The sequence below is a fragment of the Microcoleus sp. w1-18aA5 genome, assembly GCF_036701705.1.
In the GTDB taxonomy this organism is placed as follows: Bacteria; Cyanobacteriota; Cyanobacteriia; order Cyanobacteriales; family Microcoleaceae; genus Microcoleus.
Window position 1 is genome coordinate 1 of record NZ_JAUPTE010000019.1, and the last position, 57,671, is coordinate 57,671.

The following is a 57,671-nucleotide window of genomic DNA, read 5'->3' on the forward strand; positions in this document are numbered from 1 at the left end:
TTTAGCAGGCATTCACTTTGTCTGAATATCATTATGTTATATTATACTACTATGCGTTTTAAATGCACAACAGCTTAGCGCTAAAACGGGAACTTGTATATTATAGAAGCAAGTGGGCTAATGGTGGTCTCAGACCGGGTGTTATTGGTAGAATTTTATGGTACGTCAGCTCCAATTCATCATTTACTCTGGGGACAAAAGAGGTTAAAGCTTGCTCTAGACTAGAGGAAGTTATCATAGACAAGCCGGACAAACTCTATCGACAATTTCGCAGCTTAGGAGTGTACGAATTAAAAGATTTAATGAAAATAGCCAAAGACGAAGCAAACGCAGATATCATGGCGCTCAGATTCAGCCACACTCAGCTTTTTACTAACCCATTGACATTAAATAGAATTCAGGGAATACTGGGTAAGCCGACAACGGTTCAAAGCGTATTTAGGATTTCAAAAACTAATTTTGGAATAATCTACAAAGAAGGAACCGAGACCTAGAATGAGGACAATTACAAATGTCAAATATCTTATTATTATCTATTCGTCCCGAGTACGCAACTAAAATATTCAACCATACAAAAACAGTTGAACTGCGCCGAGTTAGACCTCGACTTTTGAATGAAGGAGATCTAGTGGTAATCTATGTTTCATCTCCAGAAAAAGCTGTAGTTGGTTCCTTCAATGTGGATAATATTGTTGAAAAACCGATCGCCGATCTTTGGGAGGAAGTTGAAAATATAGCAGGAATTAGCAATGAAGAATTTTATGATTATTACAAAGGTGTAAAAGTAGGTGTAGGCATTTTTTTAAAAGATATTCATAGGTTTAGTCAGCCAGTAGAGTTACATCGTTTAAGAAACAAGTTACCTAACCTTAAACCGCCGCAGAGTTTTCGGTATCTGACAGCTAGCCAGTTTAAAATTGTCAATTCATTAGGAGAACGTTAGACAGGAAGGAAGTGTTGCTAAAAATTATTAAATAATCGACAGTATTTGAGAATAGCATGGAAGCGGAAAAAAAGACTGAATTTGTCAAATTATTTCAAGAATTTGTCAATTCATATCCATACACTCCCGATGGGTTGCGTCACACAGCGGCTTACCAGGAGCAGCGTCAGCAGGGGCGTCGAAATTTTGAAGCGATCGCTGCTGCTGCTGAGTCAGGAGAAGATGTGACTGAATCTATAATGTTAAAACTTCTACCTTACGAAGACTCTCCTACTAATCGACAAAGGGGAGCCTGGATTCATATTAATCCGTGCATAATAAAAGGGTTATTATGGAATTCAAAATCCTATAAAAAATTGTCATTAATAGCGCCAGTAAGAATGGCCGAATTAATTTTTTATTTAGTCTGCTGTTGTAACGATGATCCGAGTCAGCTATATTTGGTCTCTAGAGAGTTTTCCGAAGAAATGCGGGTCTCCTTGTTCGGCGAGATAGGAATGCTAACGCCTATCCTCAATGCTCTCCGTCCCGATGACTTTCTCGCGATTAATGACAAGTCAATACAGGTGATTAACTATTTCGCCAATACTTCGTACAGCAAACAGCTAATAGACTACTCCTATGCTAACTTAACCGGACACAAGCTGATCAAAGAATTAACTAAAGAAATGCAGCAGACTGGCGTTCCATCTATCCGAGAGGACGATGTATTTGATATGTTCTGCCACTGGCTGGTAGAAATAAAAAAATATGACTTTCCTAGTAACGAAGTGCCATTATTAGATGAGGCAATTGTGTTTGAATACGCTGTAGAAGAAGTACAGTTGCAAGCGGAATATCTTTTGAACCAATGTGCCGAAGAAACTGGCTTTGACGAAACAGAACTAAAGCGCTGCATACGCGCCATCCACCGCAAGAAACAAGCTATCCTGCAAGGCCCGCCCGGAACCGGAAAAACCTTCATAGCGGAAAAACTAGCCAAACATTTAATCGGTGGCGGCGATGGCTTCTGGGAACTGATACAATTTCATCCAGCCTATACCTATGAAGACTTCATTCAAGGTATCCGGCCGCAGAGTCAAAATGACCAATTAACCTATCCCATAGTTCCCGGTAGATTCCTCGAATGTTGCACAAAAGCTGAGTCTCGTCGAGGCACTTGCGTTATCATTATTGATGAAATTAACCGTGCAAATTTATCTCAGGTATTTGGAGAGTTAATGTATTTGCTTGATGACCGCTATCGCACCGTTAAATTAGCCAGTGGTCAAGAATTTAGAATCCCTACAAATGTCCGCATTATCGGCACAATGAACACCGCAGACCGTTCTATAGCCTTAGTCGATAACGCACTCCGCCGCCGGTTCGCATTCATTCCCGTTTATCCCAATTATGAAGTGCTGCGACAGTATCACCACAGAGAGGAAACAGGTTTTCCAGTTGATAAATTAACTAGCATTCTAGAAGATGTCAATCGCGCAATTAACAACAAACACTATCAACTAGGGATATCCTTCTTTTTGACAAAAACCTTAGCTGAAGATATCCAAGACATTTGGCAAATGGAAATAGAGCCATACCTCGAAGAATACTTCTTTGATAACCTGGAAAAAATGGATGAGTTTCTCTGGGATAATATCAAGACAAAATTGGGCTATTGACAATCTAACGCCGTCATTAACGCTGATACAGTGGCGTTACTGCATCCACCACAATTATGAAACCCGAATTCCGCCGAATTATCGAACTTACAGAATATCAATTAGCAACTTTTGAACAAGACTCAATCCCCGAATCAGTAGGACAGAAAATATACCATAATTATGCCAAGGAAATCGAGATAGAATTTCCCAACTTTAAAACAAAATATCAATGGGACTTAAAATCTAAAGGCAGAGTTGGCAACATTCCCATCACTCCAGAATTTCACATCGCCATCCGCCCCAAGGTTCCCATAAACAACCTCTTCGGAATGCTTGACTATGCCTACAACCTTAAGATAAAATTTCCCCACGGCTCGATTCAGTGCCAATTTTTAGAACAAATTTACGAGACATTAGCTAACATTCTTGCCCACAAAATTCTAGAACGCTGTCGCAAAGGATTATATCGCGATTACTTATCCAAAACAGAAAGACTCGCCTACATTCGCGGTCGCGTCGATTTGCGGTCAGCCCTGCAAAAACCTTGGGATGTTAAACTAAAATGCCACTATAACGAACAAACAGGCGATATCGAAGATAATCAAATTCTGGCTTGGACACTTTTCATCATTGGCCGCAGCGGTTTCTGCCGTGACTCTGTTTCATCCACTGTGCGAAAAGCCTTTCATGCACTCCAAGGATTTGTTACATTAAAACCTTTTAAATCAGAAGCTTGTATTGATAGAAATTATCACCGTTTGAATGAAGATTATCAACTTTTACACGCCTTATGTCGATTTTTTTTAGATAACACAGGGCCTAGTCACGAAACAGGCGATCGCGAAATGCTCCCTTTTCTCATAGACATGGCTAATTTATATGAAAAGTTTGTGGCTGAATGGCTCAAAGCAAATACACCAAAAGGGTTTTTTGTCAAACAACAACACCGAGTCACCCACGACCAAAACTATTTTGATCGGATTGACTTACTGCTGTACGATATTGCAACAAAAAAAGTCCAATACGTCCTCGATACAAAATACAAAGTTCCCGAGCAAGTAGCTAGTAATGACCGTCATCAAATAGTTGCTTACGCAAATGCCTTAAAGTGCCAAAATGCAATTCTCGTCTACCCGCAAAACCTCAAACAGCCACTAGATATAAAAAATGACGATATCCGAGTTCGCAGTTTAACTTTTTCCCTAGATAGCGACCTGAATGAAGCCGGAAAAACCTTCTTAAAATCTCTACTTCCAAACACCCTCCCCTAACTCTACTCTGCGCCTTCTGCGCCCTCTGCGCTTCATTTGTTCACAAAAAAAGAGGCGCAATTGCGCCTCCCAAATCTTTCATGTCTGTGTTCTAAACACTAACAGCCACTTTCGCTTCTTTTGCGGTCAACTTCTCGTAAGTCGCCCGCATCTTCAATCCGACTAACACTTGGAACAAACCAGTTCCATTGTTGGAACCAGGATATTCGCGGTGCTGAAGTAACAGGTGAGTTAACTCGCCTTCATACTTTGCAGAAGTTTTGCTCAAATGGCTTTCGATGTAAATAACTTCTTCGAGATTCTCGAACTGACCATCTACTTCCAAAATCGAGACTTCGTGACCGTAGAAAGCATCGGGCCCGTAGTACATCTTAATTCCGGGATAGGAACAAGTCAGCTTGCGGCCGCAAGGAACCCAGTTAATTGTTGAACCTTCGTCAAACAAATACGCAGGCTCAAAATTGGCGATGCCTTCGCGCTGGATCATCTGCACGCGCAGAACTTTCCGCTCTTTGTCATCTTTAATCAAGTTGGTCGGCAACACTTGAATTACCACATCAGCATATTGCTTTTGCGGGTCGATGTAGGCCGTAAAATCAGGTTTGCGAGCATTGATCGCAAACAGCACGTCTTCGTAACGGTGGCCCCGTTCCGCCATGTCGCGCTGGATTTTCCAAGCAATTTTTACTTCGTCGCTGATGTCGAGGTACACGCTGAAGTCGAGGAGCGATCGAACTCGCTCGTCGTATAGGGGATGCAGCCCCTCAATCACAATCACGTGATTCGGCTCTACCCGCTCAGGAGGATCGAGCAGACCAGTTTCGTGGTTGTAAATCGGCTTGTCGATCGCGTGACCTTCTTTGAGAGCCTTCATTTGCTCAGCCATCAGGTCAAAATTGTTGGCTCTGGGGTCAAGGGCTGTAATCCCTGTTTCCTTGCGCTGCTTGCGATCGAGACAATGATAGTCATCAAGGCAGATTACAGTAACGAAATCTTCCCCGAACAAATCTGTCAATCGGCGTAAAAAAGTAGATTTTCCGCATCCGGAATCTCCGGCAACGCCAATTAAAACCACGCGATCCGGCTTACTGGTCATAGTTTCCCTCTAACAAAATCACTGTTTACTAACTAACTCAAGTCTAGATTCCACAAAATTTCAGCCCGCAGGTAGCGGCAAGCAGGCTTTGTGCTGCTGTGCTACCCCGAGACGATCGAGTTCTCACCAGCATACAGCAGTGAGTTGACTGCCTGCCCGGGCAGACCCAAGCAATCTTCAAGGCAAGTAATTAATACTAACTTTAGTGGTTAATCTTACCAGAAGGCGTTCGCCCCCTACAAGCTCAACCTCATTAAAACTGCTCGAATCTTCCTTTCTCTGGTGGGGCGCTCCCCAAATCACAATGACTTATCGGGGCAGATCCCCCGATCGGGTAAAATATTGGCAGTACGCAGACAACAATAGCTATAGGTCAACAGCCGAACGCAAAGCGGGCTCGGTGAGCGCGGCGTTCGGCTAGTAGGGATTTGATAACGCGAGCGATCGCAACTTCAACACTCCTGCCGGCGTGGCGAGGCCCAAAAATTGGCGCGGCCAATTAGTCCCGATGGCCTTAAGAAAAAAGTAAATTGAGTCTAACGTCACATTCTCTTTCTTTATAACTCTGTATCGTGAAGGACAAGCAACAAATGTACAGCCCAAGCATATCTGGTGTTGCGGCAAACTCAGAATCAGGCAGCCGCATCTTTGTTTACGAAGTGGAGGGTATGCGTCAGAGCCAAGCAACTGACCAAATAAGTAACCCGATTCGCCGTAGCGGCAGCGTATTTATCTCCGTACCCTACGATCGCATGAATCAGGAAATGCGCCGGATTGCTCGGATGGGTGGCAAAATTATCAGCATCCGCCCCTCAAATAGCGCTCCCGAAACAAATGGCAAAGTCGCACCAGAAGCAGGGCTACAGAGTCAGAAATCTGGAGAAAAAACTAAGCCCATGACTCAAGCCAAGGAAAAAGTTCAGGTTCCTGTTAACCTCTACAAACCGGCCAATCCCTATATTGGTAAGTGCATTTCTACAGAAGAATTAGTCAGAGAAGGCGGCGAAGGCACAGTCCGTCACGTCAAATTTGACATTTCTGGAGGCAAGTTACACTATCTCGAAGGTCAAAGTATCGGGATTATTCCCGATGGCACGGATAAAAACGGCAAACCCCACAAAATTCGGCTTTATTCGATCGCCTCCACCCGTCACGGAGACGATGTAGACGACAAAACAGTTTCTCTGTGCGTCCGCCGCCTAGAGTACAAAAGCCCAGAAACTGGTGAAAAAGTCTTTGGTGTTTGTTCGACTTTTCTCACCGGTTTGCAACCTGGAGATGATGTCAAAATCACCGGCCCCGTAGGCAAGGAAATGCTGTTACCCGACGACGAAGAAGCCACCATTATTATGATGGCTACCGGTACGGGTATTGCTCCTTTCCGGGCTTATTTGTGGCGGATGTTTAAAGAAAACAATCCCGATTACAAGTTCAGAGGTTTAGCTTGGCTGTTCTTTGGAGTTGCTTACACTCCCAACATTCTCTATAAGGAAGAGTTGGAGCAATTGCAGCGCGAGTTCCCCGATAATTTCCGCTTGACTTATGCCATCAGCCGCGAACAAAAAAATGTTGACGGCGGCAAGATGTACATTCAAAACCGGATTCAAGAGAACGCAGACCAATTGTGGGAATTGGTTCAAAAGCCGAATACTCACACTTATATCTGCGGTTTGAAGGGTATGGAAGGCGGAATTGATGAGGGAATGTCGGCCGCGTCTAGCAAGCACGGTGTTGAGTGGGCCGCCTATCAGAAACAGTTGAAGAAAGAGCACCGTTGGCACGTTGAAACTTATTAATGTGTTACCTGATTTAATCTGATTTGTAGGGTGGGCTTGGCTCGCCCTACAATTTTTGAAGCAGTTTTGAGTCTTGAGGGGCTGATTCACCCAAGACAAGTGTAAAATATACAGTAAGCTCACCGAAAAAGGGAGATAACTGACATGGTTATAACTTCTACCCAAAAACTCACCTTTGAAGAATATCTGAACTATCAGGGAGAATCGGGTGTTTGTTATGAATTATATCGGGGCAATCTGATCGAAATGCCAACACCTACAGCAATACATATCAAAATTTGTGAATTTTTAGTTTATCAGTTCCGGCGCTTCTTTGCAGCACACAACCTACCCATAGTTGCAATTGTGACTACCGCAGTCCGAACTGAGGAAAACTCTTCTCGCATTCCTGATGTGGTGATTTGCACTCAGAGTCTGTGGGAACAAGTCTGCGCGCAACCTGGTTCCGCAGTGCTAGATTTTGAAGAAAAACCGCTGTTAGTTATCGAAGTTACCAGCCAAAATTGGCGGGATGACTACATCCGTAAACGGGCAGAATATGACTTAATTGATATTCCTGAATATTGGATTGTAGACCCAAATCAACCGAAAATACGAGTATGCAGTCGCCCGGAAAATGAAGGCAGCTATTCTCATCAGGAATTTTTGCCGGGACAGCAAGTTCAGTCTGTACAGTTCGCTGAATTTATTTTATCGGTTAATCAAGTGCTATGTCCGCCCCTAGTTGAAGATTTAATTCGAGAAGAACAAGCACAGCTACAGCAACTAGGACAGCAAAATGAGCAACTAGAACAGCAAAATGAGCAACTAGAACAGCAAGTTAATGCCGAAAGGCAGCGGGCCGAAAGATTGGCGCAGCGGCTGCGAGAAATGGGGATAGAGATGGATACAGAACTTTAAATTGCCATGTAAAATCTGGATTAATTAGTCATGTAGATCCCGGACTTTTTTAAGAAGTCGGGTCTCAGGGTATTCAGTGAAGCCGCGGTTATCATACAATGATTCTAGATGAAGTGAGTTTCTACGGGTCAAAGTCGTGGCTTTCAAAATTGGTTTGCTAGGTTTGGGTACAGTTGGCGCGGGAACAGCAGAGATTTTGCTCTCCCCAGATGGCCGCCATCCGCTGTTGCAGGAATTGGAAATCTATCGGGTGGGAGTGCGCGATATTTCTCGAACTCGGTCTTTACAATTGCCAGAAAATGTGCTGACAACTGACCTAGAAGCGATCGCAACTGACCCGGAAATTGATATTGTAGTAGAATTGATTGGCGGATTGGAACCGGCGCGATCGCTCATTCTGCAAGCTATTGCCAGCGGCAAGCACGTCGTCACTGCCAACAAAGCAGTTATCGCCCGCTACGGAAATGAAATCTTCGAGGCCGCTAACAAAAAAGGCGTTTACGTAATGCTAGAAGCTGCTGTCGGCGGCGGCATTCCAGTCATTCAAACCCTCAAACAATCCTTAGTTGCAAACCGCATTCAAACTGTCACCGGCATCGTCAACGGCACAACTAATTACATCCTGACGCGGATGCAAACAGAAGGCGCAGACTTTGCCGAAGTGCTCGCCGACGCTCAGCAATTAGGGTATGCTGAAGCTGACCCCACAGCAGATGTAGATGGATTAGATGCGGCCGATAAAATTGCTATCTTAGCCTCGCTAGCTTTTGGCGGACGCATCAAATTAGCTGATGTTCACTGCGAAGGTATCAGAAAAGTTAGTGCGGCGGATATTGACTACGCCGACAAGCTGGGATTTGTGATTAAATTATTGGCGATTGCTCAAGAAACCTCCCGCTACAATGGCAAGCAAGCGGAGGGAGAAAGCGAACTGCTATCCATTCGAGTGCATCCGAGTTTTGTGCCGAAAACTCATCCGCTGGCGAGTGTTAACGGGGTTTACAATGCCATTTTAGTCGAAGGAGAGCCGATCGGGCAATTGATGCTGTACGGGCGCGGCGCCGGTGCGGGCCCCACAGCTAGCGCCGTAGTATCCGACATCATGAATGTAGCGGCCATCCTGAAAACAGAAACTGTTCCGATTCCTCATCCTTTGCTGAGTTGCAGTCACCAACACTACTGCAAAATTGCTCCGATGCAGGAACTTGTTACTCGCTTTTACGCCCGTTTTTTAACCCACGATACTCCGGGGGTAATTGGAAAACTAGGCACTTGTTTCGGCAACCACAAAGTTAGTTTAGAATCAGTTGTGCAGACGGGAATTCACGGCGATTTAGCAGAAATTGTCGTCGTGACTCACGATGTTAGGGAAGGTAATTTTCAACAAGCACTCGATGAAATTCGCGCGATGGAAGCAGTCGATAGTATTGCTAGCACGTTGCGAGTTTTGTAAAAGTGATTTGCTAGGGGCGGGTTTCACATACAATATTTGCTACTAATAAGTGACAATCTATAAAACCCGCCCTCTCACTCTATTCTCGACCTCTGGGTGCATCGGCGTCAATCCCTTGTCATCTGCGGTTAATACTTTCTCTTTTTTTAACCGCAGATACAGGCAGATTAACACAGATTAACGCAGATGAATTAGATCGATTCCCGTTGCAGCGTCGGTGATTGTTGACCCTTCGGCGAAGCTGAGCGGGCATAGCTTTTGACTGGATTTTACGCCCGACGATACTACCGGATTTGATATTATATAGAATATTTGCCAATCATTGATTATCTCTAAAACCCGTCCTCTCACTCCCCCAATGGTAAATGTCATGTAGATTTTTGCCATTTGATACAAGTAAAAGTTAATTGAGATTATTCGTTGTGCGGTGGCGGGTTTATGTAGATTTTTTGTACTTATTCAATATTGTTGGTAAAACCGGCGGCTACCAGATAATGAAAGGAACAGAATTCGATTTCGTCGATCGCAAAACGGGAAGGCACTTGCTAGATTCTCTCTACGAAAAGTTTGCAAAACCCCAACTGCACGATACTTTTAAACCCAATAATCCTTCAATTTACATTCGGCACCAGGAAGGGCAAGTTATTGATGGAAATTATATCATAACAAAAGTGTTTGAAGACTCTCGCACTGGTTTTTATGCTGAAAGTCGCGTCCCCATTTCTGGCAATCATCCACCTGTTTTAGTGATTCGCGGCTACGGTTCTTGGTATCCTTTCGATCGCGTTTTGGAAGATACGCCCGATGTATTTATGGCAAAACTAGAACGACAGTTAAAATCGGCGCAAACTGCGGGTGCTATTGATTGGATAAAGCAGCAATTTCACAGCGGGAATCCGCCCGATGTCATCGGAGAAAGTTTGGGGGGCAAAGTTGCTCAGCAAATAGCAGCAAAATACCCGGATTATATTAGATCCACTGTAGTTTTTAATTCTTTGGGCGTTTCGGAAAAGTTAGCTAAAACTTCCACCGCTAACAATGTTTTTCACTACTTTACTTTAGGTGAAAGGTATGCTTTCTGGGCAAATGAAGGCGATTACATACCGGGAACGATTTTTGTGATTTCCCAGAAAGGGAAAAACTGTTGTTATAAAATCGAGGAGACGATCGTCCGAATGGCGCGTTTTGAAGGCAAGTTTCTCAAAAGGCGCGCGATTGTGGCAATATTGGCTCAGTTGCTTTTGCTAAATAGACACAATGCGATCGTCCTCAACAAGCGGCGGTCAGTAGTCGTTCAGATCGATCGCACTCAATTGCAAATTTTCCGAAAAAAGCGCTTTGTTTAAACTCAGACAGAATTGCTTCAGGCGGCAGATGGCTGATTTTCCCGCGCTGCGACGGCGAGAACCAGACAAAGTGCTGCGATCGCTTTTTCCCATTCTTGCTTTACAGCGGTAGGTTGAACCTCATCAAAGGTGCTAACTAAACGAGGGATCGCTCGTTCTAATGCCTGTCTGGGAATTGATTTGTGCAGATCAACTAAACGAATTAAACTTTCTTGATTCTTCAAAAAACCGATTACCCATTTCGTAGTATGATCGGGACTCTCAGGGACGTTTTTAATTCCTAGTTCTGTTTGCAACCAGTCGTAAAAAGACGGCAGCTTTTGAGCTAAAACAGTTCCAGCAGTAGGCAAAGTTTCTTTGAGTAAAGCAGTATCCAGACTTGCGAATAATTGATTGAATTCCGGTGAATCGAGCAAGCTGGTTAATGGCAGTGAAAGCAGCGCTTCTGAAGCGTCAGGGGATACATTTAAAGTCCGCGAAAATGTTTGCAGCATTGGAAAGTCTCTGGTATTGATGACTTTTTTAGCCTAACAATCACGCGAATCAATGAATATGAGCTACCTCATATTAGCAAAATTATAAGATCTCGATCCCCAAAGAAGCCTCTAAATCTAGCTGCGTGCCTCTGCGGTTAATAATTTCCCATTGAATATTCTACACAAATTCTCCCTTAGCAACCATCACCACCTTACCACCCACCAAAACTGTTATTTCGCCTTCATTCTTAGCGGCTTGTAACAACAGCAAAGAAGGTCGAGCGATTTCATAACCCTGCTCAACTCTGACATCAATCTTGGCTTCCCCATAATAATCATGTTCTACCAAATATCCCGCCAAACAGCCGTTAGCACTGCCAGTCGCCGGATCTTCTGGAATTCCTAATGAATGGGCAAAAACTCGCACGTTTAAATCATTAATATCGCTGTAGGTTTCTGGGCAAAATATCAAAATTTCTTTCGCTTCCATTGTCTCAACTAGCTCAAAATATTTATCTAAGTTGACTTGAGCTTTTTTGAGCGAGGCGAGAGTTTTTAATGGGACAATTATAAACGGCACTCCCGTAGAAACTTCTTGAATTGGGAAGTTTGCATCAATTTCATCGGGTGCTAAATTCAGGACATTGGCCAGAGTTTCTGCTGATAAAACTTGACCAAAACTAGGCGGGTTTTGTCGCATCCACAAAATATCTGCCGATTCATTGTGATAATTAAAAGTAACTGGAATTTGACCGACGGCTAGATTGAGAATTACTCGATCGACCTTTTCGCGAATAATCTCTTGCTGCAACACAAACGCCGTGCCCAAAGTCGGATGACCGGCAAAGGGCAATTCCTTCTTGGGCGTGAATATCCGCACGTCATAGCCGCCATCTCGCGGATCGGGCGATCGAATAAACGTAGTTTCTGAATAATTGATTTCCCTCGCTATCAGGAGCATTTGCGCCTCAGATAGTTCGGCAACTCCTGCACCGCAAAATACAGCTAGTTGGTTGCCAGCATATTTTGACTCCGCAAACACGTCAACTATATAAAAATTCACATTTCCCTCGTTCAACAGTAGTTTGTGTAGCAGCGGTTTCAACCGCCTCCTCCTTATAAAAGAAGTTTGTAACTTGCTATTTCAAACAGCGAATTGCTTCCAACATTCCCCTGGCTTTATTGAGCGTTTCTTCGTACTCCATATCCGGGTTAGAATCTGCCACCAAACCAGCACCTGCTTGCACAGAAACCGAATGTTTGTCACCACCTAAAGAACGAACAACCATAGTCCGAATTGCGATCGCACTATTCAATTGCCCCTCAAAATCATAATACCCGTAAACCCCAGAATACGGCCCCCGGCGACAACCTTCCAACTCGTGCACAATCTCCATCGCCCGAATCTTCGGAGCACCGCTAACCGTACCTGCAGGAAAACCAGCTTTCAACAAATCCCAAGCTGTCTTATCCTGGGCCAATTCTCCCACCACATTGCTCACAATGTGCATGACGTGAGAATAACGCTCAATTTCCATTAATTCGTCAACTTTTACAGTACCGTTTCGGCAAACTCTGCCTAAATCGTTCCTGCCCAAATCAACTAACATGACGTGTTCCGCAATTTCCTTGGGATCTTGAAGCAATTCAGCAGCCAAAGCATCATCTTCTTGAGGAGTTTTACCCCGGCGACGAGTGCCGGCGATTGGTCGCAAAGTCGCTATCTTTTTGCCATCAGCAGCGTTTTCCGCTTTCACCATAATTTCGGGACTCGAACCGATAATCTGCCAATCTCTAAAATTAAAATAAGCCATGTACGGAGAAGGATTTATGAGACGCAAAGATCGGTAAAGTGCAAAAGAATCGCCACTGTATTCAGCTTCGAGTCGCTGCGAAATAACTACTTGAAAAATATCTCCGGCTTTGATATAATCCTTCGCTTTTAAGACATTGGCACAATACTTTTCACGGGTAATATTGCTCGTGTAAGCCAATTCTGTATTTCCGGTTGGGGAACGGGCATCTTGCCCGTCATTGGGAGGTGTCCATTCTATTAGAGTAGATTGCCGGGAAAGCGGCGATTGCAACTTCTGAACTAACTTGCCAACGCGATCGCACGCTTGCTGATAAGCATCTGCCAAATCAACGCCAACCTCGCGCAAATCCGCATAGGCGACGACCCAAATTTTCCGCTTCACCTGGTCGAAAATCAGCAAATTATCCACCTGCATCCACAACCCATCCGGCAAATCATTCTCGCTTGCTGGATGCACTGGAACTCGCGGTTCTATCCACTTAATTAACTCGTAACCCCAAAAACCGAATAACCCGCCAATTCCCGGCGGTAACTGCGGCAATTTCACCGGTTGATAAGACTCCAAACACTCGGTTAAAGCTACAAACGGATCGCCCGTAAATACTTTTTCGGAACCGTCACGGTAAACTTGAGTTGTGCGATCGCCCTTTGCCTCCAAAATCCACAACGGATCGCACCCTAAGAAACTATAACGCCCAAGTTTTTCCCCACCTTCCACCGACTCCAGCAGAAAACTGTAAGGTTGACCCGCACAAACCCGATACCACGCAGACACCGGCGTATCCAAATCAGCAACCCATTCTTGATACACGGGTACAAAATTGCCTTGTGTCGCCAGTTCCGAAAATTGTGAGAAATCGGGAAATATCATATATATCAGAAGGAAGAAGGAAGAGGGAAGAAGAAAGAAAGAAGAAGGAAAATGCAATCCTGGCAATAATTTCAGCGATTAAAAGCGTCCTACCCGTCTTGGGCTCAATAAACAAAAGACGGAAAGCAACAGCCATGAGGCTGCTGGTACTCGCCAACTGCCATCACCGCCATCGGTTTGAGCGCGCGCAGCCCCTCTTGCAAACACCAGCGAAACAAACTTGCGTAACGCACCGGCAAGTGGAAAGAAACCTGTGCTTCGGAGTTCGACGCGGCCGCCCCCAAAAGTAAAGCCTGCATATCCGCCTCAGTTTCCGCGACGCTGTGGCTCAAAGCCGACACCGCACAAGTATAAGCCACAATCCGACCTTGTTTGCAAGCAACCCAAGGAGAAAAGAAATTCAGGGCGTACTCAATATCGCTAGTTCGATCGCACCTGTATAATTTCTTGCACAAAGCCGTACATTCACCAACATCCTCACTAGCCATCGGTCGCACCTCAAACCCATGGTGCGGCTGGCTGCGAAACTTTCCTTCCATTAACACGAAAGATTCCTTCACCTCAAAACCCAAAGAAGCGTACAGCGACAGCGACGCCATATTAAAAGATTCCTGAACCAAACGGATGCCCACAGCGTCCTGTCCCCGTTCCAGCAAAGCTTTCATGATTTCCCGTCCCGTGCCGCGGCCTTGAAAAGTTCGATCGACACTGACGGGCCCGATACCACGAATCGGGTTGCGTTCGTCCATAAATCCGCAGCCGACAACGGCACCGGAACTCTCGGCTACGATGCCAAAAAACAACGGACTTTCGATTAGCAAGCTACTTATTTTGGTTGCAAATTCCAGCGTCGGAAAATCTGTAGGGAACAAGTGGCGATCGGAAATATCTTTAAAAGCTTCATAAGTAATGCCAGCGCAAACATCGATATCAGAAGGCTGCGCTCGCCTGATTGCGACATTCATTTTTAATTTAACGATTAACTTTTAATAAAATTAGAAGTTTGCAGTAGTATTTTGGCGCTGCGGGCTTAGCCTCCCGCGCCAGAATACTACTGCAAAAACAAGTTTACAAGCTGAGCCTTTCAAGGCAATATTAGCTATGTTTTGCTCAGCGATGCAGTCATAGTTTAAGGATCGAAAGTCTTCTTGCCGCTGAACTTCAGCTTAGCCGGATTGGGATTGCTGCCAATATTGCGGTCAATCTTACCGTTGTAGGGACGACCTTCGTTCACCTTTTCAGGGAACACGCCATCTTTGGGATGCAGGTACTCAGTAGAACCGTCGGGAAACACGCGGTAAATTTTGTAGTTCGAGATTTTGAATTTAGCCCGCAGTTGCTGGCCGCCCAAAGCGATGCACTGCTCCTTGCGGGGCAGATACAGCAAGTTGTCGCCTTGACGCATGATTGCAGCGCCGCCTGTAGGCATTTCAAACACCTGTTCCTTGGGGCTAGTCCAAGTGATCGCGTACTTCTCTTCAACTAGCGCCTTGGTCAGCAAGCCGCCGGTGCTGCCGCCGAAAAGAGGGGGTTGTCCAGTGAGTTCTTCTGCCATAAACATATCCAAAGGATTTTTACGGCATCCTATCATCATGACGCGACACTGCTGTCGAAATTGTAAGGAAAGTTAACAGTTTTTGGGCGATCGATCTCTTCTGATAATTGATAATTAGTAATTAATAATTGATAATTGGTAATTTACACCAAAGTTATAAAACAAAATTAGGCAGCACGAATCCCGAAAAAATAATCAAACAAAAATAGCAATTATTCGGGTGCTTGTGGGCCCCCAAATAATCGCACATTCTCCCAATTTTCCTCCACAAGCAATGATCGAAAAATTTACCGCGTCAACCCTAAGTCAAGAACCAATTAGGGTCATAGCCGCGGGGAATTTGGCTCAAAGCAGTCCAAGTTTCTTGATTGACAATCCCGTTGGCCTGAATCCCAAAGCTTTTTTGAAATGCGCGAACAGCTTTGTCCGTCAAAGTAGCAAAGTCGCCGTCAATTTCACCACCATAATGGTTGGAAGTTTTGAGAACTTCCTGAACAGTAGCGACTGCTTCCCCAGAACTGCCTAATTTGAGTATCGGCATATTAACTGGAGCAGCAGTATAAAGCGCCTGCCAAGTCAGCGGCCCGACAATGCCATCCGGTGACAAGAAAACCCGAAACTGAAACAGTTTCACAGAAAATTCAACTGCTTTGTTAAAAATTCCTTTAGCAGGCTGTCGGTAAAGGTGCAACTTGGTTAGCAGTTGTTCTAGTTCCAATACCGCTTTACCTTGAGAACCTAATTGTAGTTGTGGCTTTTTGGCTATAGGTTGAGTAGATTTCATCTGGATTGTAGGTGACATAATCGGTTTTGCTAACCTCTAGGTTTGAGTATTCTTATGGAAAAAAACTTTTTCCGGGCGAAACATTTGCCTTCTCAAATTTTCTCGAATCAACACTGGCGTCGGCAGTGCCTCAACAGATTCGAGCAACCTTTACCATCTCGCGACTTGTGGACAGGAGACTTATACCCTTTTAGATTTTAGATTTTAGATTGGGCATGACTGATTACTATCGGGGTTTGCAGCTTACGTACAGTTGGATTCTTTGTTTAAACTGATATTAATTTTCGGCAGCCTCCCTAGGTACTCTGTCGCCAAACCCGGTTTAAGACGGCAAGCGCATCCTGAATCTGCTTTGATACTTTTGATTTTAAAGCTGAACACCGCGTGGCCACATCTCCTTTAAGGCTGATCTCACAGGGTGAGGATTGAGGGTGATATCCTTTCCGTTTGCATCGGAATTATTCATCTCTCTCTTCTCTTTCTCTGCGAGCTCTGCGTTCTCTGTGGTTAAATCATTCCGATGCAATCGGCATTAATATTAGTCGTTAAGTCCGACAGGGGTTTCAACCCCTGCCTCATAGCTCAAGTCGTCTCAAGACGACTGTAGATTAGTATTTGATATCAAGTCCGGCTTAAATAGCGCCTCCTATCAAATTTGTTAGCATCGAAAGTATTCCTATCTCTCTTCTCGATCTCTGCGTGAATCCGCGTCAATTCCTTGTCCGGGGCGGTTAATACATTCTCTTTTTTTCACCGCAGATACAGGCAGATAAACACAGATTCACGCAGATGAATTAGATCAATTCCGGTTGCACCATCCGTGGTTGACTGTTGACTGGATTTTACTATTTCGATGCTACCGCAATTGATATGAGAGAGGGTGTAGCAGCGGAGGCTGGTTCTGCTGCGAAAACTTTTCTGTGCTATCGTATCTCGGTCGATCGATTAATATCGATTCCGGTTGCACCGTCCGTCATTGTTGACTGTTCACTGTGAGTCAAGAAAATGAAAATTGCGCTAATTATTTGTTGGCAGCTTGATTCGACTTTACGCCTGACTCCGGAAGCGCGGATTTGATATCATTCCAGCGCAGCCGGATTTGATATAACTCGATCGATATTTGCGCGCTCAGACGCCCACAAACCCGGTTTTTTACAGTATATTCCATGTAAATTTAGTACGGATAAACAGGGTTTTGAGCAACAGAATCAGTAATGATGCGAGAACTGTAAAGAAACCAGGTTTTGCGCGGTGTACTTCATAAACCTTGAATACGCGGTATTAATTAAGTCTAAACAGTGGGAATAGTAAAGTGAAATTCACTTCCTCGGTCTTTTCCTGCGGAATCTACCCAAATTTTACCGCCCCAGCCAGCAACAATCTGTTTGCAAATTGCCAATCCCAAACCGGTACCGCCTGCGCTGCGGCGCAAAGCTCCTTCTTCTTGATAAAATCGATCGAACACTACTTTTAAACTGTTCGCCTCGATTCCCCTCCCCGTATCGGCTACGAGCACTTCCACCATCCGAGAACCGTTGCATTTCGCTCTTATGGTGACGCTTCCTTGAGGTGTGGTGAATTTGCAAGCGTTGTCTAGCAGTTTGGAGAGCACCTCCACCAACCACTCTCCGTCAGCTTGCACTAAAGGCAATTCTGCGGACACTTCGGCGATAATTTCCGGTAACTGTCGATCGAGTCCGCCCCCCGATCGCACGCTGCTAAGGGCCAAATCAACGCATTCTTGCAGCGTCAGCGATTCTACATTCCATTGAACTCGCCCGCTTTCTAAGTGAGAAAGAGTTAAGAAATCCTGCACGAGTTTTCGCATTCTATCGGCATCGCCGAGGGCAGTTTCTAACATGATTTGCCGCAATTCTGGGGGCATATCTGGTTCGGAGTTCAAGCTTTCCAAACAAACTTGAATCGTAGAAAGAGGGGTGCGGAGTTCATGTCCGGTGATGGCAATTAGATTGCTGCGAGTGCGGTCTAATGCTTCTAATTGTTGGTTGAGTTCTTCTAAATGAGCGTAGGTTTCTGCTTGAATTAAGGCCGCTCCGAGTTGGGTGGCGATTGCCTCTACTAAAGCAATTTCGTCTTCTTCCCAAGCCAAAGTCGATCGACACTGGTGCATTTCCACCATGCCCAAAACCCGCCCCTGATAAAGCACTGGCACCATTAGCCAAGAGACAATTTGCCAATTTTTTACAGTTTTTTCCAGGAATTGTGTATTGACAATCAGGGGGTGTTGTGCTGTGTCTTGGATGTAAACTCGCTCTTGCCGCGCCACCGCGTCACTCCATATTGGATTTTCCTGCAACAGCCAAGTCTGATCCAGCATGGAACTAGCGCCCGGCCCCAAAAACTCGCGATCGATTTTGACCGCCACATCTGCGGTCTTGCACCGATAAATCAAACATCGGCTTGCTGACAGGGCAGTGCCCAGTTCTTGAACTGCAACTTCGACGATTTCTTGTGGGTTGAGAGACTGCCGCATTGCCGTGGTAATTAAGTTTACCAGGCGTTCTTTGCGTTCCTGGGCGGCGATGGCGGCGTATGCTTTGAGCAGTTTGTGCTGGCCTGCTTGCAAGTAGGTTACTAAGCGCTCGGTAAAAGCGTCGCTCAATTTTGGATTGGGAATTTTTGAGCTTTTTCCCGTACTTATGTCGGGTTTGGCGGCTTTGGAAGTGGCGGATTTCCTCGTTTTTTTCGGTGTTTTGAGCTTGTAAGTAGTTCGCGCTCGATCGATCTTTTCGGCCAATTCCGGGCGATAATTGACAATTCTATCGAGCAACAATGCGGCAGCTTTGGAGCTGACCTCGCGATCGAACGTCCAAATTCCTTCAAATCTGCGAGCTTGATCCATCAACAGTGGCCCGCCATCGTCCTGGTTGTCGATCGGCACAATTTTTTCTTGACAAATCAGGCAAGTTGAGTAGTGCTGCCCCAGCACCACTAAGTGCCACTCTTTACTCAATCCGTCCTCCGGTGCAAACGCCACAGTTTCGTGACATTCCGAGGAATTTTTAAAGTCAGTTTCCGGTGCAGCCAGCACGTATACCTGAGACGAGCGTGAGGCAATTCGCCGGTAGCGGTGAGCTTCCTGGCGGTAGAAGCGCTCTCGCTGAAAGCTGGCAATCACTAGCGGTTCGTCGTCTGAACCCGCCAAAACTAAGTCTTCCATCGCGTGAGACAAGGCTGTCATGGAAGATTTGAAATAAATTTGTGCCCGCAGTTGGGGCAAAGCTTGCAGAAGTTCTGCCAGTAGCGAAATAGGGACGATCATCTAGCCTTAAACGTGCATTTTTGCCGATGACAAAACAGGATCGATAGGAGGTTTAGAGCGATCCCTTTTCAGTATCTGATACATTTATGCTTCATAACACGACTGTTTAAGTCATATCATTTAGACGAATCTAAGCAGAGGTATGCCTCCAAGACCTTGAGTTCATCCCAAAGTCACCTGTTTTTACCTCTAGGTTTTGACGCCAACTCATCTATTCAGGGTTCGATTCGGGCGTTAGCACTCTCACCATTCAGACTTGTTAGGCACCGCTTCCGGATCTCTTGCATTATACTATTCTTGAGCTATTTGATATCAATGCTATCTTTATCGGTTTTTGGCGAATCGGTTTTGGGCGATCGATCTGGCTAATCGGCAATTAAACTTTCAAAAATCACAAGTAATTGGCCATTAGCTAAAAACTAACGGCCAATTATTTTGAGGACTTATATCCAATCTGGTTAGATTCGGAATGATGCCAAGGATGCTCGGAAAATTATTATTCCGATGAAGCGCGGAAACGATTTTCACCAAAATCTATGAAGAAAAAGGGTTTCGGACACCTAGCTTGTAAGTCCTATATTTTTTTTGAGGCATAGCGCCTAAGTATAAATGCTGCGGCTGTGGTTGTATTAGGCTAGTTCGCCCCCTTCGTCGCTGCCACCGGGAGATGATTTGTAGAGAGCATCTAATTGTTCGCGGGCGTCTTGGACAGTCAGCGAACGCATCACTAACAGCGGCTCATTGACAACATTTCCGTGTTCGTCTAAAAGTTCTGGATGCGGTACAGATTGAGAGCGAGGATAGGATGCGTAGGGATTATTTGCCCTGAACTGTTGAGGGCGCTGGGACTCCATACCAACGGTGACTAGACTGCGGATTAAGTTACCGACCGCCAGAAAGGCAAGAACGGTAAAAGCTAAAATATAAAGCAAGTGCAACATTATCTTCTCCTCCGGGCTAAACAGCCACACAGCAATTTACAAAAGTGTTTCAGCAAGTAATAACTTATTAACTGGAAATCTGTTTGAGGTTGTCAAGTGGGCCGCCACATTTCCCAAGGTTGGGGATTTGACTGCAAATTTAACTTGAACTCGCTTCCTTATTTTCCAGGGGGAGCTGACTGCCATGAGCGAAAGCGTGCCGATACTTGCCAGCATTCGGCGAGCTGTCTGTGCCACGGCATCAGTGCTGCTGTTTCAATCCCAACTTGACCCCCGGTTGCTTGAAATAGAGCTTTTGCTGCGCCTACTTCTTGCTGAGCCTGTTTGACTCGCGCCAGCAAGTCAGATTGATCTTCCTCGCTGAGAAAGGGAATTTCCTCAGTTTCTAAGAGCTTTGCCGATCGGTCGAACCAGTAATTGAAATCCTCTAACAGCGGTTCCAGTAACGCTTTGAGCAATTCTGGCTCGGGCAAGTTGGAATTAAGCATGGATCAAAATTGGGTTATTTATCTATTATAGTCTTAGACGCTCTTTACAAATTGTAACATATTTTTAACAAAAATTCAATAATTTAATAACAATTAGCCCGTGGGTGTGAATAAATTTAACTGTGCCAGCAGCGATTTTTGAGTCGAAATCCCCAAATTGTGCAATATCGGCTCAGACTCGCTAGCAATAGCTCATAGCAGAAGGAAGTTCGGCAAGGGATTCGCTTTCTTCCGATGTAACGGATGTAAGAGATGAAAGGAAGAAGAAAGAAGGAAGAAAAAAACTATGCCCAATGCCCAATGCCCCATGCCCCATGCCCAGAATGACCTAATTTCCCGGAGTGTCCCCCAGTCGGAAGTCGGCGCTTGCTGTCCCAATCTGAGTAATATAGAAGCAACTGCAACTAAATTAATTGCTAATTCAGCCGATGTCTAGCTCAGAATCCATGTCCCCTCCAGAAGAGTCCGTTAAAATTGAGTTGCCCCGCACGAGTGAGTCCGAGGCACTAAAAAAAATTCGCCACACCACTTCCCACGTTATGGCGATGGCGGTACAGAAGTTATTTCCCAAGGCGCAAGTGACTATCGGCCCTTGGATTGAAAACGGTTTCTATTATGACTTTGACACTCCCGAACCTTTTACGGAACAGGATTTAAAAGCCATTAAAAAAGAGATGATCAAAATCATCAACCGTAAATTGCCTGTAATTCGGGAAGAAGTCAGCCGCGAGGAAGCAGAACGCAGAATTAAGGAGATTAACGAACCTTACAAATTAGAAATTTTAGAAGGTTTGATCGAACCAATTACTTTTTACCATTTGGGCGAGGAATGGTGGGATTTGTGCGCGGGGCCTCACTTGGATAATACCAGTGAGTTGAATCCAAAGGCGATCGAGCTAGAAAGCCTAGCAGGGGCGTACTGGCGCGGCGACGAAACCAAAGCTCAATTACAGCGGATTTACGGCACTGCTTGGGAAACTCCCGAACAATTAGCAGCATACAAACACCGCAAAGAAGAAGCATTAAGGCGCGATCACCGCAAATTAGGTAAAGAATTAGGCTTATTTATTTTTGCCGATCCTGTGGGCCCCGGCTTGCCTTTGTGGACGCCGAAAGGCACTGTTTTGAGAAGTATTTTAGAAGATTACTTGAAACAAGAACAAATCAAACGCGGCTATTTGCAAGTTGTGACTCCACACATCGCCAGAGTAGATTTGTTCAAAATTTCTGGACACTGGCAGAAATACAAAGAAGATATGTTTCCGCTGATGGCGGAGGATGAGGAAGCGGCAGCAAACGAACAGGGTTTTGTGATGAAACCGATGAACTGCCCTTTCCACATCCAAATTTACAAAAGCGAATTGCGATCCTATCGAGAACTGCCGATGCGCTTAGCGGAATTCGGCACGGTTTACCGCTACGAACAATCGGGAGAATTGGGCGGTTTAACGCGGGTGCGCGGCTTTACGGTGGATGATTCCCACTTATTTGTCACACCGGAACAGTTGGATGCAGAATTCTTGAATGTGGTGGATTTGATTCTGTCAGTATTCAAGAGTCTGCAACTGAAAAACTTTAAGGCGCGTTTGAGTTTCCGCGATCCAAACAATTTAGAGAAATACATCGGTTCCGATGAAGCTTGGGAAAAGGCTCAAGGTGCAATCCGCCGCGCAGTGGAAACTTTGGGAATGAATTATTTTGAGGGAATTGGAGAGGCGGCTTTTTACGGGCCGAAACTCGATTTCATTTTCCAAGATGTCTTGGATAGAGAATGGCAATTAGGAACTGTTCAGGTAGATTACAACTTGCCAGAACGTTTTGATTTGGAATATGTTGCTGAAGACGGCACTCGCAAGCGTCCGGTGATGATTCACCGCGCTCCTTTCGGTTCTTTGGAACGTTTGATCGGGATTTTGATTGAGCAGTATGCGGGCGATTTTCCGCTGTGGTTAGCGCCGATTCAGGTGCGGTTGTTGCCTGTCAGCGCCGAGTTTTTGCCGTTTGCGAAGGAAGTGGCCGCGAAGATGAAAATGCTCGGAATGCGCGCTGAAGCTGATGAGAATAGCGAGCGTTTGGGCAAGTTGATTCGCAATGCTGAGAAGGATAAAATTCCGGTGATGGGTGTTGTGGGTGCGAAGGAAGTTGAGGCGAATAGTTTGAATATTCGGACTCGGACTTCTGGGGAGTTGGGGGCTATTTCGGTTGAGGAAGTGATTGGGAGGTTGCAGGCGGCGATTAGTAGTTACGGAGATTTTTAGGGGGATTTTTTAAACGCAGATGCACGGGGATTAACGCAGATGATAGTTTGATATTGTCTGCGTTTTTCTAATCGATCGACTAAACTCATATAATTAGGTAAATTAACAGGAGTTAAATTAATGAGTAATCCGTTTCTAGGGATGAATCCTTATTTAGAAAGTCCTGAATTGTGGCCTCAAGTACATCACTTGCTAATTAGTAGCATTTTTGAATCATTAGTGCCACAGTTGCTGCCAAAATATATCGTCGATATTGAAAAAAGAGTTTATGAGCTTAGCGGGGAAAATTCCCTTTTAGTGGGGATTCCTGATGTCACTGTGCAGCGCTCTCCAAGTCAAACAAACCCAACTTCTTCTAATGTTGCAGTTGCCGCGCCGCCTGTGACAGCCTTGAAAGTAAGACTGCCAGTACCTGTGGAATTTAGGGAAGCATATTTAGAGGTGCGAGATACAGAAACTAGGGAAGTTGTGACAGTGATTGAAGTGTTGTCACCCGCCAATAAGCGCCCTGGGAAAGGGCGAGAAATATATGAAGCAAAGCGAGAAAAGGTGTTTGGTAGTCGCACTCATATGATTGAAATTGACTTGCTGCGAAGTTACCAACCAATGTTAGTTTTTGGGAACGATATTGAGGCAAGTTATCGAATTTTAGCGAGTCGGGGAAATCAAAGGCCTTTGGCGGATTTGTACCTTTTCAATTTACCGGATATGATTCCTCAGTTTCCCTTGCCTTTGCGTGCGGGTGATGCGGAACCAATTGTAGATTTACAAGCGTTATTAAATGGGGTTTACGATCGCGCCGCCTATGACTTTAGAATAGATTACACCGCACCCCTACCTGCGCTTTCAGAATCAGATGCTGCTTGGGCGGATGCTTTGTTGCGGGAAAGAGGGTTAAAGGGATAAGGAAAGTAGATTCTTCCCTGGTGGGGGGCGGGTTTATGAGAATTTTTGGTGGTTTTTGATGTCGGCGAAACGACCCCTACAGAAATATAGGGTAACGAGGCTCGAAAAACTCAAAACACCTACACAAAACGTTACATCTTTGTTACCATCGTGGCAAGTCTGTCCTCAGCAGCCCCTCTATTAACCTTCTAAACTAACCGTTATGAGTCAACATCCCTCAGCAATTCCCGCCTCCGAAGAGTCCGACGAAACCCAGACAGCGCCGACAAACACTGCACCTCCACCGAGTTATGTCAAGCTGGCGATGCGGAATATGGTTCGCAAGCGGGCGACTTCTTTGTTTCATTTTGCTTTGACAGCCGCCGGACTCTTAGGCGTACTCGTCGGTTTGGCTTTTCTCGATCGCTATTTCAATTCTTAATCCGGGATTCCAACAATCAGCCTCTAATTTCTGCTGATGTTTTTGATCTTTCTTAATCGGGAGTTAAGCTGATTGTTCTGCCTGCCTGTTGCAATCTCTAACAGATTACTGTATCTTTCCAGCAACAGCAAAATCCCCTGCCGTTCGATCGCGCAATTGGAATTTGTAAAAAAATTGAATATATCCCTTGACAGGAGAGCAAAAAAATGTTAATTGAGGTGAACGTCGAGGACTGTTACGGGCTCGCCCAGCAGTCAGCCGACGCTTCCAACCTCCCTGAGAGTACAGCCAGCGGGGAGATTTCAGCCGAAACCTGGGAAAATTGGTTTAGCGTTTGGCTGGAAAACCAGGAAGATTATGTGCCAGTCGCTCCGGGCTACGAAGTCAGTCTGCGTTTAACCGCCGATACCGAGATGCAAGCCCTCAACCTCCAGTACCGCCAGCTCGATAGACCGACTGATGTACTAGCTTTCGCATCTTTAGAGGTAGACTGTCCTCAGCTAGAGGAAATGCAGTCATCTGAACCCCTATACTTGGGTGATATCGTCATCTCGATCGATACAGCTAACCGACAAGCCCAGCAGCAAGGACATCCCCTGAAGAACGAACTAGCTTGGCTGGCAGCCCACGGTTTTCTGCATCTTTTGGGCTGGGATCACCCGGATGAAGAAAGTCTGACTCAAATGCTCGATCGACAAGAAACATTGCTGCGGGCGATCGGTCTTGCGATCCAAACAGCATAACTGAAGTTGATGTTGATTTAAAAAATCATGTCAAGCCCAACATAACTTTCTGAAATTAAACCAAAACTTTAGTAAAAACTTAGAAAAGTTACCTAGACTTGATGAAGTTAATTTGAAAAGTTTAGCTTTCATTCATCTCTGTAAATTAAAGTTGGTTCTTTATGACACTAGATAGACCCTCAATTTCATCACAAATCGCACAGTTTCTGCCCATGCCTCAAGACTCTTCTAGCCAGACAGTCCAGGAGCCGAAAAAAGCCTTGAAATACAACCGAGAGCTGTCCTGGAAAATCGCATCTAGCTTAGCTACGAGTTTTAGATACGCTTGGGGGGGTCTGAGTTATGCTTTTGAAACTCAGCGCAATTTTCGGATTCACACAGTTATAGGCACTTTGGCGATCGGACTCGGGCTATTTTTGCAACTCAAACCTGTAGAAATATCTGTGATCGGCGTCACCATTGGCATAGTTTTAGCAATGGAACTGTTGAATACGGCGATCGAATCGGTGGTAGACTTGACAGTCGGGCAATCTTATCACGAACTAGCCAGAATTGCCAAAGACTGCGCTGCCGGAGCAGTTCTGGTATCGGCAATGGCTGCGATCATCGTCGGTACTGCACTTCTGCTTCCTCCTTTGTGGGCAGTCGTTCAAATTGCGATCGGCCGTCAGTAACTTATTGGAGGCAGAAAATTTTAGGTTTTAGATGACCAATTTGAGATTTTTAGTTTTATTCGTCTATATTGCAGCTATTTTTATCTTCGGCATCTATCTAAAATCTTGAAACCCTTGCTTTCAGGGAGCGAGTCAATCTAAAATCTAAAATCTAAAACCTAAAATCTAACTTAACCCGTGATTATAGTCATCGATAACTACGACAGTTTTACATACAATTTGGTACAGTATCTAGGAGAACTAGGTGCTGAATTGCCCGTAGCCAGCGAAGTGCAAGTCTACCGGAACGACCAAATTTCCTTAGCAGAAATTCGCCAATTGCAGCCGGCAGCAGTGGTGATTTCTCCTGGCCCGGGGCGGCCGGAAGATGCGGGAATTTCTCTGGAATTAATCAAAGAATTGGGCCCGACTTTGCCAATTTTAGGCGTCTGCCTGGGACATCAAAGTATCGGTCAAGTATTTGGCGGGAAAATTGTTTCTGCACCCGTGTTGATGCACGGCAAAACTTCTCAGGTAGAACACGCAGGAGTCGGAGTTTTTCAGGGCGTGGAATCGCCGATGATTGCCACTCGTTATCACAGTTTGGTAATTGAAAAGCAGAGTTGTCCAGAAGTTTTGGAAATTACCGCTTGGGTTGAAGACGGAACTATTATGGGTGTGCGGCATCGGGAATATCCGCACATTGAAGGTGTACAGTTTCACCCGGAAAGTATTTTGACGACTTCGGGAAAGCAATTATTACGAAATTTCTTGGAACGGCTTTAGTTGGGTTTTGAATTTTGAGTTTTTGTCTGAATCTTTCGGGTGCGTAATGCGAACCTGACGGTTGAAATTATCTAACTTTGTAGGGCGCGCAACGCGAACTTTACGGTAAAACTATGGTGCACATTTTCGCATCTCAGCCGCCCACAAAAGGATACAAGCCCCCGAAAATAGTTGTGGTGAGCCCCAAATTTTAGACGAAAGTTCCATATCCCAGATTCATCTGTGGAGTAAATCTAAAATCTAAAATCTAAAATCTAAAATCGACTGGCGGTGTTTTGTGGTATAACAACAGACGACCAACACCCGACAACCCCAACCACAAGATGAAACGGCGACAATTAATACGTTACGCACAGACGGGTTTGCTAGCAGCTTTCTTCACGGGTTTGCCATCTGGATGGGAAAGCTATCAAGCTCAAACTGCTGATTCTTTGTCGATTCAGTGGTTGGGCCACACTTGCTTCTTGTTCGCCGGAGGCGGTGCGAGGGTGCTGGTGAATCCTTTTCGCCCCCTGGGCTGTACCGCAGGCTATCGCTCTCCTAAAGTGCCAACAGATTTGATTCTGATTAGCAGCCGATTGCTCGATGAAGGGGCGATCGACGGATTTGCGGGCAATCCCGGCCTTTTGTACGAACCAGGGGCTTACAGGTCTAACGGGCTGCGGATTCAAGGGATTCGGACGGAAAAAGACCGTGAGGGAGGAAGGCGATTTGGGGTCAATGTGGCTTGGCTGTGGCAGCAAGCGGGCGTTAAGATTTTACACTTGGGCGGAGTTGCTGGCCCGATCGGCATTGAAGAACAAATCTTGATCGGGCGGCCCGATGTAGTGCTGATTCCCGTGGGTGGCGGGCCGAAAGCTTACACTCCGGCGGAAGCGAAGCAAACTTTGCAACTTCTCAAACCAAAGATGGTGATTCCGACGCATTTCAAAACCCAAGCCGCCGATGCTGCTGCGTGCGATTTGGTGCCGCTAGATGAATTCTTGGCGCTGATGGATGGTACGCCGGTGCGCCGAGTGAATAATGACACGATTTCGATCAAATCTGCTGACTTACCCCAAACTGGTTCAGTGATTGAGGTTTTGAGTTACAGATTTAGCGGTTGATGCCCGATTTTTCAGCTTGCGTTATAGTAAGGGAGTTTTGGTCGATCGGGGATGCAAGAGAATTTTCTCTTTACCTTAGCCTCTGGCAACCTTGCCTTTTGTCGAGATTTGGCTAACATAACAATTCATGTTCACTGTTTTATCTCATAAGGAAATGCAAGCGCAATGAAAAATCAAAATTTACCTAGTTGGATCAAACAACTCACAGGTTTCGCAGGAATAATCGGCGCTAGCGCGTTAATCGGTTTCCCGGCTTGGGCTCACATCACCTCCAACACCAATGTTGCTAATGCAACTCAAACTTCACAAGTTGCAGGAAAAGTGAAAACCGCTGCTTCACCCGCACCAACTTCCGCTTCACCTGCACCAACTTCCGCTGCTAAGGATATTGTTGCTATTGCATCTGGCGACGCTCAATTCGAGACATTGACGAAGGCTTTGGGAGCTGCAGGTTTGGTGACAACTTTACAAGGAAAAGGCCCTTTCACTGTTTTTGCTCCGACTGATGCGGCCTTTGCTGCTTTGCCAGAAGGAACTGTGGAGAATTTGCTCAAACCGGAAAACAAAGCCCTACTTACTAAGATTTTAACTTACCACGTTGTTCCTGGTTCGGTTGTATCTACTAGCCTGAAATCCGGCGATGTTAAAAGTGTCGAAGGCAGTTCGCTGAAGGTGGGAGTTAACGCAGGCAAAGTTACTGTCAGCGGTGCTAATGTTGTGAAAGCTGATATCAAAGCTAGCAACGGCGTTATTCACGTAATTGACAAGGTGTTGATGCCCCCTGATGCCAAGTAGGACTAGCGTTTTGTGCATCAATTGATGTCAGATTCGGTTAAATGAAGACGAAGTAAGGACACAACAATGTTGTGTCCTTATTTGTATGGCAGGCAATTCAGAATTAATATAGATAAAGCTTTAGCTAGCTGCAGGTACTTACAAAAATGGCTGCCAACCCTTACCCCGATGGCCAAAATCGAAGATTTCGGGATGGAGAATTTCTGCTAAAATTTCTAACGAATCAACCAATCTCGGCCCCGGCCGATTAAAGTAAGAATTGCCGTCAGTTATGTAAACGTTCCCCATTTTTACTGCTTCCAAATTAGGCCATTCTGCGTATTTAGTTATGTGTATTGCTTCGATGCGAGTGCGGTTCAAATCAAAACCACAAGGCATAAAAATAATTACATCGGGGTTAGCTCCTACTAGCGATTCCCATTTTAACCAAGGGGAATGTTCCCCGACAATTCCAAACAGCGAATTGCCTCCCGCCATTGCCACTAATTCGGGAATCCAGTTACCCGCAGCCATCAAAGGTTCAATCCATTCGATGCAGGCTACTTTGGGAAGTCTCTGTTTTGTGGTAATAATAGAGGATGCTTGTGTTTGGGAGGTAATAGCATCAATGCGGGATTGCAAAAGGTCGATCGCACTTTTTCCATTTACGCCCAAAGCATCAGCAACTCGCTGAATATCCGTCCAAATTTCTGCTAGCAGATTCGGCTGCAAAGAAATAATTTCCGGCTTGCTATTTACCAGCGTGCTTACTGCTTGTTCAACCTCTGTCAGAGAACAAGCGCAGACTTCACATTGAGCTTGAGTAATAATGTGAGTCGGCTGCAATTTTTCCAAAGTCTCTATTTCTACTTTATACACACTCAGCGCATTTTGCAACAATTCTGTCACGCGGTTGTGAATTTCGCTGCTAGTTCCTTCGGGATTGAATTTAGGCTGAGTGCAAACAGGTAAATTTTGGATTTCTGGGGGATAATCGCATTCGTGGGAACGGCCCACAATTGCATCGGTTAATCCTAAAAGTGCTACAATTTCGGTGGCACTGGGAATTAGAGAGATTATTCTTGGTTGGTTCATTGGTTTTCTGTTTTTTACCGCTTCGGAAGCACAGGCGAGACGCCCGTGCCACAGTAAAAGGGATTGTTAAATTTTTAGTTTTTTTAAGTATTGCAAATCTTGCCATGCGTGAATGAGATTACCTTGCATCAGAGCCGCTACACCGTTTAAAACTCTAATTTCCGGTAGGTTGGAGTTGAGAGCGAGAGCAGGTTTTAAGGCTGTTTGAGCAGCTTTGGGATGCCAGCCGTACAGGTGTACGAAAGCGAGATAGGCGTAAGCGTAAGGGTTTTTTGAGTCGAGTTGAGTAACTTTTTCTAAGACGGCAATCGAACTTTTGACATTCTGCTGCAATACCCGAGAAAATGCCAAAGCATAAGCCAATTCTAGATTATTTGGTTCCTGTTTCAACCGATATTCTAACGCTTGTTCCGCTTGCACGGTATAATCTTGAATTGGATCGTACTGATTGATGCGCCCAATCTGCTCGAACACGGGTTCTAAACCTGGCAATCCTTTGGGTAAATTAACCGCCATCGCCCGCAATTGAGTCACCAAATCTAACTCAGGCTTATCTTTATAATCCTCGTTCCCCCGCTCTGCCTGAGAACGCATATCCAGAGGCTCTGCCTCTATTTTAACACTCACTGTCGGCACATTAATCGGATAAGTTTCACCGGTTTTCCGATTTAGATAAGTAGCTTGCAGATTGTAAGTTCCCGGTGCAATATTAGCAGGAGGAAGCATCGCCGTACGATCGACAACTCGAAACCCCACAGCAAATTTATCCGCTTCCAGCATTCCCGGATGCAAAGTCGCCTGGCCGATCGCGCGATCGTGTAAAATCCTGAAAGTCTGTCCCGGTGGAATATCGCCCGACTGCTGATTTTGCCACGTTACCAACACTAAACCAGACTGCAACTGCTGCCAAGGCCCAGACCAAGTATAAGTAACCGGTAGCGCGAGTCCGGGAACTGCTTTTGCAGCGACAGTAACTCGATCTAATTGTACTTGCGATCGCGCTTCATTTAACGGCTGTATTTCGACAGGCTGCACTCGCTTGCGATAAAGATTTAAATTAGTATAATCGGGCAAAGTCCAAGTTTTATCTAACTCAAATTTATCACCTTTTTCAATTGCCGTTACTGCTGCATTTTGAGCTTGTTTAATACGTTCGCGAATCGAACCTTGGGGGCCGCTTTTAGTTACAAACCAAGAGAGCGATCGCACATCTTGCGGCACGTCTTTTAAATTCGTTCCCACCTGCCGCCCATAAACCTGAAAATTCGCCAAAGCACCGTAAAAATTCAAATTATGCTGGTTAATTTCCGGGGTCGAAGGCAACACGCCTAAAGTAGACTGCAAATAAGGTTCCCTATCAATAATTTCGGCAATTATCTCTCGGTGCGGCCACTCTTTCCCCCAGTAAGGATAGTGAGAATTGCCGGGACTGATAATTTGAACTAAGCTATGTCCAAAAGCCCCTCCCAGCGGCCACATATGCAATAGCATTGCCAGAATTCCCAAGCCAATTGTACCCCAGCGAATTTCTCGTCCCCACCGAGAAGGCCACAGCGTTAAACAGTAGGCTAAGAAAATAGATAAAACTGGCAAATAAGGTATACCATATCGGTCGTCTTTGTTAATATTTAGAGAATTAATTAAATAAGCTCCTACCCAGAAAACAGCCAGCCAGCGACAGGAGTTGAGATAAAAGATGGACGAACTCTCTTGCCGACGACGCCAATAAAGTATCAATCCTACTAAGGGAATAAGTAACAGAGGCCAAGAAATGTGTTCTGGTAAGTGTTTACCGTAGTAAATCCAAGCGTCGATCGTATTGAGGGCCGGATCTCCTTCGGCGATCGCAGAATCCACTGTTGCCCGTTTTCCCCCGGTCAAAATTAACAGCCAATTAGTTTTTGCCCACGGCCCAAACACCGCCACCGACAGCAACAAACTACCTGCTAATTGAGCTAATCTTCCCCAAGCTTTTTGTCGCACAGCACCCACAGCTAACCAGACAATCGGGGTAAATAGAAATAATACGGTAGTGTGTTTAACTAATATTGATAAACCGAGAGAAATTCCAAAGGCGATTGCCCAAAAGAAAGACGACGGGGAGAGGGGGAGAGTGGGGGAGGGGGAGAGAGAGGAACTGGAAGAGGGGAAGAATTTATACTTTTTATTCGTTCGTTCTTTCAACTGAGTTCTATCGGTTACATCCTTTACATCCGTTACATCCGTTACAGAATCCGTTGCCGAACTTCTTCCTTCAGAAGCCTTCCACATGGTCAAACAATAGAAAGCCAAAGTAATCGCCGCAGTGAGGGGATAGTCGAGTAAAAATTGCAAGCGGAACCGATAAAGTCCCGGTAACAAAACGCAAATTGCAGCGGCCCACAAACCGACTTGCCTGTTAAATAATTGGACACCAAGACTGTAGACTGAAGCGAGGAGAATTGCACTAAATAATAGATGAACGAGGGTTGCCCGATCGCCCCCAGTACCGAAAACTTGAAGAAACGGCACCGTCAAGATGTATGCCAAGGGCGGAATTTTCGTCGAAAGCAGCCAGAAGTTTGTCCACCACTCCCCGGAAAGCCACTGAGGATGCTGCAACGCCTGCAAGTATTTCAGGGTGCTAGTCAGGTAATCTGCTTGATCCCACGCCGGGACAGATCGATCGAGGGCAAACCAGAGGCGATCGCTAATTGCCCCCAGCAGCCAAATTATGCCTAAGACAAGCAGACTCTTGCCCTCGCTGTCCCGATGTTGCTGTGCCATTGCGATTCTTGGATTTTAGGTTGCAGCTTTTAGCTTACAGGTGGGCGGTTCCGGGTGATCGAAAATTAATTTGAAAAAGTGCTTGCTAAATTCTGTATGTGTCTGCTAAGATAGTAAAGCGCGAAAAAACAAGCCGGGATAGCTCAGTTGGTAGAGCAGTGGACTGAAAATCCACGTGTCACGAGTTCAAGTCTCGTTCCTGGCATCGCAAAGCCCTCACAAAGTTGAGGGTTTTTTTTTAGGAAAAATGCGGGCAATTCAGCTAATCAAGATGTAGGTTTGCCGATGGCGGGGTGAAAGCCCCGCCGGAAACTCAGACAGAGCTGATATTTGACGGACTTGTGCTAAAAAAAGATAGGTCAGATCAATTCCGGTTGCACGAGCCAGATGATTGTTGACTGTTGACGGGCGGGTCGAAAAACTGAATGATGGTTGAGTGTTGAATGTTGACTCGATTTTACGCCCGACGATTAAGTGCGGATTTGATATCAGACAAAAATTACACTTGAGTATAGTTGTCAGATTAATAAGTCCAGTTTTGCTTGGTCTGCAAGCTATAGGTTCCATCTTTCACATTCACCCGCTCAGGAATCAGATCTAAATCTTTAAACATATTTGCCTGGTGCTGTAGGGCCGTGAGCGATTGGTCGTCGATCGGGATAATAGCGCGCTCGGCACTACGTCGCTGTAAAATTTCTACAATGGATGGATCTATTTCATGCTGTTCTGCCAATCGCACAGCAGCTTCTAATTCCTGTTTCTTAGCCCAAGCTCCAGCTTCGTTTACCTCTTCTAAAATCACCTTGAGCAAGTCGGGATAGTCGCGTACCAACTCTGGAATTGCGTAGTAATAGGTCGGAACTTCTAAAGAGGCTTTGTCACCAAAGATACTCTCTAAGTCTGCAATCGAGCGCCCTGGATAAGCACTTCGGACTTGAGTTGTCGTGTAGGGAACCCAAATCACCCAAGCATCCACCTCACCCGCGCGGAATAGGGGCAGCGCCTGTGGCTGGGTCAGATAAATTGGCTCAATGTCACTAAACTCTAATCCCACTTTTGCCAGTGCTCGCACCAGCACATAATGAGCGCTTGAGCCTTTGTCAAAAGCTATCTTTTTACCCTTCAGGTCGGCAACTGTCTGAATTGGCGAATCTTCTGGTACTAGAATCGCTTGACCTTTAGGAGCAGTATATTTTTCTTTAGCCACCCGCACAAACACATGATCTGCTGCTTGAGAGAAGATGCTGGCCGTACCACCGCCGCCGCAGAAATCGATCGTCCCATTGCTTAATGCTTCTATCAGAGCAGAAGCTGATAAGAAGCTTGTCCAAGTAACAATCAGCCCAAATGGTCGCAAACGGCTTTCGAGCAAACCTTGAGCACGCAGGACTTCCAGATTCGTCATACCCTCTGGATAACCGATTTTGAGTTGCTTTAGCCGCCGCGCTTGCTCAGCTAAGGGTGTATTGCCCGAATGAGCAGAACGATTAGAAAACCAGCGATCCAAAACGACACAGAAAAGTATGCCCCCCACAAACAGTCCCACCGTTTCCAGTAACCGGATTGTTGAGTCTTTAGACAATTTGACCTGATTTACCTGACTGATGACTAGAGGGGAGAGTACATTGCCAGAGGCTGGAGTGGCAACAGCATGACTGTCAAAAGCCAGACTCAAGACTAAAACCAAGACCAGGGCGATACAAAACAGACCTACAAACCGATAGGTGGCCGATATACGAGTGGCCGAACTGAGCGACCGTAAGATATTGTGACCTGTGCCTCTAGGCACACGGTCAATCAAACGGCTAATCATAATGACTCCTTTGATAAACACAGGTGATGGACATTCTGGGATGAGTTGAAGCTCCGGGATCAATTCAAAGCACCGCTTGATACGGATAAACTACCAAATTTGCTCACTTGTTACACCCAATATGGGATACTCACATTATCATATCGAGATTATGGTGATTTTTCACGACGGTTGAGAAATCAGTAGTTTCGGCGATGGGATAGGTATTGAGTGAGAGACGGTAATGGATTGGTTAATTGCAACAATTAAGATTGGACTGGCTGTTGCTGTCGCAACAACGTTTGACGACAACATTTATCTGACGGCCTTCTTCAGTGAGGTTAATCGTACTTTTCGTCCTAAACACATTGTGGTGGGTGAGCTTATAGGGTTCACGGCATTAATCACGGTAAGTTTAGTTGGTTTCTTGCTGGGGCTAGCAATTCCGTCAACTTGGACGGGGTTACTGGGGATTTTGCCGATACTGATTGGCTTGAATAATTTACTCAACCTTAACAAGGATGATTCAGCCGAAGATAAGTCAGCTAATCTGAAAAGAAACTCTAAATTTCACGGATTTGATTCTCGGCAGCGATCGCTCTGGGAAATAATTCGCGATCCGCAAACTTATCGCGTTTCTGCGGTCACGATTTCTAATGGTGGTAACAATCTTGGCATCTATATTCCCCTATTTGCTAGTAGCAGTATTCAAAATCTGGCTGTGATCGTACCGATTTGCTATTTTATTGTTTGCTGCTGGCTGTTTATGTCCTATACTCTGACGCATCTACCTGGTATTGCTTTGGTTCTCAGCCGTTATGCGAGCAAGATTTTCCCTTTTGTGCTAATGTGGCTGGGTTTCCGAATTCTGATAGACAGCGAATCCTATCGTCTTTTTCTACCAAACACTTGACAGACAAAAACGATCGAAGCATGGAAAAAATCCATGACAACAGTACCATTCTCTACAATAAAGGAATAAAAAAGACTTTAACATAATAGATGAATACCAAAAAAAGCTAGACCGTAATCCCAAATTAGTGGTCTATCAATTTAATCTCCTTGCCATTCCCTATCTTGCAGTTACTTTTGAGAGAGTAGCGGCGTAGCTTCAATTGTTTGCCGGATTCCTATTGTGACTTCGCAGTTACTATGCAAGCAATCGATCGGGAGCAGTGGACTGAAAATCCACGTGTCACGACTTCAAGTCTCATTTATCGAACTCCATTTGCCTGAAAGTTTAGCTTACGAGATTGATGAATCTGTTCGACCTGAATATTTAAAGCTGTGGAGAAGCGTTCAACTCCGACGAGAATAGTTTTGAGAGTGAATTATTTAACTGTCTTATTTTTGAGTGAGGTACGACGCTAATTCTGGAATTTCACCGCCGCGCTGCCACTCGGCTTCCCCGCGCCGCACTTTGGTTCGGGCTGTGATTTCCTCAATCTCCCATAATTGCAATTTGGATAGTAGTAAGCATTGGGCCACAGTAAAGAAACAATCAGCCAAAAGCTAATGCTTAAGGCAAACCCTCTGGCGCACGATGTAGGATCGGGGAGGAATTTCGGCCAATTATTCATGGTTGGGATAATTTGACGGGATCTCATCAATATCGTCCCATCGCGCCGATCGTTCTGGGCCGCGCGATCGTCCATAAAAATTGCCGGACAGTGCCGGATGTGCCAAGTTGATTAAAACTTTTTTTAAATAAACACTCGTACTCGTTATCCTGTTGAAGGGGCTCAGTGCTGTGTGGGCATCCTACAAGTACGCGCGTGCGAAGCTATCCCGAAGGGAATCGCCCCAGACAATCCCTTATCCCCTACAATAAACAAGCAATTATTATATTTTGAGTTATCCTGTGAGTCCTACTGCCGAAGTCAGCAATACCCTAAATGCGGGCGCTCTACCAACCGTTACCGCTACCGCAGCCCGCCGCGCTGTTTTTCCCTTCACTGCAATTGTTGGCCAGGAGGAGATGAAACTGGCGCTGCTGTTGAATGTCATCGATCCCAAAATTGGCGGGGTGATGATTATGGGCGATCGAGGTACTGGCAAATCTACCACAATCCGCGCCCTCACTGATTTGCTGCCGGAAATTGAGGTGGTGGCTGACGATCCTTTTAACAGTCATCCCACCGATCCGGATTTGATGAGTGATGAGGTGCGCGATCGCACTATGTCTCAAACGGAGATTAAAATCGCCCGCAAAAAAGTCCAAATGGTAGACTTGCCTCTGGGCGCTACCGAAGACCGAGTTTGCGGTACGATCGACATCGAGAAAGCTTTGTCGGAAGGTGTTAAAGCTTTTGAACCCGGCCTTTTAGCTAAAGCTAACCGCGGCATTCTTTACGTGGATGAAGTTAATTTGCTCGACGATCATTTAGTCGATGTTTTGCTCGACTCCGCCGCCAGCGGTTGGAATACTGTTGAAAGAGAAGGCATTTCGATCCGCCACCCGGCTAAGTTTATTCTCATCGGTTCCGGGAATCCAGAAGAAGGAGAATTGCGGCCGCAGTTGCTCGACAGATTCGGGATGCACGCAGAAATTCGGACTGTAAAAGACCCGAATTTAAGAGTGGAAATTGTTGAACAGCGATCGAGTTTTGACCAAAATCCGCCGGAGTTTCTCGCAAAATATCAGCGCGAACAAGATGAAATGCAGCAGAAGTTGGTGGAAGCCCAGGAAAGGTTGAAATCGGTAACTATCGATCGAGAGTTGCGGGTAAAAATCTCCCAAGTTTGCGCGGAATTGGACGTAGACGGGCTGCGGGGCGATTTGGTGACGAATCGGGCTGCGAAAGCTTTCACGGCTTTGGAATGCCGCACAGAGGTGACTGTGGACGATATTCGCCGGGTGATGACTCTGTGTTTGCGGCACCGGTTGCGGAAAGACCCGCTAGAATCAATAGATTCGGGGTATAAAGTGACTAAAGTGTTCGATCGGGTATTCGGTCTGGAATCAACTGAGGGGTAATTAGTAATTGGTAGTTGGTAATGGGTAATTGGTGGTGATGAAACCTTCCCAAATTTTCATACCTAATTCCCCATTTCCAATTACTAATTCGGGCAATGGAAAAACGAATTTTAGGATTAGATCCTGGCTTAGCAAATCTCGGCTACGGGGCAATTTCCTGTCAAATTGTCCCCGGTAAACAAGATAAAAACAGCGTTTCCCTGATTGATTGTGGCGTCATACAAACAACACCCAAACAGGAAATGGGACAGCGCTTGAAAACAATTTACGACGATTTGCACGAGGTAATTGAACAGATTAAACCTGATATAGCAATTGCCGAAAAACTGTTCTTTTACAAGATGGGAAATACCATACTGGTAGCCCAAGCGCGCGGCGTTTTGACGCTAGTATTAGCGCAGTGTGGAGTGCCACTGTTCGAGTTTACGCCGGCTCAAATTAAGCAAGCTTTGACCGGCCGCGGTAATGCGGATAAATCTGAAGTGCAAGAGGCCGTGGCGCGGGAGTTAGAGTTGGCTTATATTCCGAAACCGGACGATGCAGCGGATGCTTTGGCGGTGGCTTTGACTGGTTGGTACGATGATGATATTTGTCCGAAGAAAATACAGTTGGAAACAGGAAAAATTTGATACAATATCAAATCATGGGCAAATTAAGCACAAATCCGGGCAACACATCTTCTCCCGATAAACTTACAGGAAATTGTACAATCTCTACTTCGCGAGAAGGGCGATAAATTTCTACTTTTTCGTCTAGAGGATTAATTAACCAACCCAAGCGTAAACCGCTGTTTAGATACTCCTGCATTTTCTCCTGAAGAGGCCGCAGGGGGTCTGGACGCGATCGCAATTCAATGGCAAAATCAGGACAAATTGGCGGAAATTTCTCTTGTTGTTCTGGTGTTAAAGCAGACCATCTTTCTAAGCTAACCCAAGCCACGTCTGGAGCTCGATAGCCATTATTAGGCAAGCGAAAAAGTGTAGAAGAACTAAACACTCTCCCTAGCTGGGTTTTACGGTTCCACAAGCCCAAATCTGTAATTAAATAGGCTTTTCGATTGCCGCTAACTCCGCCTGCGGGTGACATAATAATGATTTCTCCTTTAGGTGTCCGTTCAAATTGCCAATCTCGATTCATCTGGCATAAACGGTAAAACTGTTCATCGGTTAGTTCGACAGTATCTAAGTTTAAAGTAATGATTGTCATTTTTCCTAACTCTTTATAAATATGAGTCCTGCCAACCTATTTTAGCGCCGCATTTGGTCAATTTTAACATCACTCCTCCTAGCTCGGACTTAAGCTTTAATACGAGGGCTTAAGCCCCAGCCAGACTATTGCGAAGTGCAAAATATTATTTGAAAATGTAATTAAGTTCGATCGCCCAATTCCCACCTCCATCAAAAAATGCTATAATAGCAACTTTAATTGCTAAACTTATCCCGCCAACAGAGAACACAGGAAAATAATATGGTGATTATTACCTCACAACAAATTGCCCAATTTCGCTCGCAATTAGCGGAATATCCCGAAGCCCTAAAAGCCCTAGACGCAATCGAAGATTGCGAAGGTAACATCGAAGATGCAGCGATATCTCTAGCAATTCAAGCCGGGCAAGAACCAAATATCTCGGAAAATTGGTTAGACGGATTGGCCAAAAGATGCCGGGTTGCTATCTGCAAATCAGAGGTTAAAGAAGAGTTGAAAAACGGACAATTGAATGCTGCATTTAGAGATTTAGTGGCAGCAAAAATTTGCCCTGATATTTTGGTGACTTCGGTGATTATTTATGTATTTAAAACTGGGGTGAATGAGTTTTGTGAACCTCTCGAATATAAACTGTAAAGCCATCGCTGCATTTAAAAATTAGGTGAAACACAGCTATCCCGAAGGGTAGGGAATCGCCCTCATTTCTCAAAACATGATACAACGAGGCGATGGCAACTCTTCTCTACCCCTTTGCACTACTGTAGCCAGCCGGCCTCAAATCCGGCGACAAACCCAAAGATTTCCCCAGCAAACGAGCAAGTTGCACTAAAAAATTAGCAGTATCTTCGTCACCTTCGCGCGCCATTGAAGCCGATATCTGGATTAGCATTTGCACAAATCCCGCATCAATTAAATCGGAACAGGAACTTAAGACCTCTGGTTCTTGGCCGTTGGGACAGGTAAGCACTCGCTCGATTAAGTTCAAATAAGCCTCTTGACGTTCTGGATTCATTTTGGCAGGAGCTTTACAGTAAATAATTTATTATTACGTTTAACTCACTCCTGTCAATCAGGCGATCGAATAAGCGATCCCCGTTTTAACTCTAGAAACTCCATTCAGTCAGGAATAGACAGAAGCTTAAAGAAAATCTTAAGTTTCTCCATGCTAGTTGAGTCGAGGTAAGTTGTCCCAATGCGCCCCCTAGAATGCAAGCTAAGCTGCGCCAATAATAACCCTAAGATTCAAGGGAATTAAGAATATACAAAATGAAAATAGGAATATTTTTAGGAAATCTAGGAAACCCCGCCATCTACTATCCCAAACTTGCCCCAATTACCGGCGGAGTCGCGGCGAGTATTTTTCTTTGCCAATTATTGCAATGGCAATCACAACAGTCCAACTCCGGCGAATGGGTGAAAACTAACAACAGCGAAATTGAAAAAGCTACTGGTTTAAATCGCGAAGAACAAGAACTCGCGAGACGCCTGCTAAAAGTGCGATCGCTCCTGAAAGAAAAATTAACAAATCCCAACACGGACACCCTAGAACTCTGGGCGGACATTGACGCTTTCGAGGAAAAACTAAATAACTTTTGGTCACCGAATCCGCCAGATATTATAACACCGATAAGTTGCGAAAACAACAATCACCCTGTAGAAATTTTCCGCGAAACATCACCCCCAAATCATGTAGTTAAAACCGACAAATATTTCGGGCAACCCCGCCAACAAATAGCTGTGGCTGTCACCCCTAATTACCGATTTAGCGGCCCTTGGAATTCCCAAGAAGAACTCCACAACTTTCAACGATCCTTAGAAGCCTATGCTCAAGAGCGCAACTTAGGATTTGGCAATCCTTCTGGATGGGCATTTAAAATTATTGACAGCATGACAAAAGGCTTAACCTCGACTTTTTGGGATGAATTTATCGCCGGAATTCCTTTAGGAGAAAGTCAGAAAGTTAAGCGAGATTGGGAAATCGAACCAGAAGTGCCTTATCCTGCTTTTGAAGAGGAGCGAATTCAGTATTACGTGCACAAAGGCGAACCGCTGGAAGCCGCAGTCTCTAAAGCCCGTGCTGATTTGAGAAACCCGGTTTTGGGCAAAGATTTGTGGGAGGGATTTTTGCGAAAGTGCGATCGCCTTGCCGATGATGCACTCAAAGCAAAACAGCAGGGCGTTGACACACCATATCTGCCATCTTCCTTCAACGAAAAACCGCAAATCACCAAGGATAGTGTAATGCGGAAGTTAGGGGCGATCGCGCCGCAATTAGCCCTCAATCAATCCACATCTGAAACAATTGCTGAACCGCCAAAACTCGAACAAAAAGAGCTGCCAACAGTCGCCGAAACCCCCAGTATTTCCTCTTTGCAAAAAGCTTACCAAACTCCTCTGGGTCGAAGTATAGTCGAAAAACAAATCGCTGCCAACCCAGAATGGGGGTACGAAATAGTTGACGGTGAAATAGTCGAATCAATCCCTTTTTAATGAGGCTGATATGAAACGAGTTAGCGAGATTAATCCGCTGGGAGAAGAGCGACCAAATCCTTCTGAGGAAGAGAGGGAAAAACTGCGGCGGGAAAGGTTGCAGCGAGAAAGAGATGAAGGATATCAAAAGTTAGTTGAACTCTGCAATTTAGGCGAATATGACATGGCCCAGCAGTTGGCAAATCGACATTTTAATTGGGGTTATGAAATAGTTGATGGAATTGTGGGGGAAAGGATAAATTAGGTTCGTGGACTACCGCAATGTCTATGTTATAATTATAACTAAAAATTCAATAACTATTAAAATATGACGACAACTATTAATGCCAAAAACCTAACATTAGCAGAAGTACACCGTCTGTTCAACTTTCAAAAGCAGTACACGAACTCATTTACCTCTCTGTTATCCCTTGAAGATATAACAGAACACGAACAGCAGGAACTTATACAAACTAGGGATGATTTCGATGACTACATTTCAACTGATCGAGTTTCTGAAGGACTGGTAAAAGCTCTGACTACCTTTCCCCTAATGCGATTGGCTGGCTTCTACCGCCGCCCGATTAAAATTAGTTTAGAACAAGACATCGCCGAAATTAGCATTGAAGATGAAGATACAATCATTAAAGGACGATTTGATATCTTGGCTGTCAACAAAATAAAACCCATCAGAAGCGATACATATTTTTGGGTTTTGGTGATTGAAAGTAAAAATTCTGGAATTAACGCATTGATGGGTTTATCCCAATTGCTAACCTATGCTTATCAAAATTTAAAATATCAAGACACAATCTGGGGTTTGACAACCAACGGAATGCACTATCAGTTCGTCAATATTCAGGGGGGCCACAACCCAACCTATCAGCTAATGCCTTTGCTAAACCTGATGGAGCCAGAATCGTCAGTTTTGTTGCTGCAAGTTTTAAAAGCTATTTGCAAACTATAAAAAAAGAGGCAGGGAGCATTCCCCGCCTCCAATCTGCAATGACTGTTAACCTAAAAGTTAGATTAGCCAGCCAATACTTTTTAGTAGCCTCTGGTGTTAGGCTTGTGGACGATGAAGCTGAGCACTTGGCATTGCTTCACGTTGTCAAAACCCATGACGCGGATGTAGCAGCTAGGATTTTCTTGACGGCAAGCTTGAACTTCAGCCATGATTTCTTGGACGCTGCGAGCACCAAACAAAGGCAACTTCCACAAAGTCCAGTAGCGCATTTCAGCAGCAGAGGTTTCGTTGAATTCTACGCCGGGAATGTAGCCTTGATCCAGGATGTACTGGAGTTGCTTGGCAATTTGCGCGTCTGTCAGCGGGGGCAAATAGGACAGAGTTTCGTAACGACGCTCTTTAGGTAAAGTCTTCATTTTTTGTATCTCTAAGGTGTGTGTTCGATCGCACTTGTCGATCGATTAACTCGACAAATTATCCAGATTCGGTTCAGAATCTATTGATGTTTCAGGATTACTGCTAGAAACAGACCAATTAAGTTGCGTAGTTCGCTCTAAATGCTGGCGTCTGTGTTCCATATTCGCCTGTTGAATGCCAGTACAAACCATTTCTGGCAAAAATTCCGTCACATCGTGAGCCAGATACTCTCGCACAGTCATGATCCGAAAGCCTAAATCTTGATTTTCCAAAAGCAACTCTTGAATATAAGCTTCTCCATCTTGGATTTTGCCCTTAGTGGAAAACTCATTCAACCAGATTGCCAAAGGAGGATTGGTTTCGCTCAACTGAGCGACCACCATCCGCACGGATTGATAGGTTAGGTAACTTGCCAGCACCTTAGCGGTGTCTTTCGCAACTTGTTTGAGATCCATTTTGACCCCAGCCCCCTCAAATTTTAGATTTTGGATTTTAGATTTTGGATGCAAACTTACTTGTAAATCTTCTTCAAAGATAAAGACTTCCCAGCAAGTTTGCGACCTAAAACCTAAAATCTCAAACCAAAAATCCTTAAAGGGTATCCATTGCCTCAAACTCAAACTTGATTTCTTTCCAGAGTTCGCAAGCAACAGCCAGTTCAGGAGACCATTTGCAAGCTTCGCGAATTACGTCGCCGCCTTCGCGCATCAAGTTGCGGCCTTCGTTACGAGCTTGGACGCAAGCTTCCAAAGCAACGCGGTTAGCAGTTGCACCAGGTGCGTTACCCCAAGGGTGGCCCAAGGTGCCGCCGCCGAACTGTAAGCAGGAGTCGTCGCCGAAGATTTCAACCAAGGCTGGCATGTGCCAGATGTGGATACCACCGGATGCAACTGGCATGACACCAGGCATGGAGGCCCAATCTTGGGTGAAGTAAATACCGCGGCTGCGGTCTTCTTCGATGTGGTCTTCGCGCATCAAGTCTACGAAGCCCATCGTGATGCCTTTTTCGCCTTCGAGTTTACCCACAACTGTACCGGAGTGCAGGTGGTCGCCGCCGGACATCCGCAAGCACTTGGCAAGCACGCGGAAGTGGATACCGTGGTTTTTCTGACGGTCGATAACTGCGTGCATGGCGCGGTGAATGTGCAGCAAAATACCGTTGCGGCGGCACCATTTAGCCAAGGTGGTGTTTGCAGTGAAACCACCGGTCAGGTAGTCGTGCATGATGATGGGGGTTTTGATTTCCTTAGCGAACTCAGCCCGCTCCATCATTTCTTCGCAGGTAGGGGCAGTTACGTTGAGGTAGTGACCCTTGACTTCGCCGGTTTCTGCTTGGGCTTTTTCAATAGCTTCTTGAACGAACAAGAAACGATCGCGCCAACGCATGAACGGTTGCGAGTTGATGTTTTCGTCGTCTTTGGTGAAGTCCAAACCGCCGCGCAGAACTTCGTAAACGGCACGGCCGTAGTTCTTAGCAGACAGACCCAATTTGGGCTTAATTGTACAACCCAGCAAAGGACGGCCGTACTTGTTCAATTTGTCCCGCTCAACGGTAATACCGTGAGGAGGGCCTTGGAAGGTTTTCAGGTAAGCAATGGGAATCCGCAAGTCTTCCAACCGCAGAGCACGCAGAGCTTTGAAACCGAACACGTTACCCACCAAAGAGGTCAGCAAGTTGGTGACTGAACCTTCTTCAAACAAATCCAAAGGATAGGCAATGAAGCAGATGTATTGGTTGTCTTCACCAGGAACTGGCTCGATGTCATAGCAGCGACCTTTGTAGCGGTCGAGGTCGGTCAGGAGGTCAGTCCAAACAGTCGTCCATGTACCTGTAGAAGATTCAGCAGCCACAGCAGCTCCAGCTTCTTCTGGGGGAACTCCCGGCTGCGGTGTGACGCGGAAGGCAGCCAAAATATCTGTATCTTTCGGCGTGTAGTCCGGCGTGTAATACGTTAGTTTATAGTCTTGAACTCCGGCTTTATACCCAGCCTTTGATTGAGTTTGGGTTTGCGCGTAAGCCATATCTCGCTTCCTAGTATTCGCTTAATTTTTTTGCCCGATCGCAGGCTGTTAAAAATATATCAACAAAGTGTCACTCTCCAATTTTAATATTCTTTTAATCATCATAAGTATTGTTTATTTTGCTTTACATTCCGAAAATATTTGTAACATATCTTATGAAATTCCCGTGGCGAAGGATGCAGGAGGAAAGGCTGGGGATCGCAGAGTGGGGGGGAATTTTGGGCGATCGAAATATATTGTGCAGCGAGCCGAACAGCGGATCAATACGGTTTATGTAAAGAATTTAATACTTAAAAATCAGAATTGGTAATCGGTAATCGGCAAGGGGGAAGTAGTTAGAAATACCTAAAGTTATGGTTGGGAGTTAAGATCGATCGCCCGATCTCAACTGTTATTCAGTATGTAGCAATCCAAAATCCAAAATCTCAAATCTCAAATCCCGTTAATCGGAGACCACCAACTCAAAAATCGACAGCATACCACATAATATGGACAGGGCTTGTGCAGCAAGAGCAAGCTCGTGTCTCAAACCAAATCCGTCGTTACAGCAATTTAACCTCGCTGAAAACCTGGTTTCTGCCTTAACTGCGCGTAAGTCTAGTATGGATATTTAGTCCCATTTTTACTCTGGTTGTGCCTCACCCCCCTTCAAAAGCCGTTCACTGCATCAATCCAGATTGCCCAAGGCCCTACCCTCAGACTTGGGGCAACAATTTTTGTCATAGTTGCGGGGCTCCCCTGCGGCTAAAAAATCGCTACGTGCCTCTACAAAGCCTGGGTTCCGGGGGTTTTGCAGCCATTTTCACAGTTTGGGACACAGAAACTGAAACCGAGCGCGTCCTGAAAGTGTTACTCGAAACTGCCCCGAAAGCGCTGAAACTGTTCGAGCAAGAAGCTTGGGTTTTGGCACTTTTGCGGCACCCTGGTGTCCCTAGAGTCGAGCCTGATGGTTATTTTCACGTTCAAACGCAAAATTTTGCAGGCGGGGAGGGAAATCCTGCGGCGAAGCGGCTGCCTTGTTTGGTAATGGAAAAGATTCACGGCAAAACTTTAGAAGAGGTTCTCGACGAGCACCCTCAAGGATGTCCGCAGGAATGGGTGTTTAGTTGGCTGAGTCAAGCTGTGGAAATTTTAGAGGAGTTGCACAGGTGTCAGATTATTCACCGCGACATTAAACCCTCAAATTTGATGCTGCGAGACCCGGAATCGCCCCAAGTTTTGCTAAGCAAGGGTTTGGGCGGACTGCAATTGGTGACGATCGACTTTGGGGGAGTTAAACAGATGGGCGGTGTCGAATCCGGCGGGAAAGATTCTCGGAGTTCGACGCGGTTGATTTCGCCCGGGTACAGTCCGCCGGAACAAATTGTGGGCGGCGGTGTCGTGCCGGCGACGGATTTTTATGCGCTGGGGCGGACTTGTATTCATTTGCTGACGGGGAAGTATCCGGCGGAAATTGAAGATCCGATGACGGGTGAGTTGCGGTGGCGCCACATTGTATCTGTGAGTCCGCCTTTGGCGAATTTGTTGGACGATATGGTGCGATCGAACGTGCGGGAACGTCCGGCGACGGCTGGGGATGTTCGGGCGCGTTTGCAGGAGATTTATGCTAGGAGTAAGGGCAAAATCGCGATCGCCCCTGCGGGTCAAGCTATTTTAGAATTCTGCCGGCAAGTAGTGGTGGCGGGGGCGCAAAAAACTGTCAGCCTGACTGGTGTTGTGTTCGGCGCGATCGCCCAAATCGTGGTAGCTTCTCTGGATACGGGCTGGGAAATGGTACTCGGTGGCGTTGGTGGAACTGCGGGGGCGATCGGCGGTTTGGTTTTGGGCTATGCTTCGCCTATAGGCCCGGAAATTGCCAGTTTTCTGAATCAAGGTTTGCAGCAATTAATTCCTAACATCACTTTCGCTGTGGGGCCGGAAGTGCTGCTGTTTGGGTTTGCCGGGTTCGGAACTGCGATCGGTTTGACGGATGCGGGGAGTTTTCGCCAGCAAAAACAGTATTGGCTGTCTGGATTGATGGGAGCTCAGGGCTATTTGTTGGCGGGTTTGTGCTGGATGGAAGCAACAGCTTCTAGTGGTGTGCAGGGGGTTATTTTGGGAGCTTTTGCGATCGCCTCTCTGACTGTGGGAATGGGTTTGCGGAGCCATCAATTAGTTCACGCTTTGGTAGTCGCTGTTTTTTCTACGGGAATGTTTCTGTTGCTGAATGCTTGGAACATTTTTCCGGGGAGTTTCTTTGGGATTTTGTCACTGTCTAACGTTACCTTCGGCTGGCTGCAAGTTTGGGGCTCTATTGTGTTTTTTGGTTTGTTGGGAAGTGCGATCGGGCTTTGTTTGGGAGTTAGTCATTATTTGGTTGTGCCTTTGTTAAGGTGGTTGGGCTGGAAGTAGGAATTAACACCAAATTACTATGTTAGTCGAGTTGTTATCAATGAAGTCTGTCTCAAGATTTTCAAGGGTTGGTGCTCTGGCGATCGCCCTTGTCCTCAGCAGTCCCAATCTCGCCAAAGCCGAATCGCGAGAACAAGCCGTCGATCGATTGACCGATTTCTTATTTTACAGGGTTAATCCTCAGTTAAACAATCGCAAACTCCATGCGGGCGATCGCGAATATAGCAATCAATGGCGGAGATTGCGCGAAGCGATCGATCCACGAGTCAAGTCGGTACAAGAAGTCTGTTTTAGGCCAGCCCCAGAAGAGACAGGATGGGAATTCACGACAATTAACGGCGAAACCTACGAGCAAACCTACGATTTACTTGCAGATACAATTTTTTATAGCCGCCATCCTCAACGAACCGGACAGCAAATTCCCAAAAGCGATCGGATCGGCATTAGTGAATGGTCAGCAATTAGACGCGAAATGTTTATTTCTAATTGTGGACTGTGAGATTCGATCGCCTTACAGCGCAGCATTGATCGAAGATAACTCCTAGAGTAGAGGTCATCTCTACACAACTCTGTAAAAAGAAAGGTTTTTAACCGATGAGTATGAAAAGTTGGATAGGCGATCGCACTCTTATTACAACCAGAATTATTGCACCATTGATGGGACTAATCGCCATTGGATCTACAAGTTTTGCAGGTGCTGCCCCACAGCAACAAATTCCCCGCATAAATAGTGCGAAAGTCGATACAGGAAGTCAAAAAAATTACATCAATAATTCCGACAAAAATTCAACAATTGTTGCTTTAAGTGAAAAGGTTCAAGTCAGCCTTGAAAATTCTGTAAATTCCACTCAAAAAATACCTCTTCAACAAGGTATGCCATACAAAGAGGCGCGCCAAATCCTGATCCAACAAGGGTGGCAGCCCAGCTTACAGGGTCAACCTAACCTCAGAGATCGTTCGGTTAAAGAGCTATTTGATTTAGGATATAAAGAGATTAAGGATTGTTCAGGTACAGGAGAGGGGCCTTGTCGTTTTGAGTTTATCAATCAACAAGGAGAACTGCTAGTTATAGTCGCTACAACAAGAGGTTCTGAAAATACAAAACGTTTTGTGAGGAATTGGTGGATTGAGAAAAAGACAGATAGTAATCAACAAAAATCGTCATTAAACATAATTGAAGAAGGTCATTATTGGTTGGGAGGTACGGATCAGGGTTTAGAGGTCAAGGGAAAACTATATCGATATTATGACGAGTCTAATATCGAGCGACCGTGGCAACCTCTCTCTGAGTTACAATATATCAAAAAAGGCGTTGTGTTTGATGGTAAAAATTATTGGTGTTTATCTACGCTCGCACCTAAAACCGGAGGAGTTTCTTGTTCTAAAAATGGATGGCAATAGAAGATTTATTACCAGCTATATCTGGGATATTGATAATTTTTATTGGGTTTAATCTTGCTAACTAAATCACTTTCACTTAAGTCAAAATCGAAGTTTTTAGGGGTGTGTGCATTAGCTATAGCCCTTGTACTCGCTGGTTCCAATCTAGACAGTGCTACAGCGCGCGATTATGAATCACGAACTCAAGCTGTGGATAGGTTTACGGATTGGTTTTTTTATAGAGTGAATCCTCAATTAGGAGGTCGCAAATTGCGATATGACGATTCTGCTGCCTACATCCGCGAATGGAATGCTATTCGTAGTACAGTCGATCGAGAAATGATTACTACACAAGGAGATTGCGTCGGTGATGCTTTCTGGGACTTCGATTATCGTTCTCATGGGCGATCGCTCGATCGCATTGCAGATACAATTTGGGAGCTCCGCGATCCATCGGGTGACAAAACTCGTGCAGATGTTTCTAAACAAGAATGGCAGAATCTTCGCAATTCAATAATTAGAGAGCATTTTTGCTATTAATTTGCCATATTTGTCAATCCAATTTAAAGAATAAATAACAACAGCGCTCTCAGTTACAAATATTGTTAAAATATAGAAGATGCACCCTGAATCGTATATAATTTAGTCGAAAGACAACGAAAACATTCTCTAGCAAAACAAAAGGATAAAAAAATGGGCAGAGTCACCGCAACAATAACCGTCACCAACGAAGTAGACAAGATGCTAGCAGAAAGAGGGTTCATCCCCGCAGAGCAAATACGCTGTATCACCATCGATAACGTCTTAGTTGATACAGGCGCAACTCGACTCTGCTTACCAGCAGATATTATCGCTCAGTTAGGTTTAACTTTAGTTGGTGAAATCCAAGGAAATACTGCAATAGGATCTAGACAATTTCGTCTGTTCAAAAATGTAGGTCTTGCCGTAGCTGGACGAGAAGGCAGGTATGATTGTGTAGAAATTCCCGCAGGAGAAGAACCTTTACTCGGCTTAAGTCCCCTCCAAGATTTGGGTTTAGAAGCGGATTTGAAAAATCAGCGGTTGATTGTTTTGCCAGCAGAGGGAAGCCAAAGTTATATTCGGGTATAAAATCCCGATAATTTTCGCCTCTTACTCTTAGTCTCTCTCTGCTCGGACTTAGTTGGAAAATAAGCGATTTCAAGCTCCGAATGATCGAGGAGTATGGAACCCGGATTTGATATGATTACTAATATCCAGAAATAATATTATATTATTGCACTAAAATGTCAGTCACTACTCATCAATTAATTCAGTGGAAACAACAAGGGCGGTCAATTGTTGCTCTGACAGCTTATGATTATGCGATCGCCCAACTCATCGATCAAGCAGGCGTAGATATCATCCTAGTCGGCGATTCCCTCGCCATGACAGTCTTAGGGTACGACACAACGCTACCCATAACCCTAGATGAGATGCTGCACCACGCTAAAGCAGTGCGCCGTGGAGTTAAACAAGGATTAATTGTGGTCGATTTGCCGTTTTTGACTTACCAAGAAAGTCCCCAGCAAGCCATGCACTCGGCGGGGAGAGTTTTGAAAGAAACCGGCGCTCAAGCTGTAAAATTGGAAGGTGGATATCCAGCAATGGCCGCCACAGTTTCGCAGCTAACATCTGCCGGAATTCCAGTGATGGGACACGTCGGTTTAACTCCGCAGTCGGTACACCAACTCGGCTACAAAAAACAAGGAAAAACGACCCAAGCAGCCGATCGCATCATAGCAGAGTCGATCGCCCTTCAAGAAGCAGGTGCCTTTGCGATCGTCTTAGAACACATTCCCGCAGACTTAGCCGCTCAAATCACCCAAAAATTAACTATTCCCACCATTGGTATCGGCGCCGGGCCACACTGCGACGGTCAAGTTTTAGTTACTTCCGATTTGTTGGGACTTTCCGAAAAACAGCCACCTTTTGCGAAAGCTTACGCCAATTTGCGAGAAACAATTACCCAAGCTGTGAAAGATTATTCCCTTGAAGTTAGAGAAGGCAAATTTCCCGAATAGGTTCGTAGTGAGGGCTTGAACCCTTAAAAATGAGGACTAAAATCCTCACTACAAACCTAATTTACACTTTCGGCTGGCCCTCTTCCTCTTTATCCTTCTCAACAGCTTCATCCTCAGATTGACCAACCCCTTCCTTAAAACTCCGCAGCGTTTTGCCCAAGGCATTTCCTAACTCAGGAATCTTCTTGGGGCCGAAAATTAGTATGGCCACCACCGCAATAATGCCCATTTCGGGCAATCCCAGACCAAACATACAAAATCTCCTGTAAAACTTGCTCGATCGTAAGTCAATCTACTGATATTGTTAAAGTATCTACCTTTTTTCCTGCATCTTGCAACAGTAGAATCAAGTTTTATTAAGCTATCCCCCGATAAATAGGAATGTTAGAAATATCCCAGCCTTCTTTGCGCGAACAACAGCACCATCTCATCCGCGATTTAGCAGACCGGATGGAAGCAGTATGGCACCGCTATCTTGACCTCGAACCCTACCACCTGCCCGCTGAGTTGGGATACGTAGAAGGTCGGTTGGAAGGAGAAAAACTGATCATTGAAAACCGCTGCTATCAAACGCCCCAGTTCCGAAAAATACACCTCGAACTCGCTAAAGTCGGGCCGGTACTTGACATTCTGCACTGCGTGATGTTTCCCAGACCGAATTATGCTTTGCCGATGTTCGGTACGGATATCGTAGCAGGCAAAGGCCAAGTTAGCGCAGCGATCGCAGACCTTTCTCCCCTCAATCGAGATCGAACTTTGTCGCAAAGCTACCGAACCCAACTGGAAATTTTGCCGATCAAGCAATTTTCTTGTCCCCGCCAAATTCCCGAATGGGGGGATATTTTCTCAGAATTTTGCCTGTTTGTGCGACCAGAGTCCATCGAAGAAAACAGTCGGTTTTTGGATATTGTTGAATCCTACGTGGAAATTCACTGCAAACAGGCAGTCGCTTCCGAACCTGTCTCTGCAGCCGAAGCATCGGAAATTCTAGAGGCTCAAATTTACTACTGCACCCAGCAGCAGCAAAACGACAAAACCCGCCGCGTACTCGAAAAAGCTTTCGGTCAAGATTGGGCCGAACATTACATGACCGAGGTGCTTTTTGATATCCCTAAATAGCTGAAAATTGTTTACAATACTTTACAGTAGGGGGAAAAAACTTAATCAGGAAATCACCTACTTTATAAGTAATGGTCAAGGAATCACGGCTCAAGGATAAATCATTTTTAAAACCCCCAGGGCGAGGAATTATCGGTTTAGCGATCGGTGCAACTCTCATTACCACAGGAGTCGGTTTTTGGCAAGTATCTCAAATTAGAAAAGCCGAAGAGTTAAAGGCGGCGGCTGCAACGGCGGCTGCAACTTCCGTCGCTACCCGCACCAGTGTTACCGCTTTGGGTAGGTTGACTCCGCAGGGGGAAGTCATCAAATTGTCGGCCCCTTCGGCGTCGGAGGGAGCAAGAATTGAACAGTTGCAGGTGGAAGAGGGCGATCGAGTCAGTCAAGGACAAATCATAGCAGTTCTCGATACGCGCGATCGACTCCAAGCAATCCTCCAACAAGCCGACAAAGAAGTCAAAGTCAAACAAGCAGAATTAGCGAAAATTCAAGCAGGTGCAAAAACTGGTCAAATCGGTGCTGGGAAAGCCGAAGTTGCCAAGTTTCAAGCACAAGTGCAAAGAGAAACCGAAGGCGAAGCAGCGAATGTCGCCCGCTTAGAAGCTCAACTGCGAAGAGAAACCGAAGCCGAACAAGCTAATCTTGCCAAATTTGAGGCACAACTCCAAAGAGAAACCGAAGCCGAACAAGCTAATCTTGCCAAATTTGAGGCACAACTCCAAAGAGAAACAGAGGTGCAGCAATCCAAATTGGCTAGGCTAGAAGCTCAATTGCGTGGCGAAATTGCCTCTCAAAACGCTACAGTCGATCGACTAAAAGCCGAATTAACCAACGCCGAAGCCGAGGAACAACGCAATAAAGAACTCTCCGAAACAGGCGCAATTTCTGCTTCCGCCTACGACACCAAACGCTTAGCAGTAGAAACGGCTCGCCAGAGAGTCAAAGAAGCTCAAGCTATATTAGAAAAAACAGTGCAAACTTTGCGTGAGGAAATAGTCGAAACTAAAGCCACAGTCAAACAAACAGTAGAAACAGGCCAGCAGGAAATCAATCAATCCCGAGCCAATCTCAGACGCAAGTTAGAAACAGGTAGGCAGGAAATTAACCAAGCCAGAGCAACCTTAAATCAAAAGATAGAAACTGGTAGAGAACAAATTAATCAAGCGGAAGCAATACTCAAACAAAAAGCAGAAACTGGCCAAGAACAAATCAATCAAGCCAAAGCAAATCTAGACCAAATTGCCGAAGTACGTCCCGAAGACGTGCAAGCAGCCCAAGCCGCCGTAGAAAGTGCGATCGCCACCAAACAAAAAGCTCAAGTAGACTTAAACTTAAGTTACGTCAAAGCACCCGTATCCGGCTACATCCTCAAAGTTCACAGCCGACAAGGAGAACGTGTCAACACCCAAGACGGCATCGTAGAACTAGGCGGCACCGACCAAATGTACGCCGTAGCAGAAGTTTACGAAACCGACATCGCCAAAGTGCGAAACGGCCAGCGGGCTACCGTCAGCAGCCCCGTATTTGCAGGCACTTTGGAAGGAACAGTCGATCGCATCGGCAAACAAATCGGCAAAAAAGATGTCCTCAATACAGACCCCGCCGCCGACACCGACGCGAGAGTTATCGAAGTAAGAATTCGCCTCGATCCGGAATCGAGCAAAAAAGTTGCAGCCCTCACAAACTTGCAGGTTGAAGTCAAAATAGATATCTAAATTTTACCTTGACAGAACTTACGCATGGGGACTCAAGCAACGGGGTTTTTAACCGAGGTTAAGGTTTTGAATCAAATATAAGGGTAAAAAAACCGCTTCCTCAACACCCGTGCTTAAATCCTAAAATTATTCAATCCAAAACCCAAAATCTCAAATTTAAAATCGGAGGATTATGGCCAAAATACCACTAGCTTGGGCACAGTTAACCCGCGAAAAAATGCGCTTAGCCGTCGCACTAGCAGGCATTGGCTTCGCCGACTTGCTAATGTTTATGCAGTTCGGGTTTAGAGACGCGCTATTTGAAAGCTCCATCACCTTTCACTCAAAGTTAAAAGGGGATATTTTTATCACCAGCACTCAGTCAACGGCTTTAATAGCCATGAAAAGTTTTCCCCAGCGTCGCTTGTATCAAGCCTTGAGTTTTGACGGCGTTACAGCAATTAGTCCGGTATATTTAGGCTTTGGATTGTGGAAAAACCCCGATCCCAACCAGCGAAATACCCGCCAATTGATGGTAATCGGTTTTGACCCCGCTCATCCCATTTTTGATCTGCCTGAAATCCAAAATAATTTGGACAGAATCAAAATTTCAGATGTGGTTTTATTTGACCAAGCTTCCCGCCCGGAGTTTGGGCCGGTAGCAGAATATTTCAAACAGGGAAAAGTTGTTGAAACTGAAGTTGACAATCGCCGCGTTAAGGTAGATGGTTTATTTACTATAGGAGCCTCTTTCGGTGCCGACGGGAATCTTGTCACCAGCGATTTGAACTTTATGCGGATTTTTTCGACGCGGAGAACAAGAGGTTTAATCGATATAGGTATTGTTCACTTGCAGCCGGGTACAGATGTTAAGGCTGTTGTTGATAAAATGAGGGCAACGTTGCCGAATGATGTGAGGATTTCTACTAAAGAAGAGTTTGTAGATTTTGAAAAAAAATATTGGCAGGAAAGTACCTCAATCGGATTTGTTTTCACTCTCGGCGCGGCAATGGGATTTATCGTTGGGATAGTGATTGTTTATCAAATTCTTTATACTGATGTTACCGATCATTTACCCGAATACGCTACGCTAAAGGCGATGGGATACAAGGATATTTACTTTTTGGGTGTGGTGTTTCAAGAGGCTTTGATTTTGGCAATTATTGGTTATTTGCCAGGGTTTGGAGTTTCTTTGGTGCTGTACAATTTAGGGAGAAGTGCTACGAGTTTACCGATGTATATGACTTTGGCGAAAGCTATGACTGTTTTTATTATGACAGTTGTCATGTGTGCTGTGTCCGGGGCGATCGCAGTTAGGAAGTTGCAGGCTGCTGACCCGGCGGATATTTTTTAAGGAAGGAAGAAGAAAGAAGGAAGAAGAAAGAAGGAAGAAGGAAATACCAATTATCAATTACGAATTAACAGCTACAAATTACGAATGAATACTTTACCAGTTGTCTCAATTAAAAATCTCAATCATTCTTTCGGCGAAGGACAACTTCGCAAACAGACATTATTTGATATCAACCTCGAAATTTATCCGGGCGAAATCGTGCTGATGACTGGGCCTTCGGGGTCTGGTAAAACCACATTGTTAACCTTGATTGGAGCTTTGCGATCGATCCAAGAAGGTAGTCTGAAAATTCTCGACCAAGAATTGCGGGGAACGCCGAAAAATAAATTAGTTAAAGTCCGCCGCGACATCGGCTATATTTTCCAAGCTCACAATTTGCTCAAATGCTTGACAGCTAGGCAAAATGTGCAAATGTCCCTCGACCTGCACAACCATCTTTCTCCCCAAGAAACTAATGATAAAATAGAAGGAATGCTGGAAGCTGTAGGCTTGGGAGAAAGAATAGATTATTACCCGGACAGTCTTTCTGGTGGCCAGAAACAAAGAGTTGCGATCGCCCGGGCGTTAGTCAGCCAGCCGAAATTAGTATTAGCAGACGAACCCACAGCAGCACTAGACAGTAAATCAGGTCGAGATGTGGTAGAAATTATGCGAGGTTTGGCCAAAGAACAGCACTGCACTATTTTGCTTGTCACCCATGACAACCGCATTTTAGACATAGCCGATCGCATTATTCACATGGAAGACGGCTACCTCGCACAAGATACATCAACAACGGTGACAACCGGCGTTTTTTCGGAAAAATAATATTAACCCACCTCAACTTATTTCCGAGAACCGGGACGCTTTGCTCCTACCTTCGCAGGACTTTTTGTTGCACCTTTAGCTGGAGTTTTAGAACTAATTTTACCACTTTTTTGACCCTTAGCTCCTACCAATTGGCTATCATTGGCATTGGTAGGTCTGCCGGCAGGCGTTCTCGTAGTCCTAAAGGTAACATTCACCCCTTCATTCGACTGTTCCAGCACCAACATCGGCGTCGGCTTGGCTTTTTGATCCCACTCAATATGAACGATGCGACCTTGAATTGTCGGCTGCCAACTGTCGTGGTCGTCTGAAGGACTCAGATAAGTTTCCAAACAGTCAATAATTTGATTAATTGTCGCTGATGTTGCCTGAGTCGGCAGTTTCATCAGCTTAATTTGAATCCGAAACAGCACTCGTTTTTCTATTTTTACCGCCGGATCGCCAGTTTCGTATTCGATATCAAACATCGAATCCACTTGCCTGCCACTACCAGCATTCCCGTTTTTATCTCCCACTGCCCCCTGAGTCGGACGCAGGGCAATACTAATTTTTTCTTTGACTTTTACCTTAATCTGGTTCACAATGGCAAAGTGAAATACTTCTTCCGCCATTCGCATTCTCAGGTAGTCTAAATTAAAGTCTCGCGAGTGGATAAGGTCGGGATTCTTTTCCATCTTTAACATGGTTTCCAGAGCCATTTTGTATTTTTTCTGGAGTTCTCGATTTCTAAACTCCTCAAATTTGAGCTTTTTACTCAAATCGTCGAGTTTTAGCTTGGTAAACACCGCTAAACCGATAAGCAATAACAACAGTAATCCCGACGCTCCCATGAAGAGTTGGTCTGAGGACGGATCTCCGGGTTTAGCCTGTTTAGGTTTGGGAGAGGCTACTGCCAACCTTGGTTCTACAAGGATTATTTGGGTTGACATGGGCTTTTAAAGGGTAAAATTTGACGCTATATTTATACAGGACTCCAGAGTAGAGCTGGTAGTGCAACTGGATCAACCCACATTGACATCATTCCACCATCATCTTGGTACAACTGGATTTCTGCAACTGGAGCACGCACCCTCTAATTAATACTTTATCTTTAACTGCAAGCCAGTTTCCGAAATATCGGAAAATCGCGTGCTGGTACTGACCAATTGAAATGGTGAATTGTCTGTAATATATTATACCAATACAGCCCAAAAAAATGTTTGTTCGGGGGTCTCCTTTTCTAGAAAAATAAAAAGAAATACACATAAATTAATAGTAACTCTGGGAGCCAGCAGCGGAAAACATCAAGCAGAACAGCCGATCGCCCGGACGATCGAGGGGCGGACGTTAGGAGGGTGCTAATTCCTACTGTTGGGTCACGGACGCCGTGTAAGCCCACCGGGCTGCTTGCTGTGAAAGTCGAACTCTGGTGCGATCGAACAACGTCTCCTTAGCTAAGATTACAGCTAATACCACCAATATTCGATCGTGACCTACGAACCCCTGCATCACAAATATCGCCCTCAGACATTTGCCGAATTAGTCGGTCAAGAGGCGATCGCCCAAACCCTCACCAGCGCCATCCTACAAGAGCGCATAGCACCAGCATATCTATTCACCGGCCCCAGAGGCACCGGTAAAACCTCTAGTGCCAGAATTTTCGCCAAATCTCTCAACTGTATTTCTACGGTTGCCCCTACCCCGACACCCTGTGGTAAATGCAACGTTTGCCAAGAAATTGCCCGAGGTTCGACACTAGATGTCATCGAAATTGACGCAGCCAGCAACACCGGAGTAGATAACATTCGGGATTTGATCGAACGAGCTCAATTTGCCCCCGTACAATGCCGCTATAAAGTATATGTAATCGACGAAGTTCATATGCTCAGTACCCAGGCATTTAATGCCTTATTAAAAACATTAGAAGAGCCGCCCGATCGCGTTGTATTCGTCCTCGCCACAACCGACCCACAAAGAGTATTACCAACTATTATTTCTCGGTGCCAAAAGTTTGACTTCCGCCGCATCCCCCTCGATGCAATGATTGCTCACTTACACAAAATTGCCCAATTAGAAAATATCAATATTGCCAGTGATGCCGTACAAATGGTTGCTCAAATGGCCCAAGGAGGTCTGCGAGATGCCGAAAGTTTGCTCGACCAACTAAGCTTATTTCAGGGTGAAGTAACAGTCGAAAAAGTTTGGGATTTAGTCGGGGCAGTCCCCGAAAATGATTTAATGGATTTGCTGCAAGCTATTGATACAGATAACGCTACAGCACTAATAGACATGACTCGCCACCTCATGGATCGCGGTCGGGAACCCCTAATCGTGCTGCAAAGTCTCGCCAGCTTTTACCGAGATTTACTAATAGCCAAAGCTGCACCGAAACGGTCAGATTTAGTAGCTTTAACATCGGCAACTTGGGAAAAACTGGGGGATTTTGCCCGCCATTGGGATGCGGAGTTGATTTTGGCAGGTCAGAAACATTTGCAAACCCACGAAGTGCAAATTAAAAACACTACTCAGCCGCGTTTGTGGCTGGAAGTAACGCTATTGGGATTATTGCCTTCAGCAATTAGAACTCAGCAGCAACCAACAGCGGAACCAGCTAAAAATATTACTCAACCACCACAAAATCACCCCCCCCAACCCCCCCTTGCTAAGGGGGGGAGCCAGACATCTAATATTGAACCGCCTCCCGCTGCCAAACCTCAAAATCCTCCACCGACTTCGCCGCCTGTGACTAATCGCACAGAAAGCACACCTCCTGCAGCGATTCCCGCACCTGTACCAACTGCTGAAACGAATCAAACAAATTATTCACCGACTAATTCAGCCGATGAAATCGATTTAAATCGAGTGTGGGAACAGGTACTTGACCG

The 57,671-nt window shown here is 45.4% G+C and carries 57 protein-coding genes and 1 tRNA gene (1 of these 58 running past the window's edge); 37 read left to right on the plus strand and 21 right to left on the minus strand.

Annotation, left to right across the window (positions count from 1 at the left end; genetic code table 11):
* Positions 1-62 precede the first annotated feature (62 nt).
* Genes Q5691_RS09580 through Q5691_RS09595 form a run of 4 tightly spaced genes read left to right on the plus strand, consistent with a single transcriptional unit; the run spans position 63 to position 3,857 of the window.
* Positions 63-494 (plus strand): hypothetical protein, encoded by a 432-nt coding sequence (locus tag Q5691_RS09580; protein ID WP_333344639.1) that lies wholly within the window; start codon positions 63-65, stop codon positions 492-494.
* A 17-nt stretch (positions 495-511) separates the two neighbouring features.
* On the plus strand, positions 512-943 hold the full coding sequence (locus tag Q5691_RS09585) for an ASCH domain-containing protein (RefSeq protein ID WP_333344641.1): 432 nt from the start codon (positions 512-514) through the stop codon (positions 941-943).
* Positions 944-999: 56 nt separating this feature from the next.
* Positions 1,000-2,604, plus strand: a complete 1,605-nt coding sequence (locus tag Q5691_RS09590; protein ID WP_333344643.1) for an AAA family ATPase — start codon at positions 1,000-1,002, stop codon at positions 2,602-2,604.
* A gap of 56 nt (positions 2,605-2,660) precedes the next feature.
* On the plus strand, positions 2,661-3,857 hold the full coding sequence (locus tag Q5691_RS09595) for a 5-methylcytosine restriction system specificity protein McrC (protein WP_333344645.1): 1,197 nt from the start codon (positions 2,661-2,663) through the stop codon (positions 3,855-3,857).
* A 91-nt stretch (positions 3,858-3,948) separates the two neighbouring features.
* Here the strand turns inward: Q5691_RS09595 and Q5691_RS09600 are convergent, their stop codons facing one another.
* The gene (locus tag Q5691_RS09600; RefSeq protein ID WP_333035850.1) at positions 3,949-4,953 is read right to left on the minus strand and encodes a phosphoribulokinase; all 1,005 of its coding nucleotides are present in this window, start codon (positions 4,951-4,953) and stop codon (positions 3,949-3,951) included.
* Between the two features lie 590 nt (positions 4,954-5,543).
* Between Q5691_RS09600 and petH the strand changes: the two genes are divergently transcribed.
* The 4 genes from petH to Q5691_RS09620 all read left to right on the plus strand — a co-directional run bounded on the left by petH (position 5,544) and on the right by Q5691_RS09620 (position 10,448).
* The gene (petH, locus tag Q5691_RS09605; RefSeq protein WP_333214661.1) at positions 5,544-6,749 is read left to right on the plus strand and encodes a ferredoxin--NADP reductase; all 1,206 of its coding nucleotides are present in this window, start codon (positions 5,544-5,546) and stop codon (positions 6,747-6,749) included.
* 144 nt (positions 6,750-6,893) lie between these two features.
* The gene (locus Q5691_RS09610; RefSeq protein WP_333344647.1) at positions 6,894-7,649 is read left to right on the plus strand and encodes a Uma2 family endonuclease; all 756 of its coding nucleotides are present in this window, start codon (positions 6,894-6,896) and stop codon (positions 7,647-7,649) included.
* A gap of 136 nt (positions 7,650-7,785) precedes the next feature.
* Positions 7,786-9,102, plus strand: a complete 1,317-nt coding sequence (locus Q5691_RS09615) for a homoserine dehydrogenase (protein WP_333214665.1) — start codon at positions 7,786-7,788, stop codon at positions 9,100-9,102.
* A gap of 407 nt (positions 9,103-9,509) precedes the next feature.
* A complete protein-coding gene (locus Q5691_RS09620; RefSeq protein ID WP_333308124.1) occupies positions 9,510-10,448 on the plus strand; it encodes an alpha/beta hydrolase in 939 nt (312 codons plus the stop codon).
* Between the two features lie 17 nt (positions 10,449-10,465).
* On the opposite strand, the gene Q5691_RS09625 is transcribed toward Q5691_RS09620, so the two are convergent.
* The 9 genes from Q5691_RS09625 to Q5691_RS09665 all read right to left on the minus strand — a co-directional run bounded on the left by Q5691_RS09625 (position 10,466) and on the right by Q5691_RS09665 (position 20,662).
* Positions 10,466-10,942, minus strand: coding sequence for a hypothetical protein (locus tag Q5691_RS09625; RefSeq protein WP_333308126.1), 477 nt, complete (start codon positions 10,940-10,942; stop codon positions 10,466-10,468).
* 160 nt (positions 10,943-11,102) lie between these two features.
* Complete coding sequence (locus Q5691_RS09630; RefSeq protein ID WP_333214697.1) at positions 11,103-11,987, minus strand: PhzF family phenazine biosynthesis protein; 885 nt, start codon at positions 11,985-11,987, stop codon at positions 11,103-11,105.
* Between the two features lie 76 nt (positions 11,988-12,063).
* The gene (gene trpE / locus Q5691_RS09635) at positions 12,064-13,611 is read right to left on the minus strand and encodes an anthranilate synthase component I (protein ID WP_333214671.1); all 1,548 of its coding nucleotides are present in this window, start codon (positions 13,609-13,611) and stop codon (positions 12,064-12,066) included.
* A 104-nt stretch (positions 13,612-13,715) separates the two neighbouring features.
* Positions 13,716-14,576: a GNAT family N-acetyltransferase gene (locus Q5691_RS09640; protein WP_333308128.1), complete on the minus strand. Its 861-nt coding sequence runs from the start codon at positions 14,574-14,576 to the stop codon at positions 13,716-13,718.
* A gap of 164 nt (positions 14,577-14,740) precedes the next feature.
* Positions 14,741-15,166, minus strand: a complete 426-nt coding sequence (locus Q5691_RS09645; RefSeq protein WP_332956926.1) for a photosystem I reaction center subunit II PsaD — start codon at positions 15,164-15,166, stop codon at positions 14,741-14,743.
* A 301-nt stretch (positions 15,167-15,467) separates the two neighbouring features.
* Entirely contained in the window at positions 15,468-15,968 is a 501-nt protein-coding gene (locus Q5691_RS09650; RefSeq protein ID WP_333214676.1) for a peptidoglycan-binding protein, read from the minus strand.
* A 1,273-nt stretch (positions 15,969-17,241) separates the two neighbouring features.
* Positions 17,242-19,233 (minus strand): DICT sensory domain-containing protein, encoded by a 1,992-nt coding sequence (locus Q5691_RS09655; protein ID WP_333214678.1) that lies wholly within the window; start codon positions 19,231-19,233, stop codon positions 17,242-17,244.
* Positions 19,234-19,862: 629 nt separating this feature from the next.
* Positions 19,863-20,174: a DUF2973 domain-containing protein gene (locus tag Q5691_RS09660; RefSeq protein ID WP_333106625.1), complete on the minus strand. Its 312-nt coding sequence runs from the start codon at positions 20,172-20,174 to the stop codon at positions 19,863-19,865.
* Between the two features lie 158 nt (positions 20,175-20,332).
* Entirely contained in the window at positions 20,333-20,662 is a 330-nt protein-coding gene (locus tag Q5691_RS09665; RefSeq protein WP_333214680.1) for a DUF2605 domain-containing protein, read from the minus strand.
* 286 nt (positions 20,663-20,948) lie between these two features.
* Between Q5691_RS09665 and Q5691_RS09670 the strand changes: the two genes are divergently transcribed.
* The 9 genes from Q5691_RS09670 to Q5691_RS09710 all read left to right on the plus strand — a co-directional run bounded on the left by Q5691_RS09670 (position 20,949) and on the right by Q5691_RS09710 (position 28,330).
* Entirely contained in the window at positions 20,949-21,098 is a 150-nt protein-coding gene (locus Q5691_RS09670; protein ID WP_333308134.1) for a hypothetical protein, read from the plus strand.
* Positions 21,091-22,920 (plus strand): threonine--tRNA ligase, encoded by a 1,830-nt coding sequence (gene thrS / locus Q5691_RS09675; protein ID WP_333308135.1) that lies wholly within the window; start codon positions 21,091-21,093, stop codon positions 22,918-22,920. The genes Q5691_RS09670 and thrS overlap by 8 nt, the downstream gene beginning before the upstream one ends.
* Positions 22,921-23,040: 120 nt before the next feature.
* Complete coding sequence (locus Q5691_RS09680; protein WP_333214684.1) at positions 23,041-23,826, plus strand: DUF4058 family protein; 786 nt, start codon at positions 23,041-23,043, stop codon at positions 23,824-23,826.
* A gap of 202 nt (positions 23,827-24,028) precedes the next feature.
* Positions 24,029-24,247, plus strand: a complete 219-nt coding sequence (locus Q5691_RS09685) for a DUF3285 domain-containing protein (protein WP_333308137.1) — start codon at positions 24,029-24,031, stop codon at positions 24,245-24,247.
* A 206-nt stretch (positions 24,248-24,453) separates the two neighbouring features.
* Positions 24,454-24,990 carry an rRNA maturation RNase YbeY gene (gene ybeY, locus Q5691_RS09690; protein WP_333214688.1) on the plus strand — a complete coding sequence of 179 codons (537 nt, stop codon included), beginning with the start codon at positions 24,454-24,456 and terminating at the stop codon, positions 24,988-24,990.
* A gap of 161 nt (positions 24,991-25,151) precedes the next feature.
* Positions 25,152-25,664 carry a diacylglycerol kinase family protein gene (locus Q5691_RS09695; protein ID WP_333085282.1) on the plus strand — a complete coding sequence of 171 codons (513 nt, stop codon included), beginning with the start codon at positions 25,152-25,154 and terminating at the stop codon, positions 25,662-25,664.
* A gap of 177 nt (positions 25,665-25,841) precedes the next feature.
* A complete protein-coding gene (locus tag Q5691_RS09700; protein ID WP_333240826.1) occupies positions 25,842-26,429 on the plus strand; it encodes an aminodeoxychorismate/anthranilate synthase component II in 588 nt (195 codons plus the stop codon).
* Positions 26,430-26,752: 323 nt separating this feature from the next.
* Positions 26,753-27,535, plus strand: a complete 783-nt coding sequence (locus tag Q5691_RS09705) for an MBL fold metallo-hydrolase (protein ID WP_333214692.1) — start codon at positions 26,753-26,755, stop codon at positions 27,533-27,535.
* A gap of 165 nt (positions 27,536-27,700) precedes the next feature.
* Positions 27,701-28,330, plus strand: coding sequence for a fasciclin domain-containing protein (locus tag Q5691_RS09710; protein WP_333214694.1), 630 nt, complete (start codon positions 27,701-27,703; stop codon positions 28,328-28,330).
* Between the two features lie 138 nt (positions 28,331-28,468).
* Here Q5691_RS09710 and Q5691_RS09715 read toward each other — a convergent pair whose 3' ends face one another.
* Together Q5691_RS09715 and Q5691_RS09720 are read right to left on the minus strand one after the other, a co-directional pair.
* On the minus strand, positions 28,469-29,404 hold the full coding sequence (locus Q5691_RS09715; protein WP_333344650.1) for a cobalamin-binding protein: 936 nt from the start codon (positions 29,402-29,404) through the stop codon (positions 28,469-28,471).
* Positions 29,405-29,470: 66 nt separating this feature from the next.
* Complete coding sequence (locus Q5691_RS09720; protein WP_333344652.1) at positions 29,471-32,170, minus strand: phospholipid carrier-dependent glycosyltransferase; 2,700 nt, start codon at positions 32,168-32,170, stop codon at positions 29,471-29,473.
* A 132-nt stretch (positions 32,171-32,302) separates the two neighbouring features.
* Between Q5691_RS09720 and Q5691_RS09725 the strand changes: the two genes are divergently transcribed.
* Positions 32,303-32,375, plus strand: a tRNA-Phe gene (locus Q5691_RS09725).
* Between the two features lie 318 nt (positions 32,376-32,693).
* Here Q5691_RS09725 and Q5691_RS09730 read toward each other — a convergent pair.
* Entirely contained in the window at positions 32,694-33,983 is a 1,290-nt protein-coding gene (locus Q5691_RS09730) for an aliphatic sulfonate ABC transporter substrate-binding protein (protein WP_333344654.1), read from the minus strand.
* A gap of 223 nt (positions 33,984-34,206) precedes the next feature.
* On the opposite strand from Q5691_RS09730, the gene Q5691_RS09735 reads away from it, so the two are divergent.
* Complete coding sequence (locus Q5691_RS09735) at positions 34,207-34,875, plus strand: cadmium resistance transporter (protein WP_333213537.1); 669 nt, start codon at positions 34,207-34,209, stop codon at positions 34,873-34,875.
* Positions 34,876-35,154: 279 nt separating this feature from the next.
* A complete protein-coding gene (locus Q5691_RS09740) occupies positions 35,155-35,280 on the plus strand; it encodes a hypothetical protein (RefSeq protein WP_333308150.1) in 126 nt (41 codons plus the stop codon).
* A gap of 49 nt (positions 35,281-35,329) precedes the next feature.
* Here Q5691_RS09740 and Q5691_RS09745 read toward each other — a convergent pair whose 3' ends face one another.
* Positions 35,330-35,617: a hypothetical protein gene (locus tag Q5691_RS09745; RefSeq protein WP_333344656.1), complete on the minus strand. Its 288-nt coding sequence runs from the start codon at positions 35,615-35,617 to the stop codon at positions 35,330-35,332.
* A gap of 206 nt (positions 35,618-35,823) precedes the next feature.
* On the opposite strand from Q5691_RS09745, the gene bchI reads away from it, so the two are divergent.
* The gene (gene bchI, locus Q5691_RS09750; RefSeq protein ID WP_333344658.1) at positions 35,824-36,939 is read left to right on the plus strand and encodes a magnesium chelatase ATPase subunit I; all 1,116 of its coding nucleotides are present in this window, start codon (positions 35,824-35,826) and stop codon (positions 36,937-36,939) included.
* Positions 36,940-37,034: 95 nt separating this feature from the next.
* Positions 37,035-37,568, plus strand: a complete 534-nt coding sequence (gene ruvC / locus Q5691_RS09755; protein WP_333344660.1) for a crossover junction endodeoxyribonuclease RuvC — start codon at positions 37,035-37,037, stop codon at positions 37,566-37,568.
* A 7-nt stretch (positions 37,569-37,575) separates the two neighbouring features.
* On the opposite strand, the gene Q5691_RS09760 is transcribed toward ruvC, so the two are convergent.
* Positions 37,576-38,145, minus strand: coding sequence for a Uma2 family endonuclease (locus Q5691_RS09760; RefSeq protein WP_333213533.1), 570 nt, complete (start codon positions 38,143-38,145; stop codon positions 37,576-37,578).
* Between the two features lie 261 nt (positions 38,146-38,406).
* Here Q5691_RS09760 and Q5691_RS09765 point away from each other — a divergent pair, with 261 nt between their 5' ends.
* Positions 38,407-38,781 carry a hypothetical protein gene (locus Q5691_RS09765; protein ID WP_333213532.1) on the plus strand — a complete coding sequence of 125 codons (375 nt, stop codon included), beginning with the start codon at positions 38,407-38,409 and terminating at the stop codon, positions 38,779-38,781.
* Positions 38,782-38,887: 106 nt separating this feature from the next.
* Here Q5691_RS09765 and Q5691_RS09770 read toward each other — a convergent pair whose 3' ends face one another.
* The gene (locus Q5691_RS09770; RefSeq protein ID WP_190660572.1) at positions 38,888-39,157 is read right to left on the minus strand and encodes a hypothetical protein; all 270 of its coding nucleotides are present in this window, start codon (positions 39,155-39,157) and stop codon (positions 38,888-38,890) included.
* A 254-nt stretch (positions 39,158-39,411) separates the two neighbouring features.
* On the opposite strand from Q5691_RS09770, the gene Q5691_RS09775 reads away from it, so the two are divergent.
* The 3 genes from Q5691_RS09775 to Q5691_RS09785 all read left to right on the plus strand — a co-directional run bounded on the left by Q5691_RS09775 (position 39,412) and on the right by Q5691_RS09785 (position 41,581).
* Positions 39,412-40,635 carry a hypothetical protein gene (locus tag Q5691_RS09775; protein WP_333344662.1) on the plus strand — a complete coding sequence of 408 codons (1,224 nt, stop codon included), beginning with the start codon at positions 39,412-39,414 and terminating at the stop codon, positions 40,633-40,635.
* 10 nt (positions 40,636-40,645) lie between these two features.
* A complete protein-coding gene (locus Q5691_RS09780) occupies positions 40,646-40,879 on the plus strand; it encodes a hypothetical protein (protein ID WP_333213530.1) in 234 nt (77 codons plus the stop codon).
* 63 nt (positions 40,880-40,942) lie between these two features.
* Entirely contained in the window at positions 40,943-41,581 is a 639-nt protein-coding gene (locus Q5691_RS09785) for a restriction endonuclease subunit R (protein ID WP_333308159.1), read from the plus strand.
* Between the two features lie 80 nt (positions 41,582-41,661).
* Here the strand turns inward: Q5691_RS09785 and Q5691_RS09790 are convergent, their stop codons facing one another.
* The 3 genes from Q5691_RS09790 to Q5691_RS09800 all read right to left on the minus strand — a co-directional run bounded on the left by Q5691_RS09790 (position 41,662) and on the right by Q5691_RS09800 (position 44,020).
* Positions 41,662-41,997 carry a ribulose bisphosphate carboxylase small subunit gene (locus Q5691_RS09790; protein ID WP_190745620.1) on the minus strand — a complete coding sequence of 112 codons (336 nt, stop codon included), beginning with the start codon at positions 41,995-41,997 and terminating at the stop codon, positions 41,662-41,664.
* Between the two features lie 45 nt (positions 41,998-42,042).
* Positions 42,043-42,453, minus strand: coding sequence for a RuBisCO chaperone RbcX (gene rcbX, locus Q5691_RS09795; protein ID WP_333237970.1), 411 nt, complete (start codon positions 42,451-42,453; stop codon positions 42,043-42,045).
* A gap of 136 nt (positions 42,454-42,589) precedes the next feature.
* Positions 42,590-44,020: a form I ribulose bisphosphate carboxylase large subunit gene (locus Q5691_RS09800; RefSeq protein ID WP_333045238.1), complete on the minus strand. Its 1,431-nt coding sequence runs from the start codon at positions 44,018-44,020 to the stop codon at positions 42,590-42,592.
* Positions 44,021-44,653: 633 nt separating this feature from the next.
* Here Q5691_RS09800 and Q5691_RS09805 point away from each other — a divergent pair.
* From Q5691_RS09805 to panB, 6 genes are all read left to right on the plus strand, one after another.
* Complete coding sequence (locus Q5691_RS09805; RefSeq protein ID WP_333213527.1) at positions 44,654-46,411, plus strand: serine/threonine-protein kinase; 1,758 nt, start codon at positions 44,654-44,656, stop codon at positions 46,409-46,411.
* Positions 46,412-46,451: 40 nt separating this feature from the next.
* Complete coding sequence (locus Q5691_RS09810; RefSeq protein WP_333308161.1) at positions 46,452-46,910, plus strand: hypothetical protein; 459 nt, start codon at positions 46,452-46,454, stop codon at positions 46,908-46,910.
* 101 nt (positions 46,911-47,011) lie between these two features.
* Positions 47,012-47,812, plus strand: coding sequence for a hypothetical protein (locus tag Q5691_RS09815; RefSeq protein ID WP_333344665.1), 801 nt, complete (start codon positions 47,012-47,014; stop codon positions 47,810-47,812).
* Positions 47,813-47,914: 102 nt separating this feature from the next.
* Entirely contained in the window at positions 47,915-48,331 is a 417-nt protein-coding gene (locus tag Q5691_RS09820) for a hypothetical protein (protein ID WP_333344667.1), read from the plus strand.
* A 153-nt stretch (positions 48,332-48,484) separates the two neighbouring features.
* Positions 48,485-48,901, plus strand: a complete 417-nt coding sequence (locus Q5691_RS09825; protein ID WP_333213523.1) for a retroviral-like aspartic protease family protein — start codon at positions 48,485-48,487, stop codon at positions 48,899-48,901.
* Positions 48,902-49,056: 155 nt separating this feature from the next.
* On the plus strand, positions 49,057-49,833 hold the full coding sequence (gene panB / locus Q5691_RS09830; protein WP_333213522.1) for a 3-methyl-2-oxobutanoate hydroxymethyltransferase: 777 nt from the start codon (positions 49,057-49,059) through the stop codon (positions 49,831-49,833).
* Between the two features lie 61 nt (positions 49,834-49,894).
* Here the strand turns inward: panB and tatA are convergent, their stop codons facing one another.
* Positions 49,895-50,086: a twin-arginine translocase TatA/TatE family subunit gene (gene tatA, locus Q5691_RS09835; protein WP_006632937.1), complete on the minus strand. Its 192-nt coding sequence runs from the start codon at positions 50,084-50,086 to the stop codon at positions 49,895-49,897.
* 128 nt (positions 50,087-50,214) lie between these two features.
* Between tatA and Q5691_RS09840 the strand changes: the two genes are divergently transcribed.
* From Q5691_RS09840 to Q5691_RS09855, 4 genes are all read left to right on the plus strand, one after another.
* A complete protein-coding gene (locus tag Q5691_RS09840) occupies positions 50,215-50,952 on the plus strand; it encodes a phycocyanobilin:ferredoxin oxidoreductase (protein WP_333308167.1) in 738 nt (245 codons plus the stop codon).
* Between the two features lie 71 nt (positions 50,953-51,023).
* Positions 51,024-52,667 (plus strand): HlyD family efflux transporter periplasmic adaptor subunit, encoded by a 1,644-nt coding sequence (locus Q5691_RS09845; RefSeq protein ID WP_333213520.1) that lies wholly within the window; start codon positions 51,024-51,026, stop codon positions 52,665-52,667.
* 172 nt (positions 52,668-52,839) lie between these two features.
* Complete coding sequence (devC, locus tag Q5691_RS09850; RefSeq protein ID WP_333213519.1) at positions 52,840-54,000, plus strand: ABC transporter permease DevC; 1,161 nt, start codon at positions 52,840-52,842, stop codon at positions 53,998-54,000.
* Positions 54,001-54,084: 84 nt separating this feature from the next.
* Positions 54,085-54,807: a DevA family ABC transporter ATP-binding protein gene (locus Q5691_RS09855; RefSeq protein ID WP_333213518.1), complete on the plus strand. Its 723-nt coding sequence runs from the start codon at positions 54,085-54,087 to the stop codon at positions 54,805-54,807.
* A 17-nt stretch (positions 54,808-54,824) separates the two neighbouring features.
* On the opposite strand, the gene Q5691_RS09860 is transcribed toward Q5691_RS09855, so the two are convergent.
* Entirely contained in the window at positions 54,825-55,736 is a 912-nt protein-coding gene (locus tag Q5691_RS09860; RefSeq protein ID WP_333308173.1) for a hypothetical protein, read from the minus strand.
* Between the two features lie 538 nt (positions 55,737-56,274).
* On the opposite strand from Q5691_RS09860, the gene Q5691_RS09865 reads away from it, so the two are divergent.
* Positions 56,275-57,671 carry the 5' portion of a DNA polymerase III subunit gamma/tau gene (locus Q5691_RS09865; protein ID WP_333213515.1) on the plus strand. 658 nt of this gene lie beyond the right edge of the window, so the window shows 1,397 of its 2,055 coding nt (coding positions 1-1,397); the start codon lies at positions 56,275-56,277; its stop codon lies off the right edge, out of view.

Excerpts from the sequence above, each read along its gene's own strand:
- Q5691_RS09855 (WP_333213518.1), top strand. The coding sequence starts at position 54,085 with ATGAATACTTTACCAGTTGTCTCAATTAAAAATCTCAATCATTCTTTC.
- Q5691_RS09640 (WP_333308128.1), bottom strand. The coding sequence starts at position 14,576 with ATGAATGTCGCAATCAGGCGAGCGCAGCCTTCTGATATCGATGTTTGC.
- Q5691_RS09840 (WP_333308167.1), top strand. The coding sequence starts at position 50,215 with ATGTTAGAAATATCCCAGCCTTCTTTGCGCGAACAACAGCACCATCTC.
- Q5691_RS09770 (WP_190660572.1), bottom strand. The coding sequence starts at position 39,157 with ATGAATCCAGAACGTCAAGAGGCTTATTTGAACTTAATCGAGCGAGTG.
- Q5691_RS09595 (WP_333344645.1), top strand. The coding sequence starts at position 2,661 with ATGAAACCCGAATTCCGCCGAATTATCGAACTTACAGAATATCAATTA.
- Q5691_RS09720 (WP_333344652.1), bottom strand. The coding sequence starts at position 32,170 with ATGGCACAGCAACATCGGGACAGCGAGGGCAAGAGTCTGCTTGTCTTA.
- Q5691_RS09760 (WP_333213533.1), bottom strand. The coding sequence starts at position 38,145 with ATGACAATCATTACTTTAAACTTAGATACTGTCGAACTAACCGATGAA.
- Q5691_RS09680 (WP_333214684.1), top strand. The coding sequence starts at position 23,041 with ATGAGTAATCCGTTTCTAGGGATGAATCCTTATTTAGAAAGTCCTGAA.
- Q5691_RS09845 (WP_333213520.1), top strand. The coding sequence starts at position 51,024 with ATGGTCAAGGAATCACGGCTCAAGGATAAATCATTTTTAAAACCCCCA.
- Q5691_RS09785 (WP_333308159.1), top strand. The coding sequence starts at position 40,943 with ATGACGACAACTATTAATGCCAAAAACCTAACATTAGCAGAAGTACAC.
- Q5691_RS09600 (WP_333035850.1), bottom strand. The coding sequence starts at position 4,953 with ATGACCAGTAAGCCGGATCGCGTGGTTTTAATTGGCGTTGCCGGAGAT.
- Q5691_RS09660 (WP_333106625.1), bottom strand. The coding sequence starts at position 20,174 with ATGTTGCACTTGCTTTATATTTTAGCTTTTACCGTTCTTGCCTTTCTG.
- Q5691_RS09860 (WP_333308173.1), bottom strand. The coding sequence starts at position 55,736 with ATGTCAACCCAAATAATCCTTGTAGAACCAAGGTTGGCAGTAGCCTCT.
- Q5691_RS09665 (WP_333214680.1), bottom strand. The coding sequence starts at position 20,662 with ATGCTTAATTCCAACTTGCCCGAGCCAGAATTGCTCAAAGCGTTACTG.
- Q5691_RS09685 (WP_333308137.1), top strand. The coding sequence starts at position 24,029 with ATGAGTCAACATCCCTCAGCAATTCCCGCCTCCGAAGAGTCCGACGAA.
- Q5691_RS09775 (WP_333344662.1), top strand. The coding sequence starts at position 39,412 with ATGAAAATAGGAATATTTTTAGGAAATCTAGGAAACCCCGCCATCTAC.
- Q5691_RS09810 (WP_333308161.1), top strand. The coding sequence starts at position 46,452 with ATGAAGTCTGTCTCAAGATTTTCAAGGGTTGGTGCTCTGGCGATCGCC.
- rcbX (WP_333237970.1), bottom strand. The coding sequence starts at position 42,453 with ATGGATCTCAAACAAGTTGCGAAAGACACCGCTAAGGTGCTGGCAAGT.
- Q5691_RS09610 (WP_333344647.1), top strand. The coding sequence starts at position 6,894 with ATGGTTATAACTTCTACCCAAAAACTCACCTTTGAAGAATATCTGAAC.
- ruvC (WP_333344660.1), top strand. The coding sequence starts at position 37,035 with ATGGAAAAACGAATTTTAGGATTAGATCCTGGCTTAGCAAATCTCGGC.
- Q5691_RS09825 (WP_333213523.1), top strand. The coding sequence starts at position 48,485 with ATGGGCAGAGTCACCGCAACAATAACCGTCACCAACGAAGTAGACAAG.
- Q5691_RS09745 (WP_333344656.1), bottom strand. The coding sequence starts at position 35,617 with ATGGACGATCGCGCGGCCCAGAACGATCGGCGCGATGGGACGATATTG.
- Q5691_RS09780 (WP_333213530.1), top strand. The coding sequence starts at position 40,646 with ATGAAACGAGTTAGCGAGATTAATCCGCTGGGAGAAGAGCGACCAAAT.
- trpE (WP_333214671.1), bottom strand. The coding sequence starts at position 13,611 with ATGATATTTCCCGATTTCTCACAATTTTCGGAACTGGCGACACAAGGC.
- Q5691_RS09715 (WP_333344650.1), bottom strand. The coding sequence starts at position 29,404 with ATGAACCAACCAAGAATAATCTCTCTAATTCCCAGTGCCACCGAAATT.
- Q5691_RS09645 (WP_332956926.1), bottom strand. The coding sequence starts at position 15,166 with ATGGCAGAAGAACTCACTGGACAACCCCCTCTTTTCGGCGGCAGCACC.
- Q5691_RS09695 (WP_333085282.1), top strand. The coding sequence starts at position 25,152 with ATGACACTAGATAGACCCTCAATTTCATCACAAATCGCACAGTTTCTG.
- Q5691_RS09670 (WP_333308134.1), top strand. The coding sequence starts at position 20,949 with ATGCCCAATGCCCAATGCCCCATGCCCCATGCCCAGAATGACCTAATT.
- Q5691_RS09585 (WP_333344641.1), top strand. The coding sequence starts at position 512 with ATGTCAAATATCTTATTATTATCTATTCGTCCCGAGTACGCAACTAAA.
- Q5691_RS09580 (WP_333344639.1), top strand. The coding sequence starts at position 63 with ATGCACAACAGCTTAGCGCTAAAACGGGAACTTGTATATTATAGAAGC.
- Q5691_RS09730 (WP_333344654.1), bottom strand. The coding sequence starts at position 33,983 with ATGATTAGCCGTTTGATTGACCGTGTGCCTAGAGGCACAGGTCACAAT.
- Q5691_RS09590 (WP_333344643.1), top strand. The coding sequence starts at position 1,000 with ATGGAAGCGGAAAAAAAGACTGAATTTGTCAAATTATTTCAAGAATTT.
- devC (WP_333213519.1), top strand. The coding sequence starts at position 52,840 with ATGGCCAAAATACCACTAGCTTGGGCACAGTTAACCCGCGAAAAAATG.
- thrS (WP_333308135.1), top strand. The coding sequence starts at position 21,091 with ATGTCTAGCTCAGAATCCATGTCCCCTCCAGAAGAGTCCGTTAAAATT.
- Q5691_RS09815 (WP_333344665.1), top strand. The coding sequence starts at position 47,012 with ATGAAAAGTTGGATAGGCGATCGCACTCTTATTACAACCAGAATTATT.
- Q5691_RS09705 (WP_333214692.1), top strand. The coding sequence starts at position 26,753 with ATGAAACGGCGACAATTAATACGTTACGCACAGACGGGTTTGCTAGCA.
- Q5691_RS09735 (WP_333213537.1), top strand. The coding sequence starts at position 34,207 with ATGGATTGGTTAATTGCAACAATTAAGATTGGACTGGCTGTTGCTGTC.
- Q5691_RS09625 (WP_333308126.1), bottom strand. The coding sequence starts at position 10,942 with ATGCTGCAAACATTTTCGCGGACTTTAAATGTATCCCCTGACGCTTCA.
- Q5691_RS09710 (WP_333214694.1), top strand. The coding sequence starts at position 27,701 with ATGAAAAATCAAAATTTACCTAGTTGGATCAAACAACTCACAGGTTTC.
- Q5691_RS09650 (WP_333214676.1), bottom strand. The coding sequence starts at position 15,968 with ATGTCACCTACAATCCAGATGAAATCTACTCAACCTATAGCCAAAAAG.
- petH (WP_333214661.1), top strand. The coding sequence starts at position 5,544 with ATGTACAGCCCAAGCATATCTGGTGTTGCGGCAAACTCAGAATCAGGC.
- panB (WP_333213522.1), top strand. The coding sequence starts at position 49,057 with ATGTCAGTCACTACTCATCAATTAATTCAGTGGAAACAACAAGGGCGG.
- Q5691_RS09765 (WP_333213532.1), top strand. The coding sequence starts at position 38,407 with ATGGTGATTATTACCTCACAACAAATTGCCCAATTTCGCTCGCAATTA.
- ybeY (WP_333214688.1), top strand. The coding sequence starts at position 24,454 with ATGTTAATTGAGGTGAACGTCGAGGACTGTTACGGGCTCGCCCAGCAG.
- Q5691_RS09790 (WP_190745620.1), bottom strand. The coding sequence starts at position 41,997 with ATGAAGACTTTACCTAAAGAGCGTCGTTACGAAACTCTGTCCTATTTG.
- Q5691_RS09800 (WP_333045238.1), bottom strand. The coding sequence starts at position 44,020 with ATGGCTTACGCGCAAACCCAAACTCAATCAAAGGCTGGGTATAAAGCC.
- tatA (WP_006632937.1), bottom strand. The coding sequence starts at position 50,086 with ATGTTTGGTCTGGGATTGCCCGAAATGGGCATTATTGCGGTGGTGGCC.
- Q5691_RS09655 (WP_333214678.1), bottom strand. The coding sequence starts at position 19,233 with ATGATCGTCCCTATTTCGCTACTGGCAGAACTTCTGCAAGCTTTGCCC.